At 63.9% G+C, this 57,671-nt stretch carries 47 protein-coding genes and 1 tRNA gene (2 of these 48 cut by a window edge); 30 read left to right on the forward strand and 18 right to left on the reverse strand.

The features are described from left to right. Both P9A16_RS14215 and P9A16_RS14220 read left to right on the forward strand, forming a co-directional pair. Window positions 1-381 carry the 3' portion of an ABC transporter ATP-binding protein gene (locus P9A16_RS14215; protein ID WP_023511845.1) on the forward strand. It extends 711 nt beyond the left edge of the window, so 381 of the gene's 1,092 nt are visible here — the last part of the coding sequence; the start codon falls outside the window, past its left edge; its stop codon occupies window positions 379-381. Between the two features lie 107 nt (window positions 382-488). Further along, window positions 489-902: a hypothetical protein gene (locus tag P9A16_RS14220; RefSeq protein WP_023511846.1), complete on the forward strand. Its 414-nt coding sequence runs from the start codon at window positions 489-491 to the stop codon at window positions 900-902. Window positions 903-1,097: 195 nt separating this feature from the next. On the opposite strand, the gene edd is transcribed toward P9A16_RS14220, so the two are convergent. From edd to P9A16_RS14245, 5 genes are all read right to left on the reverse strand, one after another. Next, entirely contained in the window at window positions 1,098-2,918 is a 1,821-nt protein-coding gene (gene edd / locus P9A16_RS14225; RefSeq protein WP_023511847.1) for a phosphogluconate dehydratase, read from the reverse strand. A 124-nt stretch (window positions 2,919-3,042) separates the two neighbouring features. Next, window positions 3,043-3,741 (reverse strand): 6-phosphogluconolactonase, encoded by a 699-nt coding sequence (gene pgl / locus P9A16_RS14230; protein WP_023511848.1) that lies wholly within the window; start codon window positions 3,739-3,741, stop codon window positions 3,043-3,045. A gap of 9 nt (window positions 3,742-3,750) precedes the next feature. Continuing rightward, the gene (gene zwf, locus P9A16_RS14235; RefSeq protein ID WP_023511849.1) at window positions 3,751-5,223 is read right to left on the reverse strand and encodes a glucose-6-phosphate dehydrogenase; all 1,473 of its coding nucleotides are present in this window, start codon (window positions 5,221-5,223) and stop codon (window positions 3,751-3,753) included. A gap of 96 nt (window positions 5,224-5,319) precedes the next feature. Further along, window positions 5,320-6,603, reverse strand: a complete 1,284-nt coding sequence (locus tag P9A16_RS14240) for an NAD(P)/FAD-dependent oxidoreductase (protein WP_023511850.1) — start codon at window positions 6,601-6,603, stop codon at window positions 5,320-5,322. Window positions 6,604-6,700: 97 nt separating this feature from the next. Beyond that, a complete protein-coding gene (locus P9A16_RS14245) occupies window positions 6,701-8,140 on the reverse strand; it encodes a glutamine synthetase family protein (protein ID WP_024270950.1) in 1,440 nt (479 codons plus the stop codon). 169 nt (window positions 8,141-8,309) lie between these two features. Between P9A16_RS14245 and P9A16_RS14250 the strand changes: the two genes are divergently transcribed. The 5 genes from P9A16_RS14250 to P9A16_RS14270 all read left to right on the forward strand — a co-directional run bounded on the left by P9A16_RS14250 (window position 8,310) and on the right by P9A16_RS14270 (window position 13,676). Then, on the forward strand, window positions 8,310-9,491 hold the full coding sequence (locus P9A16_RS14250; RefSeq protein ID WP_023516911.1) for an NAD(P)/FAD-dependent oxidoreductase: 1,182 nt from the start codon (window positions 8,310-8,312) through the stop codon (window positions 9,489-9,491). Between the two features lie 96 nt (window positions 9,492-9,587). Continuing rightward, a complete protein-coding gene (locus tag P9A16_RS14255) occupies window positions 9,588-9,791 on the forward strand; it encodes a hypothetical protein (RefSeq protein ID WP_156032036.1) in 204 nt (67 codons plus the stop codon). 239 nt (window positions 9,792-10,030) lie between these two features. Beyond that, window positions 10,031-12,553, forward strand: a complete 2,523-nt coding sequence (locus tag P9A16_RS14260; RefSeq protein WP_024270951.1) for a methyl-accepting chemotaxis protein — start codon at window positions 10,031-10,033, stop codon at window positions 12,551-12,553. A 97-nt stretch (window positions 12,554-12,650) separates the two neighbouring features. Then, entirely contained in the window at window positions 12,651-13,265 is a 615-nt protein-coding gene (locus P9A16_RS14265) for an RNA polymerase sigma factor (RefSeq protein ID WP_023516663.1), read from the forward strand. Between the two features lie 24 nt (window positions 13,266-13,289). Continuing rightward, entirely contained in the window at window positions 13,290-13,676 is a 387-nt protein-coding gene (locus P9A16_RS14270; RefSeq protein WP_023516664.1) for a VOC family protein, read from the forward strand. Window positions 13,677-13,748: 72 nt separating this feature from the next. Here P9A16_RS14270 and P9A16_RS14275 read toward each other — a convergent pair whose 3' ends face one another. Together P9A16_RS14275 and aceA are read right to left on the reverse strand one after the other, a co-directional pair. Further along, window positions 13,749-13,988, reverse strand: coding sequence for an SMc00767 family acetate metabolism repressor (locus P9A16_RS14275; RefSeq protein WP_023516665.1), 240 nt, complete (start codon window positions 13,986-13,988; stop codon window positions 13,749-13,751). Window positions 13,989-14,085: 97 nt separating this feature from the next. After that, a complete protein-coding gene (aceA, locus tag P9A16_RS14280; RefSeq protein ID WP_023516666.1) occupies window positions 14,086-15,375 on the reverse strand; it encodes an isocitrate lyase in 1,290 nt (429 codons plus the stop codon). A 219-nt stretch (window positions 15,376-15,594) separates the two neighbouring features. Between aceA and P9A16_RS14285 the strand changes: the two genes are divergently transcribed. The 5 genes from P9A16_RS14285 to P9A16_RS14305 all read left to right on the forward strand — a co-directional run bounded on the left by P9A16_RS14285 (window position 15,595) and on the right by P9A16_RS14305 (window position 21,252). Beyond that, complete coding sequence (locus P9A16_RS14285) at window positions 15,595-17,010, forward strand: helix-turn-helix domain-containing protein (RefSeq protein ID WP_024270953.1); 1,416 nt, start codon at window positions 15,595-15,597, stop codon at window positions 17,008-17,010. A gap of 169 nt (window positions 17,011-17,179) precedes the next feature. Further along, a complete protein-coding gene (locus tag P9A16_RS14290; RefSeq protein ID WP_197032927.1) occupies window positions 17,180-18,289 on the forward strand; it encodes a polyamine ABC transporter substrate-binding protein in 1,110 nt (369 codons plus the stop codon). Between the two features lie 81 nt (window positions 18,290-18,370). After that, window positions 18,371-19,513, forward strand: coding sequence for an ABC transporter ATP-binding protein (locus P9A16_RS14295; protein WP_024270955.1), 1,143 nt, complete (start codon window positions 18,371-18,373; stop codon window positions 19,511-19,513). 4 nt (window positions 19,514-19,517) lie between these two features. After that, window positions 19,518-20,429, forward strand: coding sequence for an ABC transporter permease subunit (locus tag P9A16_RS14300; protein WP_024270956.1), 912 nt, complete (start codon window positions 19,518-19,520; stop codon window positions 20,427-20,429). 4 nt (window positions 20,430-20,433) lie between these two features. Then, on the forward strand, window positions 20,434-21,252 hold the full coding sequence (locus P9A16_RS14305) for an ABC transporter permease subunit (protein WP_024270957.1): 819 nt from the start codon (window positions 20,434-20,436) through the stop codon (window positions 21,250-21,252). A 17-nt stretch (window positions 21,253-21,269) separates the two neighbouring features. On the opposite strand, the gene P9A16_RS14310 is transcribed toward P9A16_RS14305, so the two are convergent. Continuing rightward, window positions 21,270-23,114: an AsmA family protein gene (locus P9A16_RS14310; protein ID WP_023515845.1), complete on the reverse strand. Its 1,845-nt coding sequence runs from the start codon at window positions 23,112-23,114 to the stop codon at window positions 21,270-21,272. 182 nt (window positions 23,115-23,296) lie between these two features. Between P9A16_RS14310 and P9A16_RS14315 the strand changes: the two genes are divergently transcribed. Next, window positions 23,297-25,249 (forward strand): acetoacetate--CoA ligase, encoded by a 1,953-nt coding sequence (locus P9A16_RS14315; RefSeq protein ID WP_023515844.1) that lies wholly within the window; start codon window positions 23,297-23,299, stop codon window positions 25,247-25,249. 246 nt (window positions 25,250-25,495) lie between these two features. Here the strand turns inward: P9A16_RS14315 and P9A16_RS14320 are convergent, their stop codons facing one another. Further along, a complete protein-coding gene (locus P9A16_RS14320; RefSeq protein ID WP_088016500.1) occupies window positions 25,496-27,073 on the reverse strand; it encodes an ABC transporter permease in 1,578 nt (525 codons plus the stop codon). Between the two features lie 272 nt (window positions 27,074-27,345). Then, a complete protein-coding gene (locus P9A16_RS14325; protein WP_023516718.1) occupies window positions 27,346-31,038 on the reverse strand; it encodes an ATP-binding protein in 3,693 nt (1,230 codons plus the stop codon). A 243-nt stretch (window positions 31,039-31,281) separates the two neighbouring features. Between P9A16_RS14325 and P9A16_RS14330 the strand changes: the two genes are divergently transcribed. The 6 genes from P9A16_RS14330 (at window position 31,282) to bcsN (ending at window position 39,937) form a co-directional block, all read left to right on the forward strand. Further along, the gene (locus P9A16_RS14330; RefSeq protein ID WP_024270958.1) at window positions 31,282-31,731 is read left to right on the forward strand and encodes a phasin; all 450 of its coding nucleotides are present in this window, start codon (window positions 31,282-31,284) and stop codon (window positions 31,729-31,731) included. 150 nt (window positions 31,732-31,881) lie between these two features. After that, window positions 31,882-31,958 (forward strand) — tRNA-His (locus tag P9A16_RS14335). A 454-nt stretch (window positions 31,959-32,412) separates the two neighbouring features. Continuing rightward, complete coding sequence (gene bcsA / locus P9A16_RS14340) at window positions 32,413-34,674, forward strand: UDP-forming cellulose synthase catalytic subunit (RefSeq protein ID WP_245290405.1); 2,262 nt, start codon at window positions 32,413-32,415, stop codon at window positions 34,672-34,674. Then, complete coding sequence (locus P9A16_RS14345; protein WP_024270960.1) at window positions 34,667-37,024, forward strand: cellulose biosynthesis cyclic di-GMP-binding regulatory protein BcsB; 2,358 nt, start codon at window positions 34,667-34,669, stop codon at window positions 37,022-37,024. The genes bcsA and P9A16_RS14345 overlap by 8 nt, the downstream gene beginning before the upstream one ends. After that, window positions 37,021-38,979, forward strand: coding sequence for a hypothetical protein (locus tag P9A16_RS14350; RefSeq protein ID WP_023514576.1), 1,959 nt, complete (start codon window positions 37,021-37,023; stop codon window positions 38,977-38,979). Before P9A16_RS14345 ends, P9A16_RS14350 begins: the two co-directional genes overlap by 4 nt. A 7-nt stretch (window positions 38,980-38,986) precedes the next feature. Further along, window positions 38,987-39,937: a cellulose biosynthesis protein BcsN gene (gene bcsN, locus P9A16_RS14355; RefSeq protein ID WP_023514577.1), complete on the forward strand. Its 951-nt coding sequence runs from the start codon at window positions 38,987-38,989 to the stop codon at window positions 39,935-39,937. A gap of 3 nt (window positions 39,938-39,940) precedes the next feature. On the opposite strand, the gene P9A16_RS14360 is transcribed toward bcsN, so the two are convergent. Further along, entirely contained in the window at window positions 39,941-40,822 is an 882-nt protein-coding gene (locus tag P9A16_RS14360; protein WP_023514578.1) for a LysR family transcriptional regulator, read from the reverse strand. 105 nt (window positions 40,823-40,927) lie between these two features. On the opposite strand from P9A16_RS14360, the gene P9A16_RS14365 reads away from it, so the two are divergent. The 3 genes from P9A16_RS14365 to P9A16_RS14375 all read left to right on the forward strand — a co-directional run bounded on the left by P9A16_RS14365 (window position 40,928) and on the right by P9A16_RS14375 (window position 44,722). Then, the gene (locus tag P9A16_RS14365) at window positions 40,928-42,424 is read left to right on the forward strand and encodes a CoA-acylating methylmalonate-semialdehyde dehydrogenase (RefSeq protein WP_023515360.1); all 1,497 of its coding nucleotides are present in this window, start codon (window positions 40,928-40,930) and stop codon (window positions 42,422-42,424) included. Between the two features lie 140 nt (window positions 42,425-42,564). Beyond that, window positions 42,565-43,656, forward strand: coding sequence for a YjgN family protein (locus P9A16_RS14370; RefSeq protein ID WP_023515359.1), 1,092 nt, complete (start codon window positions 42,565-42,567; stop codon window positions 43,654-43,656). Further along, window positions 43,646-44,722, forward strand: coding sequence for a M48 family metallopeptidase (locus P9A16_RS14375; RefSeq protein WP_037408173.1), 1,077 nt, complete (start codon window positions 43,646-43,648; stop codon window positions 44,720-44,722). The genes P9A16_RS14370 and P9A16_RS14375 overlap by 11 nt, the downstream gene beginning before the upstream one ends. Before the next feature lie 58 nt (window positions 44,723-44,780). On the opposite strand, the gene P9A16_RS14380 is transcribed toward P9A16_RS14375, so the two are convergent. Further along, window positions 44,781-45,824: a Fe(3+) ABC transporter substrate-binding protein gene (locus tag P9A16_RS14380; protein ID WP_024270961.1), complete on the reverse strand. Its 1,044-nt coding sequence runs from the start codon at window positions 45,822-45,824 to the stop codon at window positions 44,781-44,783. Between the two features lie 179 nt (window positions 45,825-46,003). Between P9A16_RS14380 and rirA the strand changes: the two genes are divergently transcribed. Next, window positions 46,004-46,465, forward strand: coding sequence for an iron-responsive transcriptional regulator RirA (gene rirA / locus P9A16_RS14385; RefSeq protein ID WP_024270962.1), 462 nt, complete (start codon window positions 46,004-46,006; stop codon window positions 46,463-46,465). 125 nt (window positions 46,466-46,590) lie between these two features. On the opposite strand, the gene P9A16_RS14390 is transcribed toward rirA, so the two are convergent. Both P9A16_RS14390 and P9A16_RS14395 read right to left on the reverse strand, forming a co-directional pair. Next, entirely contained in the window at window positions 46,591-46,998 is a 408-nt protein-coding gene (locus P9A16_RS14390) for a response regulator (protein WP_024270963.1), read from the reverse strand. 125 nt (window positions 46,999-47,123) lie between these two features. Then, window positions 47,124-47,843: a helix-turn-helix transcriptional regulator gene (locus P9A16_RS14395; RefSeq protein WP_024270964.1), complete on the reverse strand. Its 720-nt coding sequence runs from the start codon at window positions 47,841-47,843 to the stop codon at window positions 47,124-47,126. A 491-nt stretch (window positions 47,844-48,334) separates the two neighbouring features. On the opposite strand from P9A16_RS14395, the gene P9A16_RS14400 reads away from it, so the two are divergent. From P9A16_RS14400 to P9A16_RS14430, 7 genes are all read left to right on the forward strand, one after another. After that, the gene (locus P9A16_RS14400; protein WP_024270965.1) at window positions 48,335-49,930 is read left to right on the forward strand and encodes an ABC transporter substrate-binding protein; all 1,596 of its coding nucleotides are present in this window, start codon (window positions 48,335-48,337) and stop codon (window positions 49,928-49,930) included. 103 nt (window positions 49,931-50,033) lie between these two features. Next, entirely contained in the window at window positions 50,034-51,038 is a 1,005-nt protein-coding gene (locus P9A16_RS14405; protein WP_024270966.1) for an ABC transporter permease subunit, read from the forward strand. A 10-nt stretch (window positions 51,039-51,048) separates the two neighbouring features. Beyond that, window positions 51,049-51,957: an ABC transporter permease subunit gene (locus P9A16_RS14410; protein WP_023516707.1), complete on the forward strand. Its 909-nt coding sequence runs from the start codon at window positions 51,049-51,051 to the stop codon at window positions 51,955-51,957. Continuing rightward, window positions 51,957-52,811, forward strand: coding sequence for an ABC transporter ATP-binding protein (locus P9A16_RS14415; RefSeq protein ID WP_023516706.1), 855 nt, complete (start codon window positions 51,957-51,959; stop codon window positions 52,809-52,811). The genes P9A16_RS14410 and P9A16_RS14415 overlap by 1 nt, the downstream gene beginning before the upstream one ends. Beyond that, window positions 52,808-53,638, forward strand: coding sequence for a dipeptide ABC transporter ATP-binding protein (locus P9A16_RS14420; RefSeq protein WP_023516705.1), 831 nt, complete (start codon window positions 52,808-52,810; stop codon window positions 53,636-53,638). The genes P9A16_RS14415 and P9A16_RS14420 overlap by 4 nt, the downstream gene beginning before the upstream one ends. Before the next feature lie 13 nt (window positions 53,639-53,651). Continuing rightward, window positions 53,652-54,167, forward strand: coding sequence for a gluconokinase (locus P9A16_RS14425; RefSeq protein ID WP_023516704.1), 516 nt, complete (start codon window positions 53,652-53,654; stop codon window positions 54,165-54,167). A gap of 131 nt (window positions 54,168-54,298) precedes the next feature. Further along, window positions 54,299-54,643 (forward strand): RidA family protein, encoded by a 345-nt coding sequence (locus tag P9A16_RS14430; RefSeq protein ID WP_023516703.1) that lies wholly within the window; start codon window positions 54,299-54,301, stop codon window positions 54,641-54,643. 66 nt (window positions 54,644-54,709) lie between these two features. On the opposite strand, the gene P9A16_RS14435 is transcribed toward P9A16_RS14430, so the two are convergent. The 4 genes from P9A16_RS14435 to P9A16_RS14450 form a co-directional block, all read right to left on the reverse strand. After that, entirely contained in the window at window positions 54,710-55,420 is a 711-nt protein-coding gene (locus P9A16_RS14435) for a ParA family protein (protein ID WP_023516702.1), read from the reverse strand. A 147-nt stretch (window positions 55,421-55,567) separates the two neighbouring features. Further along, on the reverse strand, window positions 55,568-56,656 hold the full coding sequence (locus P9A16_RS14440) for a protein-glutamate methylesterase/protein-glutamine glutaminase (protein ID WP_023516701.1): 1,089 nt from the start codon (window positions 56,654-56,656) through the stop codon (window positions 55,568-55,570). Beyond that, window positions 56,656-57,513 carry a CheR family methyltransferase gene (locus P9A16_RS14445; RefSeq protein WP_037408176.1) on the reverse strand — a complete coding sequence of 286 codons (858 nt, stop codon included), beginning with the start codon at window positions 57,511-57,513 and terminating at the stop codon, window positions 56,656-56,658. Before P9A16_RS14445 ends, P9A16_RS14440 begins: the two co-directional genes overlap by 1 nt. Before the next feature lie 10 nt (window positions 57,514-57,523). Then, window positions 57,524-57,671 carry the 3' portion of a chemotaxis protein CheW gene (locus P9A16_RS14450; protein ID WP_023516699.1) on the reverse strand. It continues 347 nt past the right edge of the window, so 148 of the gene's 495 nt are visible here — the last part of the coding sequence; its start codon lies beyond the right edge, outside the window; it ends in the stop codon at window positions 57,524-57,526.

Below are 57,671 nucleotides of genomic sequence, written 5' to 3' on the forward strand. Positions count from 1 at the left end.
CCCGCGATGAACATCATTCCCGCGAAGATCACGGCGGCCGGCGCTTCGACGGAACTCGAGTTGACGGGCGGGCGCCGCTCCAGCGTCGACATCCCGGCCGCGGCCTCCGAAGTCGGCAAGACCGCGAGCTTTGGCGTACGGCCGGAAGACCTTCAGATCACGACCGGCGAGGATTTCCTCTTCGAGGGTACGGTGTCGATCGTCGAAGCGCTCGGCGAAGTGACGCTGCTGTATATCGACGGTCTCGTGCAGGGCGAGCCGATCATCGCCAAGATCCCGGGCATCCTCGACGTCAAGCGTGGCGACCGGGTGCGGTTCACGGCGGACAAGGCGAAGCTGCATCTCTTCGATGCGGCCGGAAAGAGCTATCGCGCATCCTGAAGGCGAAAGGGAAGCGGCAGGATTTAGCCCTGCCGCTCAACCCGATGTTAAGCGTTGCTCCCCTAGGCTTTTGCCGAAAGCAGACAGTGCCGGGGGGCAGCAGGCCGATGGGTATTCAGGGATCCGTACCGCGTAACAACTACCTGAACAAGGAAGAGTCCTTCATGTACGATCGCGAGAAGAGCTTCCCGATGGAGGACACCTGCAACGAGGCGCGCATCGAGTTCACCGAGAACGGCGGTCTCGTCAACCTGGTCTCCCGCCGCTGCCTGATCACCAAATTGTCGCGCAGCGGTGCCGTCATCACGATGACGACGAAGTTCCAGCTGCCACGCAACTTCTACCTCGACATCGTCAGCGCCCGCCTGCCGATGATCGGTTGCCTGACGCAGCGCGTCTACACCAACGACATCGTCGAAGCGCGTTTCCTGCGCCTGCTCTCCGACAAGGATCTGCAACGCATCTTCGTCTATTCGACGCACCGGAACCATCACGGCCGGACGCTGGATATTTATAGCTGACGTTTTGGGGGCTGCCCCTCATCCCGCTGCCGCGACCTTTCTCCCCGCAGGCGGGGAGAAAGGGGAATGTGGCGATGCTTTCCCCAAACAATGAGCGGGGAGAGATAGTAGGGCTTGGCCTCTTGTTTCCTTCTCTCCGTTTAAGGGTAGAAGGTGGCCGGCAGGCCGGATGAGGGGCGGCAGCGCCCCGCGCCATCAGGCAAACAGCACGCTCGCCCCATGATCCGCCGGCCCCGCAATCGCGCGGAAGGGCGCAAAAAGCTCGCGCCCCATGCCGAATTCGTTGCCCGAGAGATCGGCCGTCGCCTGCGGGCGGGCGGCGAACTCGGCGGCATTCACCAGAACCTCGATCGTGCCGTGGGTCGCATCCAGCCGGATGATATCGCCGTTGCGGATGCGGCCGATCGGGCCGTTGTCGACAGCCTCCGGCGTGACGTGGATGGCTGCCGGCACCTTGCCGGATGCGCCGGACATGCGCCCGTCGGTGAGGAGGGCAACGCGCTGACCGCGGTCTTGCAGGATACCGAGCACGGTGGTCAGCTTGTGCAATTCCGGCATGCCGTTCGCCTTCGGCCCCTGGAAGCGCACGACGGCGATGAAATCGCCCGTCAGCTCACCGGCCTTGAAGGCGACATTGAGTTCCTGCTGGTCGTGGAACACCTTTGCCGGCGCCTCGATGACATGGCGCTCCGGCTTTACCGCCGAAATCTTGATGACGGCGCTGCCGATATTGCCGGTCAGCATCTTCAGGCCACCCGTGGGCTGAAAGGGTGTCTCGATATTGGCGAGCACCTTCGGATCGTGGCTGATCTTCGGCGAGCGTTCACGCACGACCGCGCCGTTTTCGCCGAGCTTCGGGTCGATCGTATAGGCCTGCAGGCCCCGACCGTAGACGGTGCGCACGTCGTCATGCAGCATGCCGGTCTTCAAAAGCTCCTGAATGAGGAAGCCCATGCCGCCGGCGGCGTGAAAATGGTTCACGTCGGCAAGGCCGTTCGGATAGACGCGGGCGAGCAGCGGCACCACGTCGGACAGCTCGGAAATGTCCTGCCAGGTGAGCACGATGCCGGCGGCGCGTGCCATGGCGAGAAGGTGCAGCGTGTGGTTGGTCGAGCCGCCCGTCGCATGCAGGCCGACGACGCCGTTGACGATGGAGCGCTCGTCGATCATTTCGCCGGCCGGGGTGAATTCATTGCCCTGTGCGGTGATGGCGAGCGCGCGCTTGGCGGCTTCCTTGGTCAGTGCGTCGCGCAGCGGCGTGCCAGGATTGATGAAGGAGGCGCCGGGCATATGGAAGCCCATGATCTCCATCAGCATCTGGTTGGAGTTGGCGGTGCCGTAGAAGGTGCAGGTGCCGGGGCCGTGGTATGACTTCGACTCGGCTTCCAGCAGTTCTTCCCGGCCGGCCTTGCCTTCGGCATAGAGCTGGCGCACGCGGGCCTTCTCGTCGTTCGGCAGGCCCGAGGTCATGGGACCTGCAGGAATGAAGATGGCGGGCAGATGCCCGAAGGTGAGGGCCGCGATCGTCAGGCCCGGCACGATCTTGTCGCAGACGCCGAGATAGACGACCGAATCGAACATGTTGTGCGACAGGCCGATGCCGGCCGCCATGGCGATGAGGTCGCGCGAGAAGAGCGACAGTTCCATGCCCGGCTGGCCCTGCGTGACGCCGTCGCACATGGCCGGCACGCCGCCGGCGACCTGCGCCACGCCGCCCGCCTCCCGCGCGGCCTCGCGGATCAGCGCCGGATAGGTCTCGAACGGCTGGTGGGCCGAGAGCATGTCGTTGTAGGAGGTGATGATGCCGAGGTTCGGAACGCGGTCGCCGGCGAGCGCATCCTTCTCGGCGGGGGAACAGACGGCAAAGCCGTGCGCGAGGTTGCCGCAGGAGAGCACCGAACGGTGCACGCCCTTGGAGATGGCGGCGCGCACACGCGCGAGATAGGGTTCGCGATGCGGCTTCGAGCGTTCGACGATGCGGGCTGTAATGGCTTCGATGCGTTTATCGGCGGACATGGGAGCTATCCTTACCTCTCTCGATGGCATTTTCGCATGCGGCAACGCGCGGGAGAGCTGCGCTGTCCGCTTCAATCATCGGCGTTACGCGCCGGGTGAAACCGGTATTACCCGGCAGGGTGCTTCAGGGCGCCCAGTAGATATCGATCGGCGTTGCTGCGCGGCGCAGCATGGCGCGGATCGGCATGTCGCTTTCCGGTCCGTCGGCTTCTGCCGCGGCAAGCACGTCCTTCTTGCCCTGGCCCTCGATATGAAGCACCAGAAGGCGGGCATCCTGGAGGCTGGCGAAGGTGAAGGTGAGGCGGGTCTCGCCTGCGCCTTCCGCTTCCATGGTGATTACGCCACGCGGGGTTTCCGGCGAGATCGCCTCGGCAAGCCGGCTGCCGCCGGGGAAGAAGGACGCGGTGTGGCCGTCCGTACCCATGCCGAGAATGGCGACGTCGAAAGGATGGCCAAGAGCCTCGGCGTCCGCCGAAACGATCGTCGCGGCTTCCTCCGCACTGCCGGCGTCACGATAGAGCGGCAGGAAGCCTGCGGCCTTCGCCTTGCCCTGGAGCAGGTTGTCGGCGACGAGCTGGTGGTTCGAGCGCGGATTGTCCGCGGGAACGAAACGCTCGTCGACAAGGGTGATCGTCACCTTGCCCCAGTCGATGTCTCGGTTCGACAGTGCCTTGAAGAAGGCTTTTGGTGTCGAGCCGCCGGAGACCGCGATGCTGGCGCGGCCCCGGCTGGCAACGGCGTCGGCCAGCACGCCGGAAACCCGGTCTGCCAGTCCCTCGGCCAAGGCTGCGCCATCCCTGAATTCATGCAGTCTCGCGCTCATCGGGCTTCCTTACGTTTCGTGCCAGGTGCGGCCGTCGCGCTCGATGAGGGCGATGGCCTGGCTCGGACCCCAGGTGCCGGCGGTGTAGCCCTGCGCCTGCTGGCCCGTCGCTTCCCAGGCCTTCAGGATCGGGTCGATCCAGCGCCATGCGGCTTCCACTTCGTCACGCCGCATGAAGAGCGTCTGGTTGTTCCTGATGACGTCGAGCAGCAGGCGCTCGTAGGCGTCGGCATTGCGGGCGTCGAAGGCTTCGGCAAAGCTCATGTCCAGCGAGACGTTGCGCAGGCGCATGCCGCCTGGGCCGGGGTCCTTGATCATCAGCGACTGCTTGACGCCTTCGTCCGGCTGAAGACGGATGATCAGCTGGTTCGCCTCGATGCGGCCGGCCGAGGGGTCGAAGATCGAATGCGGGATCGGCTTGAAGGTGATGACGATTTCCGACATGCGCGCGGCAAGCCGCTTGCCCGTGCGGATGTAGAAGGGCACGCCCGCCCAGCGCCAGTTGCCGATCTCGGCCTTGATGCCGACGAAGGTCTCCGTGTTGGAAACGCCGCCTTCCAGCTCCTCGAGGTAACCCTTGACCGGGCCGCCGGCCGAGGCGCCCGCGCGGTACTGGCCGCGTACGGTGAGGCGCTCGACATTGTATTGGTCGATCGGCTTGAGGGCGCGCAGAACTTTAAGCTTCTCGTCGCGCACGGCTTCCGCGTCCATGGAGGAGGGCACTTCCATGGCCACGAGGCAGAGAAGCTGCAGAATGTGGTTCTGCACCATGTCGCGCAGCGCACCGGCCTTGTCGTAGTAGCCGGCGCGGCTTTCAAGGCCGACGGCCTCCGCAACGGTGATCTGCACATGGTCGATATGGGCGGAGTTCCACAGCGGCTCGTAGAGCGCGTTGGCAAAGCGCAGCGCCATCAGGTTCTGCACCGTCTCCTTGCCGAGATAGTGATCGATGCGGAAGATCTGCTCTTCGCGGAACACCTTGCCGATCGTGTTGTTCAGCTCGTTGGCCGAGGCAAGGTCGCGTCCGATGGGCTTTTCGACGACGATGCGGGTCTGCTTGGTGATCAGCTTGTGGTCGCGGATCTTCTCCGAGATGTCGCCGAAGATGGCGGGGGCGACGGCGAGGTAGAAGGCCCGCACGCGTTCCTTGCCCTCATCGAGAAGCTCCTTCAGCTTGTCCCAGCCGCCGTCGGACTTGGCGTCGACGGCGACATAGAACAGCCGGTCGCAGAAGGTCTTGACTTCGGCCTCGTCGAATTCGCCGGGCTTCAGGTGCTCCTTCAGCGCATCCACGGCGAACTTGCGGTACTCCGCATCCGTATAGGCGGTGCGCGACGCGCCGATGATGCGCGTCGGGTCGGAAAGCTGGCCGGCGAGCTGCCGGTGGTAGAGGGCCGGAAGGAGCTTGCGTTCCGCAAGATCGCCGGTTCCGCCGAAGACGACATAGTCGAAAGGCTCAACGGGAATGATCTGGCTGCTCATCGGATATCTCGATCTCGTTCTGTTGCCGGGTGTTATAATCTAATCGATTTAAAAACACCAGCGTGCAACGCAACAAAATCGGTGCTTTCGACTCGATCAGAGCTTGTCGCGTAGCGCGTACCACGTCATGGCGAGGAACAGAAGCGGCGAGCGGAACCGGGCACCACCGGGGAAGGCCGGGATTTTCAGGGCCTTCAGCTGGTCGAGTTCCGCGCTGCCGCCGGTTACCCCCTCGGCGTAGAGTTTGCCACAATAGTTCGACAGCATGACGCCATGGCCGGAATAGCCACCGATCGCGGTGATGCCGGGCATGACTTCGCGCACATAGGGCTTGCGCGGCATGGTGATGCCGACGGAGCCGCCCCAGGCATGGGTGAGTTCTATACCCTTCAGTTCGGGATAGACTTCCTCGATCTGCCTGCGGATGGGCGGCGTCATGTCGTCGAGGTTTTCCGAATAGGCCTCGCGTCCGCCGAAAAGCAGGCGGCCGTCGCGGGTCTTGCGGAAATAGCGCACGACGAAGCGTGTGTCAGCGATCGCCTCGCCGCCGGGAATGACCGACGGGAACTTGTCGAGCGGCACGGTCGCACCGATGAAGGAACGGATCGGCATGACATGTGCGGCCGTCTTCGGTTCCAGATTGCCGATATAGGCATTGCAGCAAATCAGCGCCTTGTCGGCGCGGATCGTGCCCCGCGCGGTGGTGATGACAGCCTTGCCGCCCGCCCGTTCGATCTTCAGGGCGGGGGTCTTTTCATGCAGGTCTGCGCCGGCTGCCTTGGCCGCGCGGGCGACGCCGACGAGGAGTTTCATGGGGTGGATGTGGCCCGTGCCAGTGTCGCGCAGGCCGAAGAAGAAGCGCTTCGAGCCGACGCGCTCCTCGGTCTCCGCCCGGTCCATGTAGCTCAGGTGCTTGTAGCCGAAGCGGGTCGCGGCGATCTCGATATGGTCGCGGAATTCCTTCTCGTAGCTTGTCTTGTGGCTGACATTGAGCTGGCCGGGCACATAGTCGATATCGAGGGTCTGGCTTTCGGCGAAATCGTGGATGTAGCGCTTCGCGTTCTCCGCAAGGTCGAACAATGCCTTGGCGCGCTCGAAGCCGAGTTCGGCTTCCAGGCTTTCCGCCTCGGCGCGCTGGCCGGTGCCGAGCTGGCCGCCATTGCGGCCGGACGCGCCGTCGCCGAAGCGATGCGCTTCGATGAGCGTGACGCGCACGCCCTTCTTCGCGAGATTGTAGGCGGCCTGCAGGCCGGTGAAGCCGCCGCCGACAATGGCGACGTCAGTATCGACGGAGCCGTCGAGGGGGGCATATTCGGGGCGTTCGCCGACACTGGCCTCATACCAGGAGATGCCGGGAGAAATCGGGCTTTGCCAGGGCATTACACACACTCGTGTTCAAGAGGGTGCGGCGGCGCGCCGGGGCGCCGGCCGCTCTCAGGCTCAGATCTTGTCGGGCGGCCCGGACCGCCGGGGCCGCTCAGACGTTGAGCAGCAGGAACTCGCGTTCCCAGGGGCTGATCACCTGCATGAAGGTCTCGAATTCCCCACGCTTCACGCCGGCATAGAGGCCGATGAACTCCGCACTCAGCACCTCGGCCAGCGCCGGGTCGGATTCGAGCAGCGACACAGCCTCGAGCAGGCCGCGCGGCAGGTCGATCGACCCTTCGTTGGCGGTGTCTTCTGTGGGCGCCGTCGGTTCCAGCTCGTTCATGATGCCGAGCAGGCCGCAACCGAGCGAAGCTGCCAGCGCGAGATACGGATTGGCATCCGAACCCGGCAGGCGGTTTTCGACGCGGCGTGCGGCGGCATCCGACACCGGCACGCGGAACGCCGTCGTGCGGTTGTCGTAACCCCAGGCATTGTTCACGGGTGCCGACATGTCGGGCGTCAGGCGCCGGTAGGAATTCACATAGGGCGCCATCATGACGAGCGTCTTCGGCACATAGGCCTGCATGCCGCCGATGAACTGGAAGAATTCCTTCGAGGGCGAGCCGTCCGGATTGGAGAAGACGTTCTTGCCCGTCTCGATCTCCACCACAGACTGGTGGATATGCATGGCCGAACCCGCCTGTCCCTGCATGGGCTTGGCCATGAAGGTGGCATAGATGCCGTGTTTCAGCGCCGCCTCGCGGATCGTCCGCTTGAACAGGAACACCTGGTCGGCAAGCTCGACCGGATCGCCGTGGCGCAGGTTGATTTCGAGCTGCGCGGGGCCTTCCTCGTGGATCAGCGTATCGATCTCGAGGCCCTGTCGTTCGGAGAAGTGATAGATGTCGTCAATCAGTTCGTCGAACTCGTTGATCCCCGCGATGGAGTAGCCCTGGCCACCCTGGATGGCGCGGCCGGACCGGCCTTTCGGCGGATGCAGCGGATAGTCCGGGTCGTCGTTGACGGCGACGAGGTAGAACTCGATCTCCGGCGCAACGACCGGCTTCCAGCCACGGTCACGATACATCTGCACGACGTTCTTCAGGACGTTGCGCGGCGTATAGGGCACGTTCTCGCCGGTCGAGCCGACGATGTCGCAGATGACCTGGGCGGTCGGGTCGCTCTCCCACGGCACGACGGACAACGTCGATAGATCCGGCAGCAGCTTCAGGTCGCTGTCGCGCGGTTCATAGCGGAAATTGCCCGTTTCCTCCGGATAGTCGCCGGAAATCGTGTGGCGATAAAGGGCGGAAGGCAGGGCGAGCGATGTGTTCGAGGTGAACTTCGACGACGGCATCATCTTGCCGCGCGGAACCCCCGCGAGGTCGGGCGTGATGCATTCGATGTCTTCGATGCCGCGGGCGCGAAGCCAGTCTGCGGCGTCCTTCCAGGTCTTTACCCCGCGCGGCACGCTGATGGCGGGAGGGATTTTGGTAGAGCGTGCAGCTTTTTCGATTGTAGGGATAACGACTTTCTTTTTGGACGGCATGAGACACCGGGTTTGGTTGACGATGATGCCATCATAGACGGAGTTTATTGCTTGGCTAGCTCCCCCCGGGGGGTAGAAAACGCGAATTCTTCAAGAAAATCTGTTTTTCCCGTCCCGATTGACTTTCGGTCGCGATAGCGGAAAGGAGAGGCAAACAAGGATCGCACACGTGGCAGAACGGCGGGACGTCGTCATCATCGGGGCAGGCGCGGCGGGCATGATGTGCGCCATCGAGGCGGGCAGGCGCGGGCGCCGCGCGCTCGTCATCGACCACGCCCGTGCGCCGGGCGAGAAGATCCGCATCTCCGGCGGCGGACGCTGCAACTTCACCAATATCCATGCGGGACCGAAGAACTTCCTCTCGGCCAATCCGCATTTCTGCAAGTCGGCGCTTGCCCGCTATACGCCGCGTGATTTCCTCGATCTCGTCGAGCGCCACCGCATCCCCTGGCACGAAAAGACGCTGGGCCAGCTCTTCTGCGACAGTTCGGCAAAGGACATCATCGCCATGCTGCTTGCCGAGATGAAGGCGGCGGGTGCGGAGTTGAGGCTGTCGATGCCGATCAGCGCCATCGAGCACGACGGTCAATCCTTCCGCGTGGTGACAGAGCATGGAACGGTCGAAGCGTCCTCGCTGGTCATCGCCACGGGCGGCAAGTCGATCCCAAAGATGGGCGCGACCGGCTTTGCCTACCGCGTTGCCGAACAGTTCGGCATTGCGGTTACCGAAACCCGCGCCGGCCTCGTGCCCCTGACGCTCGATCCCGCGACACTTGCTGCCCATGAAGGCCTGCCGGGCGTGGCGGTCGATGTCGTCGCCCGCAACGGCAAGACGGAATTCCGCGAGGCGGCGCTCTTCACCCATCGCGGGCTCAGTGGCCCGGCGATCCTGCAGATCTCGTCCTATTGGCGGGAGGGGGAGGAGATTGCGCTCACCCTCTGCCCCGACGTGGATTTTGCGACGGTGATCGCCGCAGCGCGACGGGAAAACGGCCGGCAGGCGGTGCAGACCGTTCTTGCCGAGCACATGCCGAAGAAGCTTGCCCAGCTTCTCGTCACCGAGCTTGGCATCGATGGGCCGCTCGCCGAACAGCCGGGGCGCCGCATCGATGCGCTTCTCCAGCGTCTGAGGGACTGGCGCCTGCGCCCGCCCGGTTCGGAAGGCTACCGGACCGCGGAGGTCACACTCGGTGGTGTCGATACGGCTTTTCTTGATTCCCGCAGCATGGTCGCGAAGGCGGTGCCGGGGCTCTATTTCGTCGGCGAGGCGGTGGATGTGACGGGCTGGCTTGGCGGCTACAATTTTCAGTGGGCCTGGGCATCGGGCCATGCCGCGGGCGGGCACGCCTGACCTCGCGATACGGTCTTTACCGTCTTTTAAGACCTCGGGGCGGATGCTCTCGCTATGTCGGCGTTTCCGACCTTCCCTCGTGAAGGCGGAGGCAACATGATGTGGGCCGGCTGGCCGGATCATCCGGGTGTCTGTATCCGCGTAACGGAGTATCGCCGCATGCCTGCAAGACGCTGCCCCGCCCGTGCCATCGCGATTGCCGCTACCGCCGAGGAAAGCCGCCGGCGCCTCGTTGCGATTGGCATCCATTGCTCGCTTGCCGCGAGCCTTGTCATCGCCCTCGCTATTGCCGCGTTCTGACAGGCACCTGTCATAAATCGGTTTAAATGGTGATGGAATTTTAAAGATTGCCGCCGATCATCCGCCGCATAGGGTTCCGGATGCCGCGTCCCCATGACGGATGTCGACACGGCTGGCAATGACTGCTCCCCCGGATACGCGGCATTGCGGCCGCATGAAGTCGGTAATCCGGCGTCCGAATCCTGGGGAGGCCTCAAAAAGAGGCAGGGGTGGAGCACGCCGACAACGGATGTTCCGCCATGTTCATTGATAAGATTCTCGCCCGCTTCAAGATCCAGACCAAGGTCCTGGTCTTCATCCTGCCTTTCGTGCTCAGCATCTGCGCCGTGGGCTTCACCGGGCTCTATGCCTCCGGCCTGCTGCAGGGCCGCATGGAGATTTCCAACAGCGTCCTCCAGTCGCTGAGCGGCTTCAAGGATGTCTATGCCGGCATGAACCGGTTCCTGCAGAACACCAGCGAAGAAAACCGCGACGCCGTGCACCAGCGCCTGACCGCGCAGGACGCGGTTCTCCAGGCGACGATGGATGGCCTCGCGCCCGATGCCGACAAGTCCAAGCTGGTGGATGCGCAGGCCCAGACGAAGGATATCGAGGCCCGCATGGACGGGCTGTGGTCGCTCTATGTCAACGAGAACGGCCTGCACGAGACCATGGCCAAGAACCTCAACTATCTCTCCAGCGAGCAGGTGAAGATCCTCGACGAGGCGACGAAGCTGCAGCGCACCGTGCGCCAGAACGAAAACTCCGCAAAGAGCATGCTGCGCGAGGCCGAGCGCCTGACCAATGCCAGCAAGTTTTTCGGTGATCTTCTGTCGGAGTTCAGCCGCGGCGCAACGCCGGAGGACCAGCTGAAGGTCATCAAGGAGCGCTATCCCTTCATTTCGAAGACCGAACGTTCGATCGCGATGATCCTGCCGAAGAACCAGAAGGTCGTCTCCATCACCATCCGCAACACGATCGACGAACTCGGCGGTTTCCTGTCCTCGTCGGATCCGGCGAGCGTCACCGTGCCGGAAATCGCACGCCGGGTGAACCGCTTCCGTCAGGTCACCATCCAGCTCCAGGGCGCCGCATCGGAAAAGATGCGTGAAGCAACCCGCATCTTCAGCGAACTCGACGCGCCGATCATCAAGTCCGAGGCGGTGCTGTCGGCCACGCGCAAAGTGGTGTCTTCGATCGACGACATCGAGGTCGCCGCCGCGCGCTTCCTCGGCCAGACGTCGGAGCAGAACCGCATCAAGCTGCTCGGCAACCTGTCTATCCTGCGCATCGACATAAAGGCACTCAGCGGCAGCGCGAGTGATCTTCCCTTCTTCGACGCCGTTGACGACGCGCTGCGTCCGGTGCTCGACCGCATCGATGCGGACAGCGCCGCACTGGTGAAGATCAGCACCGAGCGCGCCGCCGATTTCGAGGCCGCAGGCCAGTCCATCGATACGATCTGGAATCTCCTCAGCCAGTTTGCCGAGGAACAGAAGACCAGCGCCGGCACCGAGCGTGAAAAGGCCAACCAGGTTTCGATCCTCGCGACCGTCGCGGGTGCTGCGATCGCCGTTCTTGCCGGCATCGCCCTCGTGCTGACGCTGAAGGGCCCGATCAGCCAGATCACCGGCGCCATGCGCCGCCTGGCGGACGGTTTCCTCGACACGGGTATTTCCGGCGAAGGCCGCGCCGACGAGATCGGCGACATGGCCCGTGCTCTCGGTGTCTTCAAGGAGAACGCCCTCTCGAAGATCCGGGTGGAGGCCGAAAGCGAAGAGCAGCGCAAGGCCGCGGAGGCCGAACGCACCCGCAACGATGTCGAAAAGCAGGCCTTCGACCGCGAGATCGACTTTGCCGTCAGCGCGCTGGCCGCCGGTCTCGAGCGCCTCGCGCAGGGCGATCTGTCGCGCCAGATCGACACGCCGTTCTCTGGCCGTCTGGAGCAGTTGCGCCAGGACTTCAACGTCTCGCTGACGCGCCTTCAGGATACGCTCGGCCAGATCCGCAACAATGCGCTGTCCATCCAGCGCAGCGGCGCGGAGATGCTGCAGTCGGGCGATGCGTTGGCCAAGCGCACCGAATCCCAGGCCTCCTCGCTGGAGGAAACCGCCGCCGCCGTCGAGCAGATCACGGCGACCGTACGCTCCTCCGCCGAGCGGGCGCATGAGGCGAACATCGTCGTCGGCACGACCAAGCGCAGCGCCGACAGCTCTGCCGCCGTCGTCAGCAATGCGATTGCCGCCATGGGCCGTATCGAGGGGGCGTCGCGCCAGATCGAGCAGATCATCGAGGTGATCGACGACATCGCCTTCCAGACCAACCTACTTGCCCTCAATGCCGGCATCGAGGCCGCCCGTGCGGGCGAAGCCGGCAAGGGTTTTGCCGTCGTCGCGCAGGAGGTGCGCGAGCTCGCCCAGCGTTCGGCCAGTGCTGCGCGCGAGATCAAGGGTCTCATCGAGAAATCGACGAGCGAGGTCAGCGCCGGCTCCCATCTCGTGCAGGAAACGGGCGCAGTGCTCGCCGCGATCAGCCAGCAGATCGTCACGGTCAGCCAGCATGTGGACATGATGGCGACGGCAAGCCGCGACCAGGCGGCCGCGCTGCAGGAGGTCAACGGCTCCGTCAACCAGATGGACCAGATGACCCAGCAGAACGCCTCGATGGTCGATATCACCACCGCGGCGAGCCGCAAGCTGGCAAACGAGGCCGATACGCTGATGATGCTGGTCGAGCAGTTCCGCCTGGAGGCGGACGAACAGACGATGTACCGCGCCGCCTGATGGTGTGCATCCCGCGGGCGTGGCGTGCAGCCGCGCCCGCCGGAAGCCTTGCTGCTTCCGTCCGGCAAGGTTGCCCAACCCTGCGCCCTGTGATCCCATGGCCGGCATGACCCACCGCATGATCCTGGCTGCATTGCGGCAATGCGCCCGACGCCACAGCCGTGTCGCGCACGAGGCGGACGACCTGATGCAGGACGTCCTGCTGTCGGCGCTCGCTGCCGGCCGGCGCATCACGGATCCGGGATTCGTGGCCTGGGCAAAGGGTGCGATCCGCAACCACGCCCGCTTCACCGCAAGGACGGCCGTGCGGCGACGGGTCCGTGAAGCCGCTTTCGAAGCGCCGCAGGACATGCCCGATCCTGCGCCCCTGTTCGCGGCGGTCTTCATGGCGTCTTTGCCGCCCGCCCAGCGCGTTCTGGCGCTTCTCGTCAATCTCGGCCTCGGCCGTGCCGAGATCACACACCTGCTTGGAGTAAGCGACATGGCCTTCCGCCAGCGCCTCAGCGGGCTGCGCAGCGCGTTCGACGCTTTCGGTGGCGAGGCGGCTTCACTGGACGGGTTTGCACTGCTTTCGGCCGGCGGCCCTGCGCGGCGATCGTTGAAGCAGGCCCTCAAGCCGCATGCCCCGCGCGCTTTCGCCATCCGCGATCCTGATGGCATTCCCATTTTCTTTTCGAGGCGCGATCACGTTTCGCACGGTGACGGCAACTAGCCGGCGCAACAATAGGAGGCTTGCATGACGATAAACTTCAACGGCGTCACCATCATCTTCAACGTCGCCGATATCGAGCGCACGCGAAGGTTCTACAGGGAGTATCTCGGCATCGAATTCGAGCGCCACGAGGACGAGGATGCCGGCGCCTTCCTGATGACGAAGATCGGCACGGAGGTGGATCTCATGGTCTTCAAGGGCGATCCGCAACCCGGCAACACGCCCAATGTGGTCTTCGGTCTTGCCGATGGCGGCATCGATACGGTGATCGAGCGGCTGGCCGCGGCCGGCGTCGAGATCGTCACGCCGGTCTCGCACGCGCCGGGCGGCTGGTTCGCCGACTTTCGCGACCCGGATGGCCAGATCGTGTCGTTCTATCAGTCGGCTGAGGTGCCGAGAGCTCTGACCTAAGGGCCGGCCTCAAACGAAGATCCCCGGCGCGCAGGGAGCGCCGGGGATCTTGCTTCGACTGGATGGTGCCTGTCAGCCGCGACCCTGCGTGACGATCACGGGGATCAGGAGGTCGCCCCAGTTGCCCTCGCCGCCATGATGGCGGGCGGAGCGGACCAGCTCCACCGAAACGCCGGCCTCGACCGCCTTCATGACGGACTGGTTGAGGCGGTGCAGGTCGTTGGCGACCATGCGGATCATGGCCTGCTGGTCGGGGGTCATGGCGGAGGCCTGTTCTTCCGCGCGTTCCTTGACTCGGGTCTGGACTGTCATGGCATTTCTCCTCTTTTGAGCATTTGCAGGCAGGCGGTAAGCCTGCCGTCGCAGGAATGCGGCTCTGTTGGGGTTCTTGAAAGGTTGACGGGTCGGGTTACTCGGCGGCCGGGCGGAATTGCTCGTGCTCGGTCGATTCATGCATGGCGGTCGTCGAGGACTGGCCGCCGGTAATGGCCATCGAGACGGCGTCGAAGTAGCCGGTGCCGACTTCGCGCTGGTGCTTGGTGGCGGTGTAGCCGTTGATCTCGGCGGCGAATTCCGCTTCCTGCAGCTCGGAATAGGCTGCCATCTGGCGGTCCTTGTAGCCGCGGGCGAGCTCGAACATGCCGTAGTTCAGCTGGTGGAAGCCGGCGAGCGTGATGAACTGGAACTTGTAGCCCATCGCGCCCAGCTCGCGCTGGAACTTGGCGATCGTCGCGTCGTCCAGGTTCTTCTTCCAGTTGAACGAGGGCGAGCAATTGTAGGCGAGCAGCTTGCCCGGATGCGCCTTGTGCACGGCTTCCGCGAACTTGCGGGCCTGTTCTAGGTCCGGCTTGCCGGTCTCCATCCAGATCAGGTCGCAGTGCGGCGCATAGGCGATGGCGCGGGCGATGCACGGCTCGATGCCGTTCTTGACCTGGTAGAAGCCTTCGACCGTGCGACCCTTGTCCCTGTCGACGAAGGGCTGGTCACGCTCATCGATATCGGAGGTGAGAAGCTTGGCGGCCTCCGCATCGGTGCGGGCGACGACCAGCGTCGAGGTGCCCATAACGTCGGCGGCAAGGCGCGCGGCGTCGAGGTTGCGGATATGGGCTGCCGTCGGGATCAGGACCTTGCCACCGAGATGGCCGCACTTCTTTTCAGAGGCGAGCTGGTCTTCGAAGTGGACGCCGGCAACGCCGGCCTCGATGAAGGCCTTCATGATCTCGAAGGCATTGAGCGGGCCGCCGAAGCCGGCTTCCGCATCAGCGACGATCGGGGCGAACCAGGTGTCGACCGAAAGGCCGTTGCCTTCTGCCGTCTCGATCTGATCGGCCCGCTGCAGCGTGCGGTTGATGCGCTTGGCGAGCTCCGGTGCGGCATTGGCCGGGTAGAGCGACTGGTCGGGGTACATGGCGGAGGCCGTATTGGCATCGGCGGCGACCTGCCAGCCGGAGAGGTAGATCGCCTTCAGGCCGGCGCGGACCATCTGCATGGCCTGGTTGCCCGAGAGCGCACCGAGCGCATTGACGAAATCTTCCTCGTGGATGAGCTTCCACAGGCGGTTCGCACCGTTCTCAGCCAGCGTGTGGCGGATCTGGACGGAGCCGCGCAGCTTCTCGACCGTCTCGGCCGTATAGGGGCGCTCGATGCCGTCGAACCGGCCCTTCGGTGCGCTCGGGACGAGATTGTAAAAATCGGTCATAATATCCTCCGGTACGATGTCTCGGGATCGGGCTTGGCTTTCTTCGTTGCCCGATTTCATGTGACAGTATTTACATCGCAGTGCACAATAGGGCGAGAGAAAACCGGAAAATCAGCGACGCAATCGGGTAATGATGTCTTGTCTTTGACAGAAGTGCTCTGTAAAAAAGTAAAAATTGTAAATCTTCCGGTGGCGGCATCGGTGTAAAGGATTTGACACATGGCGGAGAACAAGATCTTTGCCGGCCCGAAAGTCCGGCGCATCCGCAACACGCTCGGCCTTACCCAGACGGCAATGGCCGAGGGGTTGTCGATCTCGCCGTCCTATCTCAATCTCATCGAGCGCAACCAGCGGCCGCTGACGGTCCAGCTGCTTTTGCGCCTCGCTTCCGTCTACAAGGTGGATCTCGATGAGCTGCAGGGCGAAAGCGCCGGCAATGCGCGCCAGCTGCGCGAGGTCTTCGCCGATCCGCTGCTTTCGGGAGAGCTGCCCGGCGATCAAGAGCTGGTGGAAATCGCCGAAGCGGCGCCGAACGTGGCAAGTGGCATCCTAAAGCTTTACCGCGCCTATCGCGAACAGGCTGCGCGTCTCACCGACCTTGCCGATCTTCTGGCCCGCGAGGGCCATGCGACGACGCTGTCGGGTGCGCTGCTGCCGATGGACGAGGTGCGCGACAAGCTGGAGGGGCGCCCTAACTATTTCGGCGCCATCGACGAGGCGGCGGAGCGGTTTCATGCGGCGCTGGCGCCCGGCGACGACCTGGCCGCCGCCCTGAAAGGCTGGCTGCGCAAGGAGCACGGCGTCGTCGTGCGGCTTCTGCCCGTCCACACCATGCCGAACCTGCGCCGTCGCTTCGACCGTCATTCCATGCGGCTTTTCCTGTCGGAGCGCCTGTCGCCCTTCGACCAGCTGCGCGAGATCGCCATGGAAACGGTGCAGCTCGCCCTTCAGGACGAGATCTTCGCCGAACTCGACCAGCTCGCTTTCTCGACGGCGGAGGCGAAGCGCATCGCCCGTTTCGAGCTGGCGCGCTACGCTGCCCACGCGCTGATGATGCCCTACGAGACCTTCCATTCGACGGCCCAGCGCGTGCGCTACGACATCGACGTGCTGCGCTCGCGCTTCGGGGTTTCCTACGAGCAGGCGGCAAACCGGCTGACCATGCTGCAAAGGCCCGGCAGGGCGGGTGTGCCCTTCTTCATGCTGGAGATCGACAATGCCGGCAACCGCTTTCGTCGGGCGGGCGCGCAGGGCTTTCCGCAGGCGCGCTTCGGCGGTAGCTGTCCCAAGCTCGGCGTTCACTCCGCTTTCTCGCAGCCCGGGCAGATCCTCGTCGACCGGGTGGAAATGCCTGACGGTGCCGCCTTCCTCGCCATCTCGCGCACGCTGGAAGGGCCGCAGGGCGTTTTTGCCGAGCGGGTGCGCCGGACCGCGCTGTTGATCGGCTGCGATGCCGCCCATGCGGAGGATACCGTCTACGGCGAAGCGGTGCGGCGGGAGGGTGCGGTGGCGGTCGGAACGGCCTGCCGGCTCTGCGAGCGGCAGGGCTGTCTTGCCCGCGCCGAACCGCCCGTCACGCGGCCTCTCGGCCTTGACGAAATGGTCGCCGGCCTCAGCCTTTTCGACTTCCAGTGACTTTTTGCTTGATTTCCGCCGCCGTTAGGGCTTCAAATCTGATAGGAATGGGAACAATGTGATATCAAAATTCGCCCTGTGTTTGAGTAGAATGCCGCTTGTCGCCTCTTGAAAAACATCCATAATCGGTGACTGTTCTTCATACGAACTCATAGGTCCGAGAGAAAAACTGGGAGAAAAATCAATGATAAAACGTACTCTTTTGGCGACTGCCGCCACGCTTGCGCTGTTTGGCGCGGGCGGTGCGCTCGCGCAGGAAAAAGTCGTTAACGTCTACAACTGGTCGGACTATATCGATTCCTCGATCATCGACGATTTCACTAAGGAAACCGGCATCAAGGTCGTCTACGACGTCTATGACTCGAACGAGATCCTTGAGACGAAGCTGCTTGCCGGCGGCACGGGCTACGACGTGGTGGTGCCGACCAACACCTTCCTGCAACGCCAGATTTCGGCCGGCGTCTACCAGAAGCTCGACAAGTCCAAGCTGCCGAACCTCAAGAACATGTGGGATATGGTCGCCACCCGCATGCAGCCGTTCGACCCGGGCAACGAATATTCGATCAACTACATGTGGGGCACGATCGGCATCGGCTATAACAAGGCCAAGATCAAGGAAGCCCTCGGCACGGACACGATCGACAGCTGGAGCGCGATCTTCGACCCGGCCAACGCCGAGAAGCTGAAGGATTGCGGTATCAATCTCCTGGATTCGCCGACCGACATCATTCCCGTCACGCTTGCCTATCTCGGCCTCAATCCCGATAGCCATGACCCGGCCGACATTGCCAAGGCCGAAGAAGCGCTGATGAAGATCCGCCCCTTCGTGCGCAAGTTCCATTCGTCCGAATTCATCAACGGTCTTGCGAATGGCGACATCTGCATCGCCGTCGGCTGGTCGGGTGATATCTTCCAGGGCCGCGACCGTGCGGAGGAAGCCGGCAACGGCGTCGAGGTCGGTTACACGATCCCGAAGGAAGGCACGCAGATGTGGTTCGACCAGATGGCGATCCCCAACGATGCACCGCATGTCGACGAGGCGCATGCCTTCCTCGACTACATCATGCGCCCGGACGTGATCGCGAAGGCCTCGACCTACATCCACTATGCCAACGGCAACAAAGCGGCACAGGCCGTCATGCCGAAGGAGATCCTGGAAGACGCGACGATCTATCCTGACGATGCGACGCTGGCCAAGCTCTTCACCAACACGACGCTGGACGCAAAGACGCAGCGCCTGTTCACACGGACCTGGACCAAGATCGTGACCGGTCAATAACCGGTCCGGAACGAATTGCCCGGAAGCCTCTTCCGGGCAATTTCATTTATGCCGCCAGAAAATAAGAGATGGGGACAGGCAATGAAATCTCTCGGCAATATCCGTCGTTCCTTCGCACCTTGGACGGATCCGGACGCAAAACCATTCATCACGTTCCGCAATGTCACGAAGAGGTTCGGCGATTTCACTGCCGTCGATGATCTCACCCTCAACATCTATCACCGCGAATTCTTCGCCCTTCTCGGGGCGTCCGGCTGCGGCAAGTCCACGCTTTTGCGCATGCTCGCCGGCTTCGAGCGGCCGACCTCGGGTGAAATCATCCTTGATGGCCAGGACATTGCCAGCATCCCGCCGTACAAGCGGCCGGTCAACATGATGTTCCAGTCCTATGCGCTCTTCCCGCACATGACGGTCGAGAGCAATATCGGCTTCGGCCTTCGCCAGGACGGCATGCCGAAGAACGAGATCGCCGAGCGCGTCGCCCAGATGCTGAAGCTGGTGAAGCTCGAGAAATTTGCCAAGCGCAAGCCGCACCAGCTTTCCGGCGGCCAGCGCCAGCGCGTGGCGCTCGCCCGCTCGCTCGCCAAGCGCCCCAAGGTGCTGCTGCTCGACGAGCCGCTTGGCGCGCTCGACAAGAAGCTGCGCGAGGAAACGCAGTTCGAACTGATGGACCTGCAGCAGGAGCTCGGTCTCACCTTCGTGGTCGTTACGCACGACCAGGAGGAGGCGATGACCATGGCCGACCGCATCGCCGTCATGAGCCACGGCAAGGTCATCCAGGTGGCGACGCCGGCGGAAATCTACGAAGCCCCGAACTCCCGCTTCGTCGCCGACTTCATCGGTGACGTGAACATCCTGGATGGCAAGGTTTCGGCCAATGGCAACGGCAAGATCGAGCTTGCCGTCAACGAGGGTTTCACCATCCGCACGGTGACGGGAAACGGCCCTGCGCCGGGCGCTGCCGCGGGCTTTGCCATCCGGCCGGAAAAGATGAAGGTGACGCGGGCCGCCCCTGCCGACGCTTCCGTCAATGCGGCCCCGGGCGAGATCTGGGATATCGGCTATCTCGGCGACATGACCGTCTTCTACGTCAAGCTCGACAGCGGCAAGGTCGTGAAGGCCTCCATGCTGAATGCCCAGCGCGAAGTTGAGGATCCGATCGCCTATGACGAGAAGGTCTGGGTCTCCTTCGGCGAAACGGCCGGCGTCGTGCTGAAGGATTGACCTGATGACCAAGCTCGGCTCCGCCATCTTCAGCCGCCTTGTCATCCTCATTCCCTATGCCTGGCTGCTGTTCTTCTTCCTCATTCCCTTCTTCATCGTCTTCCGCATCTCGCTGTCGACCACCGCGATCGCGCAGCCGCCCTATGAGCCGGCTTTTGCGCTGGCGGACGGGCTTTCCGGCATCCTTGCGAAGATCGGACAGTTCAGCTTCGACAACTACGTCTGGCTGACGGAGGATGCGCTCTATCTGAACGCCTATCTGTCGAGCCTCTGGATCGCCGGCGTTTCCACTTTCATCACGCTTCTGATCGGCTATCCGATCGCCTATGGCATGGCGCAGGCGCCGCGCACGCTCAGGCCCACGCTGCTGATGCTCGTCATCCTGCCGTTCTGGACGAGCTTCCTGATCCGCGTCTATGCCTGGATCGCCATCCTGAAGCCGGAAGGCCTGCTCAACCAGTTTCTGATGGGCACCGGTATCATCGACGAGCCGCTGATCATCATCGGCACCAACTGGGCGATCTATATCGGCATCGTCTATTCCTACCTGCCGTTCATGGTGCTGCCGCTCTATTCGGCGCTGGAGAAGATGGACAACACGTTGATCGAGGCGGCGCAGGATCTTGGCTGCCCGCAGATGTCGGCCTTCTGGAAGATAACCTTCCCGCTCTCCATTCCGGGTGTCGTGGCGGGCTGCATGCTCGTCTTCATTCCGGCCGTCGGCGAATTCGTCATTCCGGATCTGCTCGGCGGATCGCAGACGCTGATGATCGGCAAGACGCTGTGGAACGAGTTCAACGCGAACCGCGACTGGCCGGTCTCGGCCGCCGTCGCCACCATCCTGTTGCTGATCCTGGTCGTGCCGATCGTGTTCTTCCAGAATGCGCAGGCGAAAGCCGAAGAGCAGGGGAGGTAAGCCCATGAACACCTGGTCCCGTTTCAACATCGCCTCGGTCGTTCTCGGCTTTTCCTTCCTCTATCTGCCGATCGTGCTTCTGGTCGTCTTCTCGTTCAACGAATCGAAGCTGGTCACCGTCTGGGCCGGTTTTTCGACGAAGTGGTACGTCTCGCTCTTCAACAACCAGGGCCTGATGGATGCCGCCTGGGTGACGATCCGCGTGGCGTTGCTCTCGGCGACCGTCGCGACCGCTCTCGGCACCATGGCAGCGCTGGCGCTGACGCGCTATACGCGCTTCCGCGGCCGGCTGCTGTTCTCCGGCATGGTCTACGCACCGCTCGTCATGCCCGAGGTCATCACCGGCCTCTCGCTGCTCCTGCTTTTCGTTGCCATCGGCTTCGATCGCGGCTTCGTCACGGTGACGCTGGCGCACATCACCTTCTCGATGTGCTTCGTCACCGTCGTGGTCCAGTCGCGCCTGCTCTCCTTCGATCGTTCGGTCGAGGAGGCGGCGATGGATCTTGGCGCGACTCCTGTGAAAACCTTCCTCGAGGTGACGTTGCCGATCATTGCGCCTGCCGTGTTGTCCGGCTGGATGCTGGCCCTCACGTTGTCGCTCGACGACCTCGTCATTTCCAGCTTCACCTCCGGTCCGGGGGCGACGACCTTGCCGATGAAGATCTACAGCCAGGTACGCCTCGGCGTGACGCCGGAAATCAACGCGGCGTGTACGCTGCTCATCGGCCTTGTCGCCATAGGTGTCGTCATCGCGTCGATCATGACGAAGCGGCGCGAGGTGCAGCGCCTGCGCGACGAACAGGCGGCCTTCGCCGGCCGCTGAGGCTTGCCTCAGGAAGCCTACTGGCGGGGTTGCTGCCCCGTCAGGATGGAGATCGGCGAGATCACCGGCTCCGGCCAGGAACCGCCGACGAAGAAGCTGATTGCCGGCGTGACGACGGCGGCGGCGGCGTCCGCCTGGGGCCGGTCGGCGAGCGTGCCGGCGAGTGCCACGCTGCCGCTGCGATAGGGGATCATGCCGGACAGCGTCAGCAGCTTCTCGTTGCCTTCGATCTGTGCCTTGGTCAGTTCGGCAAGGCCCCGGTCCAGCTTGGCCTCCACATCGGCCCTTACAAAGTCAAACGATCCCTCCGAAGCTTCCGAGAAATTGAAGAACGCGTTTTTCGCCGCCCGTTCCTCGAAGGCCTGACGGTTGAAATGGGTGAGCGTGCCCGGTCCCATGGCCAGCCGGAACTGGCCGGACATGTCCGAAGCCGTCGTCGCCCAGAGCGGCCGATCCGTCGACAGTTCGAAATCCGCAGATCCTCGTCCGGAAGGCAGCGGCCCGGGCAGGGCGAGCGTGTTGACGATCGCACCGATATCGACGTTGCTTAGCGACATCTGCAGGCGCCCGCCGCCGCGAAAGCCCTGTTCGGTGAGCGCGATGCGCCCGGTCATGCGCCCGTCCATGAACTGGCTGTCGCCGACATCGAAGGAGGCACGGCCATTTTCGATGCGCATGCCGGCAGCAAGGTCCTGCAGGGAGAAGGGTGCGAAGTCCGCGCTTTTGGCGGAAAGCCGCAGGTCCATGCCGAATTGATGGATGAAGGCGGTGTCGATACCGGTCGTGGTCTGGTCGGCGCCGGGAAGCGGCGAGAGGGCAGTCAGGAAGGCGCGCAGGTCGATCCGGTCGAAGGCCAGCGTGCCGCCCACCTGCGGCAGGCCGTCCGGCGGCATGTTGACGTCCAGCACGCCGGTCGCCTGCGCATTGTCGAGGGTGAGCTTCAGATTTTCCAGCTTGGCCGTGTAGCCTGCCGTCGTCACCTTCGCCTCGGCATTGATATGGCCGAGATTGCCGACGGAGGGGATTTCCTTGCCCTGCCAGGCAAGCAGATGCCCGAGCGACGGCGTCGACAGCGTCATGTTGCCGGCGATGAAGGCGTTGGTCGAAAGATTGGCGATGCCCTCGAAGGTCATCGCCGTCGGATCGGCGGAAAGGTTGGTGCGCACATTGGCATTGTGGCCTGCGAGCAGGGCGAGCGGCTGGTCACAGCCGAAGGTCCAGCGGCTCATCTCACCGTTGACGATGCCGGAGAGCGTGAGGTCGAGCGGCCGCCTGAGGGCTGGCCAGTCGATGTTGCCGTTGATATCCGACATGCGGAAAGGCGCTGCTCCGTCGTCCTGCGCGACCTCGATGACGCCGTCGACCACGTTGATCGTGCCGATACGCTCCTCCGGCAGCTCCGGTATCGCTTGCCCCTCCGGCGCTGATTTGGTCGCGTCGATCGCTTGCATCAGCCAGCCGCTGTGGCGCCAGTTGAAGACCCCCTCGGCATCCCAGCCGACATGGATCGTCGGCCGGATCAGATCGAAATCGCTGAAGACCGGTTTGCCGCGCACCGCGCCGAAGAGGTCGAAGCTCGCCGAGATGGCGTCGACATGCGCAAGCTCGCTCCCGTCGGCCGCGGCGGTGATCCGCACATTGCCGAGCGTCACACGCGGATAGGGCCAGAACGCGAACTCCGCTTCGTTTCCGATATCCACATCGGCGCCCGTCCAGGCTTCGAGCGTCCGTTCGATCTCCCTGCCGACCGTGTCGGTCTGGATGAGGAAGGGAAAGCCGATGCGCACCGCGGCAAACAGCACCAGAACGACAAGAATTCCCCGCACGAAATGCCGCGACTGGATGAAACGGGAAAGGGTCATTCGGATGCAGGTCCTTTGCCGGCAGCGTTCACATCATTTCAAGCGAACGGGGATAGGCGCTTGGGGCGAAGAAATCAAATGGCGCCATGGCGGAATTGCGTCCGGCAACGGCGTGAACCGGCGTTCGCCACTTTATACTGCGGCGCAACATGCTATACGAAAGCCATGGAGTGGAGGAAAGCATGACGTCAGAAATGCCCTTGTGGAAACCTTCGGCGGACATCCTGGCAAAGAGCCCGATGGCCCTGTTCATGAAGGCCGGCAGCCATATCGCCGGGCGCGACCTGAAATCCTACGACGATCTGCACGCCTGGTCGGTGGAGGACCGTGCGGCGTTCTGGACCGCGGTCTGGGATGACGGCGCCGTCCTTGGCGAAAAGGGCGGTGTCGCGCTGGAAAACGGCGAGCGCATGCTGGAGGCCCGGTTCTTCCCCGAGGGCCGGCTGAACTTTGCGGAAAATCTCCTGAAGGCGAGTGGTCCGGACGACGCCATCGTCTTCCGCGGCGAGGACAAGGTGTCCTATCGCTGGTCGTGGGATGCGCTTCGCGCCCGGGTGTCGAAGCTCCAGCAGGCTTTTGCTGCAATGGGTGTCGGTGAAGGCGACCGCGTTGCCGCCATGATGCCGAACATGCCGGAGACCATCGCCTGCATGCTGGCCGCCGCTTCGCTCGGCGCCATCTGGTCCTCCTGTTCTCCTGATTTCGGCGAGCAGGGTGTGCTCGACCGTTTCGGCCAGATCGAGCCGAAACTGTTTATTGCCTGCGATGCCTACTGGTATGCCGGCAAGCTGCAGGACGTCTCCGCCAAGGTGAAGGCCGTGGCCGGGAAACTTGGCGCCCCCGTCGTGGTGGTGCACTATGCCGGCGACGCCGAGGCGCTTGCAGGCACCCTGTCGGACGGCCGCACGCTCGATGCGTTGATGGCACCCTATGAGGCAAAACCGCTCGTCTTCGCGCAGCTGCCGTTCCGCCACCCGCTTTATATTCTGTTCTCGTCGGGCACCACAGGCGTGCCGAAATGCATCGTGCATTCGGCCGGGGGCACGCTGCTGCAGCATCTCAAGGAGCACCACCTGCATTGCGGCCTCGTCGCCGGCGAGCGGCTGTTCTATTTCACCACCTGCGGCTGGATGATGTGGAACTGGCTGGTCTCCGGCCTTGCGGTCGGCGCCACGCTCTGCCTGTTCGACGGCTCGCCCTTCCATCCGGACGGCAATGTGCTGTTCGACTATGCCCGGGACGAAAAATTCGCCGTCTTCGGCACCTCTGCCAAATACATCGACGCGGTGCGCAAGGGCGGTTTCACGCCGCGCACGACGCATGACCTTTCGAGCCTGCGCCTGCTGACCTCCACCGGTTCGCCGCTCTCGCCCGAAGGTTTCTCCTTCGTCTACGAGGGCATCAAGCCCGACGTGCAGCTCGCCTCCATTTCCGGCGGGACGGATATCGTTTCCTGCTTCGTGCTCGGCGTTCCGCTGCGGCCCGTCTGGCGCGGCGAGATCCAGGGGCCGGGCCTCGGCCTTGCCATGGATGTCTGGGACGAGGACGGCCATCCGGTGCGCGGCGAAAAGGGCGAGCTGGTCTGCACCAAGGCCTTCCCCTCCATGCCCGTCATGTTCTGGAACGATCCGGACGGCGCAAAATATCGTGCCGCCTATTTCGAGCGCTTCGACAATATCTGGTGCCATGGCGACTTTGCCGAATGGACCAGCCATGATGGCATCGTCATTCACGGGCGCTCGGATGCGACGCTGAACCCCGGCGGCGTGCGCATCGGCACGGCGGAGATCTACAATCAGGTCGAACAGCTGGAAGACGTCGTCGAAGCCCTCTGCATCGGCCAGGACTGGGACGATGACGTGCGCGTCGTGCTTTTCGTACGCCTCGCCCCGGGCAAGGTGCTGGACGAGGCATTGGAAAAGACGATCCGCACGAAGATACGCACCGGTGCCTCGCCGCGCCACGTGCCGGCGAAGATCATCGAGGTCGCGGACATTCCGCGCACCAAGTCGGGCAAGATCGTCGAGCTTGCTGTGCGCGAGGTGGTGCACGGCCGGCCGGTCAAGAACAAGGAAGCTCTTGCCAATCCGGAGGCGCTGGAGCTCTTCGCCAATCTGGAGGCACTGAAATCGTAAGCGTCTTGCGCGTTAACGATTTCGGCCTTCGGCATTAACCAAGTTTTCGAAGTTGTGAACGAAAGGTTTGTGCCGGAACTGGTCAGGTAAGGATTTGTTAAGCCGGAATGGCGCAAGGTCGTGCCAACTTGAGCGCGCCCGATGACGGGCGTTCCGGTCGCACCCGACCCCGATGGCATGAAGCCGTTCACCACGCTTTTGTTGGACAGCATTCAACTATCGGGGCGGCTTATGCCGCCCTATTTTTTATCCACCCTTCCGGTCGAGCGATCGCGAGACGAGGAAGACGGGAATGAGCCCGACCGCGACGATGATGATGGCGGGCACGCCGGCATCCTCCACCTTCGCCCGCGAGGCGTCCTCGTAGACCAGCGTCGCCAGCGTGTTGAAGTTGAACGGGCGCAGCATGATCGTCGCCGACAGTTCCTTCATGGTCTCGATGAAGACGAGCAGCGCTGCGGTCAGCGTTGCCGGGCGCATCATGGGCAGGAGCACGCTCCAGAGGGTCTGGCTGCTGGTGCGCCCCAGCGTGCGCGCCGCCATGTCGAGATGCGGGGAGAGCTTGTGGAAGCCCGCGTCGATCGTGCCTTCCGCCATGGTGAGAAAGCGCACCGTGCAGGCATAGATGATGGCAAAGCCGGTGCCGGAGAGCAAAAGGCCGGTCGATATGCCGAACTGTGCGCGCAGGAACGCGTCGACGGCATTGTCGAAATTGGCAAGCGGGATCAGCACGCCCATGGCCAGCACCGTGCCCGGCACGCCATAGCCGAAGGAGGCGAAGCGTCCGGCGGCGGCATTCAGGCGCGAGCGGGTGGTGCGCGCGGCATAGGCGAGCAGAAAGGCGAGCAGAACCGCGACAAGGGCCGTCGAGCCCGAAACAAGGACGCTGTGCCAGAGCGCGGAAAGAAGGCGTGTGGAGGCGAACTGCTCCAGCCGGCGCGCCGCATATCCGCCGAGCACGAAGACGGGAATGGCAAAGCCGATGAGTGGCGGTAGAAGGCATGCGAGGCTGGCCGCCCATTTCGTCCAGCCGGCAAGCTTCAGGCGCACGGAATCGTGTACGGCCGCCGTCGTCTTCTGGCTGGAAAAGCGCTGCCGGCGGCGCGCGGCGCGCTCCACCATCATCAGGCAGATGACGAAGACCAGCATGATGCAGGCGATCTGCGCCGCCCCGGCAAGGCTGCCACGGTTGAGCCAGGTGTCGAAGATCGAGAAGGTGAGCGTCTGCACGCCGAGATATTCCACTGCGCCGATATCGTTCAGCGTCTCCATGGCAACCAGCGTCAACCCGACCATGATCGCCGGCCGCGCCATGGGAATCTGGATCTTCGCAAACACCTTGAGTGGCCCCGCGCCGAGCGTGCGCGCCACGTCGGCCGCCGCCCGGCCCTGCATCAGGAACATCGAGCGGGCGGAAAGGTAGATATAGGGATAGAGCACGCTGGACAGCACCAGCATCGCCCCGCCCGTGGTGCGCACCTCCGGAAACCAGTAGTCGCGGCTCGTCTGAAAGCCGAACAGTGCGCGATAGGCCGTCTGTACCGGACCGGTGAAGGAGAAGAATTCGGCAAAGGCATAGGCGCCGAGATAGGCGGGAATGGCGAGCGGCAGCACGAGCAGGCCGGAGAGCAGGCGCCGCCCGGGAAACTCGCAGCTCGCCACCAGCCAGGCCGTGACGACACCAACGATCGCCGTGATCGTGCCGACGCCGGCAAGAAGGATCAGCGTGCGCAACGTCGCGCGCGGGATCACATTGCTGAGAAGATGGGGCCAGTTGTCGGTGCCGCCGGTCGCGGCGATGACGACGATGGCGATCGCCGGCATCAGCACGATGGCGGCTGCCAGTATGGCGGAGGCCGACAAGAACGGATGGCGCCGCGCACCGGTCCTGCGGCCGAGCACCGGCCTGGGTACGCTTTCGGAAGATACCTGCAAGGCGTTCACCTCGGGAAAAGGGGTCCTTCGGCAGGCAGGCGCCACGAACGGTTTCCCATCACCCCGCGTCACGCGGAAACCTCGCGGACGAGGCGGCGGGAGCCGGGCGAGGGGGTCGTCATTGCGCCTTGCCCTCGTTCCCCCGCTCTAATCCAATCGGTTCAATCTGCCAACACGCGCGGCGAAGGAAAGATCACTTCGACCAGCGTGCCTTCGTTCGGCGTGGAGCTGATCGCGAAGTTCGCCCGGTTGGCATCGACCATCGCCTTGGTCAGCGGCAGGCCGAGGCCGGTGCCGTCGCCCCGCTTGCGCGCGCCGGTCGTCACCTGACGGAAGGGCTTCATCGCCTGCTCCAGTTCGCTGCGCGTCATTCCGACGCCGGTGTCGCGAATGCGCAGAACGACGCTGCCGTTCGCCTCATAGGCGGTCGATACGACGATCTGCCCGCCCGGCAGGGTGAAGCGGATGGCGTTCGACAGGATGTTCAGCGCGATCTGCTTGATCGAGCGCAGGTCGGCAACGATCTGCGGCACGGTGGCCGAAAGCGAGGTGCGGATAATGACGCGCTGCGCATTCGCTTGGGGTTGCACCAGCGAGACCGCCTCGGCGATCGTCTCGTTGAGACCGACGGCGGTGAATTCCAGCTCCATCTCGCCCGCCTCGATCTTCGAAATATCGAGCAGGTCGTTGACGATATCGAGCACATGGCGGCCGGAGCGGCCGATATCATTGGCATATTCGATATAGCGCGGATGGCCGATCGGCCCGAAGCGTTCCGTCGCCATCATGTCGGAAAAGCCAATGATGGCATTGAGCGGCGTGCGGATCTCGTGGCTGACGCGGGCGAGGAAATCGCTCTTGTGGGCATTCGCCGTCTCGGCGGCCCGCTTGGCGTTGCGCAGCTCCTCTTCCGTGCGCTTCCACTGGGTGATGTCGCGGATGACGGCGCAATAACCGGCGGAGGAAGAGAGGCGACCCATGGTCATGAAGAGCGGGATGAAACCACCGCTCGCCTCGCGGCCGATGACCTCGCGCCCGTCATTGAGCACGCTTGCGACGCCGTGGCCGGAAAGCCCGGCGAGATAGTCGAGCACCGCCTTCTGGCTTTCATGGGCAAACAGCATGGCGAAGGGCCGGCCGCGGGTCTCGTCCTCGTCATAGTTGAAGAGGGCGCTGGCCGAACGGTTCATCGAGCGGATGTCGCCGTCCTGTCCGACCACGACGACGCCGTCGGTTGCCGTTTCGAGGATCGAGCGCAGCTCGCTGACCTCGACGCGCAGCGCGGCGGCGCTCGTCTGGTCGGCATTGCGCTCCTCGGTTTCGACCGCCGGCGCCGGTACGGTCTCGACCAGCGAAAGGGCCGGTCTCGCGTGCAGCGGCGTCAGCGCCAGCATCAGCGCCGTGCCATCCTCCCAGCGGATCGACTGGAGCCGGGCGTGCACGGCGCTCGTGTTTTCACCGTCGGCATGGCGCAGGGCCATCGTGCCGTCGCTATCCTCTGTATCCTCGTCGGGGCCGGCCAGAAGGATGTCGAGCCCACCGGATGCCTCAAGATCCTCAAGGCTCGTATACCCCGTCAGGCGGTAGAATTCCGGATTGGCATGGATGAGCCGGTCGCCGACATGCACCAGCAGGGCAACGGGCAGAACATCGACGACGGGGGCAGTGAGGCCATACTCCATCTGCCGGCGCGGTGGGGCGATGGCCGTGCGCGTCTCGGCCTGGGGCTCGCTCAGGAGATCGTCGGCATGCGGGCCGATTTCGAGGCCGGGCACTTCCGTATCGTTTTCGCCGGCTGCCAGCGCAACGGCGGTATCCTCGTTCTCAACCGTTTCCGGCTGGTTGTCGCGGGTGGTTTCGTCCAGCTGTTCACCACCGTTTGCGGTTTCCACGGGCGTGGCCGGCGGCTGGTCTTCCGGCTTTCGCTTGCCGAAGGTTTCACCGAGCTGGCGGGCGATCTCGCGGAAGGCGGCCTGTTCGCCAGTCGAAAGGCCGTCGAAAAGACCACCGCGATTGCGCCGGGTCTCGAGCTGCACGATCTTGTCGGATTGCCGGCGTGCCGGTGTCTCGACAAGGCGCAGCGCCGGGCGCTCGCCGCGGAAGGCGTCCTGTTCGTCCTCAAGAGGGGCTGCCGGCGTGCCCTCGTCTTCGGTAGCAGGGGCAGCCGCTGTCGCGGCCGTTTCGTCGGCGTCCTGCGCTGTCGGAGCCGGCTCGTCCGCTTGGACGATCTCCTCGGGCACGGTGGAGACCGCGGCAGGCGTGTCTGCAGCGTCCGCAACAAGGTCTTCCGCCGGCTCGACCGTGTCGTCCAGCTCCTCGGCCGCGCTCTCCAGGAGGGTGCCGGCTTCTTCGGCGAAGACCTCCTCCATTTCGGCAGCCTGCTCATCCTCGGTAACACCGAGCGTCAGGCCGCGCGCATGCGAGTCCGGAGCCGCATCGGCGATGCGCACGATGCCGAAGCCGCGGAAGCCGTCGAATTCCCGGTTGCGCGAATAGGTCGGCAGGGCGGCGAGATCGACGGGCACGACGAGGTTGGTGCCCTCGGCCGGCCAGAGGATCGTCTTGCCGGACCAGGTGTCGCGGCGGCGCAGGAGGTCGCCGATCTTGCCGTCGGGGTCGAGGTCGAAGCGCGCGGCGACGTCGGAGAAGCGCTCGCCGGAGATGGCGGCGGCATGCGGGCCGACGGCGGCGGCAAACTCGTCCGATATCTCGCTGAACCGGCCCTCGGCGTCGATCTTCCAGACGAAACGGATCGGCCGGCCCTGCGGATTGAAGGTGAAGCCGGCTGTCTTCCCGTCTACCGCGCCGTCGCTTGCCGCAACCGCCTCGGGTTCGGCGGCGATCTCATCCGCATGCGCCACGGCTTCTTGCCCGGCGATTGCGTCCGGCATGTTTTCCACGGCTTCCTCAGCCTGCGGCAGAGCGTCGGCAACCGGGGCTTCAATGGCGCCCTCGTCGGAGGTGGCCATGATCTCAGCCGGGCTTCCCGTCGCCGCGGCGTCCTCGATTGCCGGCATGTCCTCGGCGAGGATCGTTTCCATTTCAAAAATCGGTTCTGCCGTCTCGACGATCTGCTCGGGCTCTGCCGGAGCCTCCAAGGCGGGCGTCGGAATATCGGTGTCCGCAGCGGCTGCTGCCGGCGTTGCGGCGGCGGGTTCTGCCGCGTCGTCTGCCGGGTCGAGATGGCCGAGAATCGTTTCGACGGCAAAGAGCAGGTGGAGTGGCGGATCGGTGGCGATGCGGCCGATGGCGGCGGGAAGATGGCCGCGGCCGGTGGCGATCGGGCGTTTGACGAGGCGCTCGATGCTGCGTCCGGTGGCCTCGACGAGGGCACGGCGCGTTTCCGGGCTGATGGAGAGGCTACCGAAGCCCTCCGATGCGGCAACGATCGCACCGGCGCTGTCGAGTACGGCCATGTGCGTGTCCGGGTCGTCGAACCCGGTAAGCATGGCGGCGGCGGTCTCGTGCAGGTCCTGCCGTCCGGTGCCGATGGGCGCGCTGAACAGGATCGCGTCGTCGCCGGCGCGGATGGTGACGGTCTCGACGGCGGCCGTTACCGGCACGCTGCGAAAGCCGCTGCCGATGCGCATCAGAAAGGTACGGCGATCGCCCGGCGCCTGCACCTGCTGGGCGGTCGCGGCCAGCTGGCGGAAGGTCACATCGGCGCGATCCGGTCCGGCATCGAGGAAGTCGTAGATATTGTCGTGGCCGAAGAGGGCGGCGCCCCGGCCGTTTGCCCAGAGCACGCGTGCCATGTTCCTGGAAAACAGCACGACCGCCTCGCCCCGGGCGAAGGGCAGGCGCACCCGTTCATGGACGGCGACGTCGATAAAGGGATACTGTTTTGCGGACATGTTCAGGCCTGTTCTGGCTTCCGGCGTCCCGGCTTTCGATTAACGCTTTATTAATAGCGACGCACAGGCGGAGGGTCCAGCGCCTGGCCCGCAAAGCCCCGAGCTTTCAGGCAGAAGGGTTAACGGCCATGTGGGTTTTTGTGCGTTGCACAATTTTGTTGCAATGCAAAAGAGGATCGACTATATAGAAGCCATCCAAGAACACGGCGCCTCTAGAGAGGGCCAAACCAAGGAGCGCAGACAATGGCTACCAAGAAGACCGACGACGTATTCTCCATCGCGTCCATCGACCCGAGCAAGTTCTCCGAGAGCTTCCGCGAGTTCGCCGAAAAGGGCGCCGCGCAGACCAAGGAAGCCTATGCCAAGATGAAGGAAGCTGCCGAAGACGCCACCAAGACCGTCGAAGCGACGCTCGAAAGCGCCCAGGCCGGCTCCGTCGAACTCGGTCTCAAGGCCATCGAAGCGCTGCGCACCAATGCCGAAAATTCGCTTTCGCACATGGAAGCCCTGCTCGGCGTGAAGTCCGTTTCCGAACTCTTCGAACTGCAGACCGCCTTCCTGCGCAAGCAGGCTGAGGTCGCCGTCGAGCAGGCCAAGACCCTGCAGGAAACCTCCAAGAAGGTTGCCGAGAAGGTCACTGCTCCCGGCAAGTCTGCCGCCGAGAAGGCCATGAAGTCCTTCAAGACCGTCTGATACGGACGATAGCGCGGTTTTCCACGTCGTGATAAAATGGCCAGACGATCGTCTGGCCATTTTCGTTTGTGCAAGCCTTTAAAAAAAAGGCTTGAAAAATGGTGCGACTGCCCGTATGTGACGCACCAAGCGCGGTTGACGCGCCCTTGTGCGGTTGTAGCTCAGTTGGTTAGAGCGCAGGTTTGTGGCACCTGAGGTCGGTGGTTCGACCCCACTCAACCGTACCATTCCTCTCTCCTGATAAGTTGTTTTCGATAGGACTTATCGGGAGAGAGGAATATCCCCCTCCCTTCATTCGCAGCAGTCGGCTTCGGCACCATGGCGCCGTCGTTCCTCCCCTTTCTCCCAACGCCGCGGGAGCGGCTGCCGGTGGTTTTCGATTTCTGGGTCGATCACGCCGAACGCGCCCATGGTTGGGACTGCCTGCTCGAAGCTGTTGCCGGGCTTCCCGTCGGCACTGCTCTTCGTCCGCCAAATCCTGGCCTGCCCGGACGACCGCAATCTCCTGTTTCCGCCCACCCCTGACGCTGCGTAAACCCTTCCTTTACCACGCTTTTGGCGCCATTCCCGTTTTGGCACTCCATTAGGAATCCATTGACCAATAGATCCCTAATGTCCTCCCGTTCCTGTTCGGAACCGGTCCGCATGACGCGCTGCCGCGATGCAAATGGGGTTCTTCAAATGCACATGACGTGCGTCAAATGGCTGGCGATTCCCGCCGGCATGTTCGGGCTGTTCCTTCTCTGGCTGCCGATCAGCCTTCAGGCACAGCTTATCTTGAGTTTTGCCGTGCTCGGCGTGATGTTTCTGGCGATGACCCGCCCGAAGAGCGCGACCTTCCGGCTCGTCACCTTCATCTTTGCCGGCATCCTCGCCATGCGCTACGCGTTCTGGCGCACCACCGAGACGCTGCCGAGCATCTACGAGCCGCTGAATTTCATTCCCGGCCTGGTCCTCTATCTGGCGGAAATGTACTGCCTCGCCATGCTGGCGATCAGCTTCTTCATGCTGGCCGATCCGGTGAAGCGCGAAAGCCCGGAGGAGGGCGATGCGGCGAGCCTGCCGACTGTCGACGTCTTCATCCCATCCTACAACGAGGAGCCGGAACTGCTCGCCGGCACGCTCGCGGCAGCAAAGTCGCTGCGCTATCCGAAGGACAAGCTGAACGTCTATCTGCTCGATGACGGCGGCACGGAGGCCAAGCGCAACCACAAGGATCCGCGCATCTCGATTGCGGCGATCCGCCGGCACGAGCAGCTGAAGGCGCTCTGCGCCTCGCTCGGCGTGCACTATCATGCCCGCAAGCAGAACGACCATGCCAAGGCCGGCAATCTCAACGAGGGCCTGAAGGTGTCGAACGGCGAACTGGTCGTCGTCTTCGACGCCGACCATGCCCCGGTGCGCGAGTTCCTGCGCGAGACGGTCGGCTATTTCCGCAAGGACAAGAAGCTCTTCCTCGTCCAGACGCCGCACTATTTCCTCAATCCCGATCCGCTGGAAAAGAACCTCCAGACCTTCGCGCGCATGCCCTCGGAAAACGAGATGTTCTATTCGATCCTGCAGCGCGGGCTCGACAAGTGGAACGCCTCGTTCTTCTGCGGCTCGGCGGCGGTGCTGCGCCGCGCGGCGCTCGTCGCGGCGAACGGCTTTTCCGGGCAGTCGATCACCGAGGATTGCGAAACGGCGCTGGCGCTGCATTCCAAGGGCTGGCACAGCCTCTATGTCGACAAGCCGCTGATCGCCGGGCTTCAGCCGGAAACCTTCGTGTCCTTCATCGGCCAGCGCGCCCGCTGGTGCCAGGGCATGCTGCAGATCCTGATCCTCAACCGGCCGTTCCTCGCCAAGGGGCTGACGCTCGCCCAGCGCATCTGCTATGCCGGCATCAATCTCTTCTGGCTGTTCCCGCTGTCGCGACTTGCCTTCGTCTTCTCGCCGCTGCTCTACATCTTCTTCTCGCTGGAGATCTACCAGGCCAATATCCTGGAATTCGCCTCCTATGCGGTGACCTATCTCATCGGCTCCTTTGCCATGCAGAGCTACCTCTACGGCCGCGTGCGCTGGCCCTGGGTCTCCGAGCTCTACGAATACGTCCAGTCGGTGCTGCTCTTCGGCTCGATCGTCAGCGTGATCCGCAACCCGCGCAAGCCCACCTTCAATGTGACGGCGAAGGGCCAGACGCTCGACCGCAGCATGCTCTCGCCGCTGGCACGACCCTATTTCATCATCTTCTTCCTGCTTCTCGCGGCCGCGCTCTATTCCGGCTACCGCTTCCTGACGGAACCGGTCGCGACCGAACTGCTGATGATCGTGGCGGGCTGGAACCTCATCAATCTCGGCCTTGCCGGCGCTGCCCTCGGTGCCGTCGCCGAACGCCGCGAACTGCGCCGCAACCAGCGCCTGCCGGTCAAGCGCCACGCCTTGATGAAGGCCGGTGGCAAGCTCTCCAACGTCATCATCCAGGATGCTTCCTTTGGCGGCGTCTCGGTGGAATTCGTCGAGAAGGCGCCGGAGATCGATCTCGAGAACCCGCTTGAGGCGACGATCGAGCTTCGCCGCGCCGGCCAGGTCATCACCTTCGACGTCGTCTGCCGTTCCAGCCGCGAAGCCGGCGAGGGCGCGGTGCATGGCTTCGCCTACAAGGAGCGCACGCCGGAAACCTTCCTGGCGATCGCCGAGCTGATGTATTCCGACCAGGCGGTACTGCAGGAGCGTATCGCCCGTCGCCAGGTGCGCCGCAGCTTCTTCTGGGGCACCTCGCGTTTCGCTCTCTGGAGCATCCGCGAGACGCTGCGTGCCTTGCGATACTCCGCCGGCCTCATCCGTGAAAGCGCCGTCCAGTCCTTCGCCGATGCTCCCATCGTCGTGAAGGAAAACAATGCCAAGATCCCCGGCCGTGCAGCCGATCTGCCGCCGGTCCTCACAGGAACCCAGGCCTATGGCTAAGACATCTCTCCTTGCTACACTCGGCCTTGCTTTTCTCGTCGCTTCGGCCGCCTCCGGCCGGGCAGAGGGCCTGGTCGCCGATGTGGTCAAGCCGCTCCTCGAGGGAACGGCGCTTGCCGGTGGTCTGCTGCCCGGGCCGGTCAATGTCGAGAAGGCCAAAACGGCGGAGAACGCCGCGGCCATCACGCTCGTGCCCTTCGAGCAATCGGCCGGCGCCTTCACGCTCGCCGGCGAGGACGATGTCGCGACCTTTACCTTCCAGCTGGATGGCCCGCAGGTTTCCGCCGGCGGTGCTTTGAACCTTGCCTATATCAACGCCGTCTCGGTGCTTCCCGACACGGCGAAGGTGGATGTCGAGGTGAACGGCCGGGATGTCGGCAATTTTGCCATCGCCGCGCCGAACGGCACCCTGACGCAAAGGATCGCCGTCGCTCCGGAATACCTCCGGGCCGGCCGTAATGTCGTGCAGGTCCGCGCGCGCCAGCATCACCGCGTGGATTGCTCGCTCGATGCGACCTACGAGCTCTGGACGAAGCTCGATCCGGCGCTGAGCGGCTTTGCCACCGGCGTTGCCGCACCCTTCACCGATTTCGACAACCTGCTCGCCGTTCGCCGCAATTCGGCGCAGCGCACGGAAATCCGCGTCGTCCTTCCCGGCGCGTCCGGTGCCGAGGCGCTGAACGAGGTTGCGCCGGTGCTGCAGGCCCTCGTGCTTTTCCTGAATCGCGACGACATCACCGTAGCGATCGCGGACAAGCCGGGCACGGGTCCCGGCATCGACCTCGTCATGGCGATGGACCGCAGCGGTGGTGCCGCGCTTGCCGGGCTCGGCCTTTCTGCTGCCCCGCGCGGGCTGTCCGTACAGGCCGGCGCCACGTCCGGGCGTGCGGCGGTCGTATTGCGTGCGGCCAATCTCGGCGATGTCAATGCAGCGGTGCTTGCCGCCGTGAAGGGACCGATGGCAGACGGGCTCAAATCCGGCATCTTCGAGAAGGGCCGGGGCCTGCTTTCGGTCGATGCCGGCGAGCGCCGCACGCTCCGGGAGGCGGGCTACGAGACCCGCGTCTTCTCCGGCCGCCTCTCGCGCACCGATTTCGCCGTGGAGATGCCGGCAGACTTCTATCCGGCGGAATATGCGACGCTCGATCTGCGCCTTTCCGCCGCCACCTCGCCTGGCCTCGAACAGACCGCCCAGCTCCTTGTGCGCGTCAACGACAAGGTCGTGAAGAGCTATCCCTTCCGCAACCGCGAAGGCGAGCAGTTCGACGGCAAGCGCATCGAACTGCCGCTGCGTGCCTTCCGCCCGGGCGTCAACCGCGTAGAGCTGCTGGCCGAATTGCCGACCGCGGCGGATACTGCCTGCCGACCGGAAGAGCGTGACGACGGCAAGCCGCGCTTCATCCTGCTCGATACGACGGCCATCGAGGTCCCCGCGCTTGCCCGGGTCGGCCGGCTTCCCGATCTCGCGGCGCTTGCCGGCAAGGCCTATCCCTATGGCGGCGGCAAGCCCTTCGATCTCGTCGTCGACCGGGCGGATCACCAGTCGGTCGGCGCCGGGTTGACCATGCTCGCGCGGCTTGCTCTTTCCGCCCGCGCGCCGCTCAACGCGCGGATCGCTATCGGTACGCCCGCCGAGGGTTCCGGACGGGATGCGCTGGTCGTCTCCTCGCAGAACGATTTCGCCGAACTCGGGCCGGCGGACAAAGCGGCCTTCCCGACTGCGGACGATATCAGCGCGTCGGTCGCCGATCTCCTGAAACCCGACGCGGTCGTCACCGCCTCGGTATCCGGCGGCGCTGCGACGGGTAGCGAGACCGCCGATCTCCTGCAGGCCTTCCACGATTCCACGGCGGCGGGGGAGGATGAGCTTTCCTTCGGCGCCCGGGCGCAGCTCTGGCTTGCCGCCGCGACGAACAGTTTCGGCCGCTGGCTGAACTACGAAGGCGAGGACGAGGCGCGGCTTGCACCCCACGGCGAGGGCTCTCTGGTAACGCTTTCCCAGATGCGCTCGCCCGATGGGCTGGCCACCTGGACCGTCATCAAGGCCGATGCGCCACGGGATGTGGAGGCGGGCGTCAACCGGCTCGTCGAGCCCGCCGTCTGGCGCGATCTTCAGGGTGGTACCGCGGCGATCGAGACGGCGAGCCTTTCGCTCGTCAGCCTGCCGGCCGCGGATCGTTACATCGCCGACCTTTCGGACCGCAGCCCCGGCAACCTGCGCCGGGTCGCGGCGGCGTGGTTCTCCGACAATTTCCAGATCTATGTGCTGCTCGTGCTTGCCTGCCTCGGTGCCTTCGCCGCCTGGCTCGGCCTGACGGTGCCGAAAAAGGGCGTGAGGTCCGACCGATGAGAACGCTTTTCCTTGCGACCCTGCTGCTTGGCACCCCGGCCCTGTCATCGATGGCGCTGGCGGCCGATGCAAAGGCCGGCCCCGGCGAGGTCGAGCTGGCCGCGCTCTATTATTATGCCGAGCAGAAGCAGCAGGACCGGCTGGAGGCCGAGACGAACCGGTTGCGGCTGAAATATCCGGATTTCGTCGTGCCTGCCGACGTCTATTCGCCCGCCGCCCGGCAGGTCGATGAAAGCGCTCTCTGGACGCTCTACGACAAGAACGATTTTAACGGCATCGAGGCCGAAATCGGCCGCCGCCGTTCGGAAAACCCGCAATGGGTGCCGAGTGCGGATTTTTCCGGAAAGCTTGCCCGCCGCAAGCAGCGCGTCGAGATGATGGCTGCGACCGCCCGCAAGGACTGGATGGGCGTCATCGAGGCTGGCAAGGCCATCGACCCCGCAGGCGAGACGGAAGTCGATCTCGTCTGGATGCTGCTCGACGCCTATGCGCAGACCGGCGCCAAGGATGCGCTGGCGGGTGCCTATCGTGGCCTGCTCTTCCGGGAGGGCGACAGGCGCCTGCCGGATCAGCAGATCCTCACCACCCTCCAGAAATCGACGCGGGATTTCCCGGCTGAGGACGTGCGTAAGGCGATGAACGTGCTGGCGACCTCGCCGCTGCTGCAGGCCGGCTTGCAGCCGGTGGAACTCGACCTCACCCGCAAGGACGTCGCGGACTTCAACGCGGATGAAAAGCGCCAGGCGCCGATTGCCGAAGGCGAGGTCGGCCGGCTGCGTGCGGTGGCGGAAAAGGGCAAGCGTCTCGAAGACCTGTCGTTGCTCGGCTGGTACGACCTGAAACTCAAGTCGGCTGAAAATGCCGAACGCTGGTTCAAGGCGGCGCTCGCCAAGCGTCGCGATGTGGAGAACGCCAAGGGCCTCTACCTCTCGCTTGCCGCGCAGAACAAGCAGGACGCGGCCTATGCCGTCGCGGAAGACTATGTCGACGACCTCTCCGCCGATCCCGAATTCCTGATGAATGCGCTGTCTCTGCGCTTTTCCAAGCCCGACCAGCCGGACGCGGACGTGAAGACGGTCACCGCCTACAGCAACGCCATCCTCGCGACGTCGAATGCCGACCATGCGGAAATCCTCGCCTGGTATGCCTACAACTCCCGGCAGTACGAGGCATCGAAGGCCTGGTTTGAAAAGTCACTCGACTGGGAAAGCGCGCCGGTGCGCGTCAAGGGCCTTGCCCTCAGCCTGCTGCGTCTGGCTGCAAAGAAGGACTATGCGGCGCTGGAGGCGGAATACCGCGAAGTCTACCCGGAAATCTGGGCCGAGATAAAGGTCGCGACACCGCCGAAGGGCCGGCGCAGCGTCGCCGTCGAGATGCCTGTCGCGACGGCGACTGGCGGCGGCACCGGCTATCTCGCGCAATTCAAGGCGAAGCGCTTCAGCGCCTGCATCAAGGAGATTTCCGCGCTGGAGGCGCGCGGCACAATCTCTGCCGATGCCATGCTGATCAAGGGCTGGTGCCATCTCGAGCTGAACCGGCTCGCGGAGGCCCGCAACGCCTTTGAGGCGGCGCTCGGCAACAGCCGCACCCAGGCGGACGCCGCCTATGGCGCGGCGCTGACCCTGTTGCGCGGCCGGCTGACCGACGATGCCGAGGCGATGGTCGGCCTCTATCCGCTGGCGGAAAAGCGGGACCGTGAGGTCCGGGCGGAAATCTACTGGCAGCGCGCCCGCTCGGCCTTCGACCACAAGCAGTATCAGCGTGTGCTCGATGCGTTGAACGCTCGGGCCAGCCTCGTCGCCGAACCGGCGGATCTCAGCCAGCTGCGTGGCTGGGCCTACTACCATCTCGGCAATCGTGGCCAGGCGCAGGCGGTCTTCGCGCGGCTCAACATGCATCTTTATGATCCGGCGGCCGCTCGCGGCCTCGCCGTCTCCACGGCTCCCATCCGATAGGTTCTTCATGCGCTGGCTGTTTCTCGCTGCACTTCCGCTCCTCGCCACGGGCTGCACCGCCGTGCACGACCCCTTCCTCGAAACCGGATCCATCCGTCCGGACGCGCCGCCGATCTCGACGGAGGTCTCGCCGGAATTCGCCGCTGCCTACCTGCCGTCGATCTCCGGACGTATCGAAAGCGTGCGCCAGACGGTACGCGGCGATTTCTTCGAGCAGGCGATCGTCTATTCCAACGCGACGGCTTCTGCCGGCGAGAACGTGCTGACGGTGCGGGTCGGCACGCCCTCCGAGGGTGTCTCCTTCCTGCGCGCGCCGACGCGACGGGCGATCCTCGCCGAGATGCGGCAGGCCCTGCCTGATGTCGCGATGAGGATCAACGCCGCCGCCGGCCAGAACACGCACGGCATCTATGGTTATGCGACGGGTCCGCTGGGCGCCTCCGGCAGCTGCCTCTATGCTTGGCAGTTCGCCAAACGGACGGCGCCGCTCAGCGAAACGGCGATGGGCCGTCTCGGAGACGGCAATTATTCCGCGCAGGTACGCCTGCGCTTCTGCCATCCCTCCATGCCGGAAGAGCGCATCGCCGCGTTGATGGCGGGAATGCGGCTGAAGCCCGTGACGGACCAGACCTTCGACATGCTGCGCTATGCCGGCGGCAGCGGCGTCCTGCGCAGCCAGCCCGTCGCGGTGCGCGCCGAGCCTGTGGCGGTTGTCGACGACGGCGTGGTGCCGCGCCGCACGCCGAAACGCCGGCTCGTGGAGGAGAAGCGGGCCGAAGAGCCGGCCGTCATCCGCAATGCCGTGCGTGTGCCGCTCCCGGGCGAGGCCGGCCAGGAGAAGGTGAAGGTTGCCGTCTCTGAAAAGCCGGTGGAAACGCTGGAAGGCGCGCAGACGGCCCGGGCGAAAAGCGCACTGGTGCCGATGCCCGAGACCGCCGCACTGACCGCGGGCGACTGACGCCTACAAGAAGATGTGGTGCTCCTGCTGTACGAGTTCCTGCACGAATTCGGCGACGGTGCGCACGCGTGTGAGATCCCGCGCGCTTTCGTGCCAGGTCGTCCAGTAGGCGCGGCGGATGGCGGTGCCGGGCAGGAGGCGGACGAGCTCGTCATACTGCCGGGCGATGTAGTCGTGCAGGATGCCAATGCCGGCGCCGGAACGCACCGCCTCCGTCTGGCCGGTCGCGCTGGAAATCTCGAAGCCGGCATCCCAGCTGCGCATGATCTCGCCGGTGAAATTGAGCGAGGCGGTGAAGATCAGGTCCTCCACATAACCGACACGCCGGTGGGCTTTGAGGTCCTCGACGCCCTGCGGCGTGCCGTTCTCCGCGAGATAGGCGCGCGAGGCATAGAGGCCGAGCGTATAGTCCGTCAGCTTGGAGGAGACGAGGCGTCCCTGTTCCGGCCGTTCCAGCGTGATGGCGATGTCGGCCTCGCGCTGGGAGAGCGAGAAGGAGCGCGGCACCGGCACGAGCTGGATCTTCAGTTCCGGATGCCGCGCCGTCAGCCGCCCGAGCCGAGGTGCCAGAAACGACACGCCAAAACCATCCGGCGCCCCGACGCGCACCGTGCCGGCGACGGCCGTATCGATACGGCCGATGCTCGCCTGCACCGCGAGCATCTCCGTCTCCATCCGCTCGGCCGCGCGAAAGAAGGCGTCGCCTTCGGCGGTGAGATCGCAGCCATTGGTGCGGCGGATGAGGAGCCGCGTCTTCAGCGCTTCCTCCAGCGCGCTGACGCGGCGGCTGAGCGTGGCGTGGTTGACGCCGAGGCGGCGGGAAGCGGCAAGCAGCTGCCCGGTACGGGCCACCGCCAGGAACATGCGGGCGTCATCCCAGTTCATTTCTGCCTCCGACTTTAATTTCTGCACAACGGTTCCTTATCCAAGGTGATTGAGTTGTGCAAATTGAAGTGCGATGATCTCTTCATACCAACGGAGGAGCTCCCCATGTACGAGATCGGCCATTTCATCCACGGCAAGAAGGTCGCCGGCACCAGCGGCCGCACCGCGAACGTCTTTAATCCGGCGACGGGCGAAGTCCAGGCGACGGTGGCACTTGCCAACGACGCCGACCTGCAGGCCGCGATCGACAGCGCGCTTTCCGCGCAGCCGAAGTGGGCCGCCACCAACCCGCAGCGCCGCGCCCGCGTCTTCATGAAGTTCGTCGAGCTTCTGAACCAGAACATGGACGAGCTTGCCGTTCTGATCTCCCGCGAGCACGGCAAGACCGTTGAGGATTCGAAGGGCGACGTCATCCGCGGCCTGGAAGTCTGCGAATTCGTCATCGGCATTCCGCACCTCTCCAAGAGCGAATTCACCGAAGGCGCCGGCCCGAACATCGACATGTATTCGATCCGCCAGCCGGTCGGCATCGGCGCCGGCATCACGCCGTTCAACTTCCCGGGCATGATCCCGATGTGGATGTTCGCCCCCGCTATCGCCTGCGGCAACGCCTTCATCCTGAAGCCCTCCGAGCGCGATCCGTCGCTGCCGATCCGTCTTGCCGAACTGATGATCGAGGCGGGCCTTCCGGCCGGCATCCTCAACGTCGTCAACGGCGACAAGGGTGCGGTCGACGGCATCCTGGCGCATCCGGATATCGCCGCCGTCTCCTTCGTCGGCTCCACGCCGATCGCCCGTTACGTCTATGGCACGGCTGCCGCCAACGGCAAGCGCGCCCAGTGCTTCGGCGGCGCTAAGAACCACATGATCATCATGCCCGATGCCGACCTTGACCAGGCCGCAAACGCGCTGATGGGCGCCGGCTACGGTTCGGCCGGCGAGCGCTGCATGGCGATCTCGGTTGCCGTCCCCGTCGGCGAGGAAACCGCCAACCGGCTGATCGAGAAGCTGACGCCGATGATCGAGAGCCTGCGCATCGGCCCCTACACCGATGACAAGGCCGACATGGGCCCGGTCGTCACCAAGGAAGCCCAGGCCCGTATCCTCGGCCTCATCGACAAGGGCGTGGAAGAAGGCGCCAACCTCGTCGTCGACGGCCGCGGCTTCAAGCTCCAGGGTTATGAAGACGGCTATTTCGTCGGCGGCTGCCTGTTCGACAACGTCACGCCGGACATGGAAATCTACAAGACCGAAATCTTCGGCCCGGTCCTGTCCGTCGTTCGCGCCAAGAACTACGAGGAAGCCCTCGACCTTCCGATGAAGCACGAATATGGCAACGGCGTCGCGATCTACACCCGTGACGGCGACGCGGCCCGCGACTTCGCCAGCCGCATCAACATCGGCATGGTCGGCGTCAACGTTCCGATCCCGGTTCCGCTTGCCTACCACTCCTTCGGCGGCTGGAAGTCCTCGTCCTTCGGCGATCTCAACCAGCACGGCACGGACTCGATCAAGTTCTGGACCCGCACCAAGACGGTCACCAGCCGCTGGCCGTCGGGCATCAAGGACGGCGCCGAATTCGTCATGCCGACGATGAAGTGATCCGTCCCGCCGGAAGGATTGAAAGGGCTCCCGCAAGGGGGCCCTTTTTGCATTGCGAGTTTTTTGTGCCCTGCGAAGAATAGCCATCGATCCCGGCCCGTTAAGCCCTCGTGTCTATGCATTCGGAAGGGGCAAACGATATGTCATTCGCAGCATCTGCTGCGCCCGCGGGACAGGCGGGCGGTTTTCACCGCATCACGTTTACCGGCAAGGCGTCGGAATATTTTGGCATCTGGATCGTCAATGTGCTGCTGACGATCATCACGCTTGGCATCTATTCTGCCTGGGCCAAGGTCCGGCGCAATCGTTATTTCTACGGCAATACCGTGCTGCTTGGCCGGTCCTTTGAATACCATGCGAAGGGTCTGCAGATCCTCATCGGCCGCCTCATCGTTCTCGGTGCCTTTATCGCGCTCAACGTGATTGCGACGCTGGTGCCGATTCTCGTCCTGCTGCCGACGCTCGTCGTTCTGATCGCGTTGCCCTGGCTTGTCGCCAAGGGCCTGCGCTTCAGCGCACGTGTCACGAGCTACCGCAATGTTCGCTTCGATTTCGTCGGCGGTGCGGGCGGCGCGTTCAAGGCCTTCATTCTCGGCAGCCTGCTCGCCGTCATCACCATCGGTATCCTCACGCCGCTCGCCAGCCGCTGGGTCTCGCGCTATGTCGGCACGAACCTGCGCTACGGCGGCAAGGCCTTCGATACCGACCCGCAGCTCGGCCCGCTCTACAAGTCCTGGCTCCTGTCGTTCCTCATCGCGCTGGTCGGCCTCGGCATCATCGCGCTCATCGTCTTCATGAATCTCTCGCTGATCCTGCCGATGATCGAGACGCCCGGCGCTCTGACGCCGGAACAGCAGATCCCGCTCGTCATCAGCGCGGTCATCGGCTACATCGTGCTCTTCGCGACCTTCGGCATTGCAGGCCTCTTCTATCGCGCGGGCGTGCGCAACATCGCCTGGTCGGCGACCACCTTCGACGGCCAGCACCGCATGCTGAGCGACATCTCGCGCACCCGCTACACCTGGATCGCCATTTCCAACGTTATCGTCACGCTGCTAACCCTCGGCCTGATGCGGCCCTGGGCGGCGGTGCGCATGGCGCGTTATACCTGGGAGCACACCGGCATCCATTTCACGGGGGATGTCGGCGAGCTGTTCAGCCGCATCGAGGCGCAGGGCTCGGCCGTCGGCTCGGAGTTCATGGACTTTGAAGGTTTCGACTTTGGCTTCTGACAATGCCACCATCGCCGGCGGGGATTGGCATCCCGCCGGCTCCAGCCGCTCGGTCGAGGCCCGCCTCGTCGAGCGGGCCGGGGAGATCACGGCGGTGCCGGTCGGCGGCGAGAAGCCGCTTGCCGGCGCGGGCCTCTCCTGGGTCGAGATTTCCGGCCGCGTCGGGGCCATCCCGCGCCGGGTGACCTTTCCGGACGGCTCGGTCTTCGAGACCTGGGACAATGACGGCATCGACCGCTATCTTGCCGCGCGCGGCAAGGGGGGCGCCGGCCTCGTGCACTGGCTGGAGCAGTTCCGGCTCCGCCTGATCGTCATCGTGCTCGCCGCCTTCGTGCTGGGTGGCGTGGTCTATCGCTGGGGCGTGCCGGCGCTCGTCGAGGTCGCCATCCTCACCACGCCGCCGATCGTGCCGCAGTTGATGGCGCAGGGCACGCTCGAAGCGCTCGACCAGACGACCTTCTCGCCGACGAAGCTGCCGGACGGCCGCCGCAAGGAGATCGCCGACGGCTTTGCCCGCATCGCTGCCCAGTCGCCGCGCGGGGCAGGGGCCTATACCCTCAATTTCCGTGATGGCGGCCTGATCGGACCGAATGCCTTCGCGCTGCCGGACGGCACGCTCGTCCTCACCGACCAGCTCGTCGAACTGGCAGGTGGCGATACGGAGATGATCGTCGGTGTGCTCGCGCACGAGATCGGCCATGTCGAGCTGGAGCACAGCCTGCGCCAGTTCTATCGCGCCGCCGGCATGACCGGCCTCATCATGCTGATTGCCGGCGACGTCGGCTCGGCGGTCGAGGACGTGCTGGTGCAAGGTGGTGGCCTCCTCGCGCTCTCCTATTCGCGCGGTGCGGAGGCCGAAGCCGACCGGCGCTCGGTCGAGCTGATGGCAAAGGCCGGCTATGACCCCACCGCGATCGCCCGCTTCTTCGGTCTCCTGGAGGAAAAACTCGGCGACAAGGGGGATACCACCATCCTCTCCACCCATCCGGGCACGCCGCAGCGCAAGAAGGATATCATCGACTACAGCCGGATCATCTCCGGCCAGTCGGATCCGGACCTGCAATGAACGAAAACGGCGGCCCGAGAGCCGCCGTTTCCTGGTTTGGCCTTGGGAGGCATTCCTGTTACTGCGACGGGCCGTCGTTGTAGCCGACCTTGTCCACCAGCTCGGATGCCTTCTTGCGGTTCGCCGCGATGTCGACGAGCGGCAGGGCATCCGGCTTCAGCGTGCCGAAGGACTTGACGACCTCGGACGGCTCGGCGCCCGGCAGGACCGGGTATTCGTAGACCTGCTCGGCATAGATCTTCTGCGCGGTGCCGGCCGACAGAAATTCCATCAGCTTCAGCGCATTGTCCTTGTTCGGAGCGTTCTTGGCGAGCGCCATGCCGGAGACGTTGACGTGGCTGCCGCGGTCGGCGGTGTTCGGGAACAACACCTTGATGGCTGCCGCCCAATCCTTCTGCTCCGGCTCCTTCTCGTTGGTCATCATCAGGCCGACATAGTAGGAGTTGCCGAGTGCGAGGTCGCATTCGCCGGCGAGGATCGCCTTGGCCTGGTCGCGGTCGCCGCCGTCGGGCTTGCGGGCGAGGTTGTTCTTCAGGCCGGTCAGCCACTTCTCGGCTTCGGCTTCGCCGTGATGGGCGATCATCGAGGCGATCAGGCCGATATTGTAGGAGTGCTGGCCGTCACGGGTGCAGATCTTGCCCTTCCACTTCGGGTCGGCAAGCTCCTCGTAGGTGATCTCGTTCTGCGCGACGCGATCCTTGGACGCGTAGACGACGCGCGAACGCGTGGTCAGGCCGAACCAGTCGCCATCCGGATCGCGGTACTGCGCCGGGATGTCCTTGTTGATAATGTCGTTCTGGACCGGCTGCGTGACGCCGCCTTCCTTGGCTTCCGTCAGGCGCGCGATGTCGACCGTCAGGATGACGTCGGCCGGCGAGTTCGCGCCTTCCGCCTGGATGCGCTCCACCAGACCCTTGTCGAGGAAGAGCACGTTGGTGGTGATACCGGTTTCCTTGGTGAATTCGTCGAGCAGCGGCTTGATCAGATCCGGCTGACGGTAGGAGTAGATGTTGACTTCACCATCTGCAAAGGCGGGTGCGGCAAGGGCCAGACCGGCGGTCGAGAGGGCAAGGGCGGCAAGAGACGTCTTAAGCAGTTGCATCGGGTCCTCCTGGTGCATTTATTCTTAACTGCTAAAGTCGTGTTTAACGGCTTGCCCCTCGCAGTCAACCGTGCGATCCCCGCCATAACATGAATGTGATTTTCCGCTTTTTGGAATTGTTCTAAATAGCGAAGTGTCCTATATGTGTGCGGACTAGAAAACCGGATTCGGAGTTCCCGATGCGTCTGACGAAACAAACCAACTATGCGGTGCGCATGTTGATGTACTGCGCGGCGAATGGTGACAAACTCAGCCGCGTTCCGGAAATCGCCAGGGCCTATGGCGTATCCGAGCTGTTCCTGTTCAAGATCCTCCAGCCGCTGACGCGGGCCGGCATCATCGAGACCGTGCGCGGCCGCAACGGCGGTGTGCGTCTGCCGAAGCCGGCGGCGGAGATCACGCTGTTCGACGTCGTGCGTGTGACGGAGGACTCTTTCGCCATGGCCGAATGTTTCGAGGCGGGGGAGATCGAATGCCCGCTGGTCGATAGCTGTGGCCTCAATTCGGCGCTGCGCAAGGCGCTCAACGCCTTCTTCGAAGTGCTGCAGCAATATACGATCGACGATCTGGTCAAGGCCCGCCCGCAGATCGGCATGCTGCTTGGCCTGGAAAATGCGGCCGTGCGGCAGCCCGCCGCCTGAGTGAGGCCCAAGACAGGGCCTTTCCGTTTTTTTCGCCGGGTGCAACGCCCGGCGCCTCCAGCTTGGTATCGCGCTGGCGGCATATCCATTTCACAAATTTCTGAAAGTGCACCAGACGCCGGAGGTTACTCTCCGGCGCTTGTGTCCTGCCTGACATATTCCCTGAGGATGAACTCGACGGCTGTCGGGTCGAGCTCGGCCTTGTCGATGCGGAAGTCGACGCCGTAATCGTCGATCTTCTGAAAATAGGCATCGCTTATCGAGGAGGAAATGACGCCGACCGGGCCGATGTAGCCGTTGCGCCGGAGTTCCGGCACGGTCTCGCGAAAATCCGCCTGCGGCTGGAGCCGGTTGTCCATCAGGATCATGTCGAGCCGCACCCCGTCAGCACGGATGAAATCCAGCGCCGCTTCCACCGTCTCTACATAATGAAGGGTGATCGCATAGCTTGTCACCTTGCGCATCAGCGCGCTGAGGATGACGTTTTCCGCAGGGTCGTCATCGACAAGCAGGATATGCACGGTTGCGGTCATAGTGGTGGGTGAACCTGATTGCATCGAATGGTTGGCCGGAAGCCGCGGCTACTCTCATCCACGCGGCACGCATTAACAAGTCCCTAACTCTGCTATCGGTAACGCCGCGGACCTGATTTGCGGCATTATTGGATAATTTGCTCGCGGATTGCCTTTGCCACCATCTGCGTACGGTTCACCACGTCGAGTTTCTTCAGGATCGTAGCCGTGTGCGAGTTCACCGTGTGCTCGGAAACCGAGACGATGAGGGCGATCTCGCTTGCCGTCTTGCCGTAGGAGATCCAGCGCAGGATTTCCGTCTCGCGCGGCGTCAGACCCATGCCTGCCTTGTTGGCGAGGACCTTGCGGTAGAAGTAGTCGAAGGCGCAGTTCGCCTCGTAGCAGATCTCGTAGTGGGCGCTGCGGCCGATATCCTCGCCGTCGCCCAGGAAGAGCACCACATACCGTATGCCCCCGATGGAGTGGACCGGAATGGCAAGCGCCATGTCGAAGCCGATCTGCTCGAGGAAGTCGCCGCTGCCGACCGCGCCGTTCTCCACCGGGTCATCGCTCAGCCACACGGTCGGGATGGTCGATTTGTAGAAGCTTTTGAAGATGGCGGAATCGTTCAGGCGATGACGCTTGTCATAGGCCTCGGCAAGGCCGGCTGGCAGGTCGTGCAGCACGAGGCGGCCCGCAAGGTGGCTCGTCTCGTGTTCGTTGGCCAGCTGCAGGATTCCGAAATGCTCGAAACCGTAGCGCAGCGCCAAGGTATGGAAAATGCGAAAGAAATCGACGCGATTGAGAGCCTTCTCAAGATCGCTTTCGAAATCATAGCGCCGGTAGTGTTTGTTCAAGACGGGCACGTGGTCTCTATCCCCAGGGATTCCACGCGTCAAATCTAGCGCCACAATCTTTGGCGGCAAAGGGTTTTGCCGGACAATTTCGTGATGGCGGTCCACTTTTTTGTGGCCGTTCGAACAAGGTGCTGAAAACAAAGGAAGAAACGAAAGAAGGACTGCCCTTCGCTCTTGTCGTCTCGCCCCGCCGCCACAGGGTGAAACAGCGAAGGACAGTCCCTCTTGCCTCGATGTCCCGTTATGGCACGACGCCGGCGTCGCCGCTATCCATTCAGGTCGGGATTGACAAGGCAGGGGGTGGGTGATTCGCGTTGCTTTTGAAGCCGTTTCTAATGCTGTGGAGAATAATCTTCCGCGGTTTTTTCCGGTTGGACAAATTTGTTCGCGGACTTATTGCAATCCTGCGGCAAATGTCGTTCCATCCCCGGCAAGGTCGGGGCCGGAAGTGTACCCGAGCCTGCACAAGAGAACAAAAAAGCAAACCTGGGAAGCTCACTATGAAAAAGCTGACTACTCTCCTCGCAGCGACGGCGCTTGCCTCGTTGATGGGTACGGCCGCTTGGTCGAAGACCTTCGTCTACTGCTCGGAAGCGTCGCCGGAAGGCTTCGATCCCGGCCTCTATACCGGCGGTCAGACCTTCGACGCAGCAGCGCACACGGTCTACAACCGGCTGGTGGAATTCAAGCGCGGCACGACGGAACTGGAGCCTGCGCTGGCCGAGAGCTGGGAAATTTCCGCCGATGGCAAGGAATATACCTTCAAGCTCCGCAAGGGCGTGAAGTTCCAGACGACTGAGTATTTCACCCCGTCGCGTGAGCTGAACGCAGACGACGTGATCTTTTCCTTCGAGCGTCAGTACAAGGAAGACAATGCCTGGAACAAGTACGTGCCGGGCGCGTCCTGGGAATACTTCTCCGGCATGGGTCTGCCCGATGTGCTCGACAAGATCGAGAAGGTCGACGACCTGACGGTCAAGATCACGCTGAAGCGCCCGGAAGCACCGCTGCTCGCCAACCTCGGCATGCCCTTCATCTCGATCGTCTCCAAGGAATATGCCGACAAGCTGCAGGCTGACGGCAAGATGGAGCTGATGAACCAGCAGCCGCTCGGCACCGGCCCGTTCACCTTCGTTGCCTACCAGCCGGATGCCGCGATCCGCTACAAGGCCAACCCGGACTACTGGGGCGGCAAGCAGAAGATCGACGATCTCGTCTTCGCAATCACCACGGATGCTGCCGTTCGCGCGCAGAAGCTGAAGGCCGGCGAATGCCACCTGATGTCCTATCCGAACGCCGCTGATGTCGCCGAGCTGAAGGCCGACCCGAACCTGCACATTTCCGAGCAGGCTGGCCTCAACGTCGCATACCTCGCCTACAACACGCTGGTTCCGCCCTTCGACAAGGTCGAGGTCCGCAAGGCCCTCAACATGGCGATCAACCGCCAGGCCATCGTCGACGCGGTCTTCCAGGGCGCGGCAACGGTTGCAAAGAACCCGATCCCGCCGACCATGTGGTCGTACAACGACGCCGTCGTCGACGACAAGTTCGATCCGGAAGCGGCCAAGAAGATGCTTGAAGACGCTGGCGCTGCTGGCCTCAAGATGAAGATCTGGGCGATGCCCGTCGCGCGTCCGTACATGCTGAATGCCCGCCGCGCAGCAGAACTGATGCAGGCTGACCTTGCCAAGATCGGCGTCGAAGTCGAGATCGTCTCCTACGAATGGGCCGAGTATCTGAAGCTCTCGTCTGCCAAGGACCGCGACGGCGCGGCCATCCTCGGCTGGACGGGCGACAACGGCGACCCGGACAACTTCCTTGACACCCTGCTCGGTTGCGACGCCGTCGGCGGCAACAACCGTGCGCAGTGGTGCAACAAGGAGTTCGACGACCTGATGACGAAGGCGAAGGAAACCGCCGACGTTGCAGAGCGCACCAAGCTCTATGAAGAGGCCCAGGTCATCTTCAAGCGCGAAGCGCCCTGGAACACGCTCGACCACTCGCTCGCCGTCGTTCCGATGAGCAAGAAGGTCTCGGGCTTCGTCCAGTCCCCGCTTGGCGACTTCGTCTTCGAAGGCGTGGACATCGCCGAGTAATATCGGCTACGAGAAAGCGCACGCCGCAAAGAGCGTGCATTGGCCGGCGGCTCGAAGACATTCGGGCCGCCGGTTTTTCACAAAAATGAAGGGATTGGCTCCCATGTTTCGTTTTATCTTCGGACGGCTCGCCGTCCTGATACCCACGTTCCTCGGGGTATCGCTCATCGCGTTCTCCTTCATTCGACTTCTTCCGGGCGATCCGGTCATGCTGATGTCGGGTGAGCGCGTCATGTCTCCGGAACGACACGCCGAGCTCATGCACCAGCTTGGCCTCGACCGACCGATGTACATCCAGTATTTCGACTATCTCGCCGGCCTGCTCACGGGCGACTTCGGCTCGTCCATCGTGACCAAGCGGCCGGTGCTCGATGACTTCATGCTGCTCTTCCCGGCAACGCTGGAGCTTTCGCTCTGCGCCATCATCGTCGCCGTCGTGCTCGGCATTCCCGCCGGCGTGTTCGCCGCGGTGAAACGCGGGACCTGGCTCGACCAGTCGATCATGGGCGTCGCCCTTGTCGGCTATTCGATGCCGATCTTCTGGTGGGGCCTGCTGCTCATCATCTTCTTCTCCGGTTATCTCGGCTGGACACCGGTCTCGGGGCGCATCTCGCTGATGTACTTCTTCCCGCAGGTCACCGGTTTCATGCTGATCGACAGCCTGATCTCCGGGCAGGCGGGGGCGTTCAAATCGGCGCTGACCTACCTGATCCTGCCGACGGTCGTCCTTGCGACGATCCCGCTCGCCGTCATCGCGCGCCAGACCCGTTCGGCCATGCTCGAAGTGCTCGGCGAGGACTATGTCCGCACCGCCCGCGCCAAGGGCCTGCCGCCGTTCCGGGTCATCGGCGTGCATGCGCTGCGCAACGCGATGATCCCCGTCATCACCACGATCGGCCTTCAGGTCGGCGTGCTGCTCGCGGGCGCCATCCTTACCGAGACGATCTTCTCCTGGCCGGGCATCGGCAAGTGGATGGTCGACAGTGTCTTCAAGCGCGACTATGCCGTGGTGCAGGGTGGCTTGATGCTGATCGCTGCCGTCATCATGATCGTCAACCTCGTGGTCGACCTGCTTTACGGCTGGGTCAACCCGCGTATCCGGCACTAGGAGGCGATCCATGAGCACGGTTCAAAACACGGCCGACACCAAGACGGGTGGCACGCCGCCCTCGGGTCTTTCCGAATTCTGGTTCTATTTCTCGCGCAACAAGGGCGCCGTCATCGGCCTCGCGTTCTTCCTGGTCATCCTGTTCGTCGCTGTCTTCGCACCCTTCGTCGCACCGCACAGCCCGAGCAGCCAGAACCGCGAACTTCTCCTGCTGCCGCCGGTCTTCCAGGACGGCGGCATGTGGGGGCATATTCTCGGCACCGACGCCGTCGGCCGCGACATTCTCTCGCGCCTCATCTACGGCGCACGCTTCTCGCTCTTCATCGGTCTCGTCGTCGTGACGCTTTCGGTGGTCTCGGGCGTGCTGATCGGTCTTATCGCCGGCTATTTCCGCGGCAAGGTCGATACGTTCATCATGCGCATCATGGACATCATCCTGGCGTTCCCCTCGCTGCTGCTTGCCCTCGTGCTGGTGGCGGTTCTGGGGCCGGGCCTCTTGAACGCCATGATCGCCATCTCGCTCGTCAACCAGCCGCACTTCGTGCGCCTGACGCGCGCGGCCGTGATGACCGAGAAGTCGAAGGACTATGTCGTCGGCTCGAAGGTCGCGGGCGCCGGCACGCTGCGCCTGATGTTCCTCACGATCCTGCCGAATTGCCTCGCTCCGCTCATTGTCCAGGCGACGCTCGCCTTCTCGGCGGCGATCCTCGACGCGGCGGCGCTCGGCTTCCTCGGCATGGGCGCGCAGCCGCCGACGCCGGAATGGGGCACGATGCTCGCCGAAGCGCGCGAATTCATCCAGCGCGCCTGGTGGGTCGTCACCTTCCCCGGCCTTGCCATCCTCATCACCGTGCTGGCCATCAACCTCATGGGTGACGGCCTGCGCGACGCCCTCGATCCCAAGCTGAAGAGGTCGTGATGTCGCTTCTCGAAGTCAAAAACCTCACCGTCGAATTCCAGACGGCTTCCGGTCCCTTCCGCGCCGTGGACGGCGTTTCGCTCAAGGTCGACGAGGGCGAAGTGCTCGCCATCGTTGGCGAATCCGGCTCGGGCAAGTCGGTCTCCATGCTCGCCGCCATGGGGCTTCTCCCGTGGACGGCGAAGGTGACCGCCGACGTACTCACCTTCAACGGCCGCGACATGCAGGCCATGTCCGACAGCGACCGGCGCAAGATCATCGGCAAGGATATCGCCATGATCTTCCAGGAGCCGATCGCCAGCCTCAATCCGTGCTTCACGGTCGGCTATCAGATCGAGGAAGTGCTGCGCATCCACACGGATCTCTCCCGCAAGGCGCGCCGCGACCGGGCGATCGAACTCTTCCAGTCCGTCGGTATTCCGAACCCGGAAGAACGCCTTGGCCACTATCCGCACCAGATGTCGGGCGGCCAGTGCCAGCGTGTGATGATCGCGACCGCGCTCGCCTGCAATCCGAAGCTGCTGATCGCCGACGAGCCGACCACTGCGCTCGACGTGACGATCCAGAAGCAGATCCTCGACCTCCTGATGAAGCTGCAGGCCGAACACGGCATGGGCCTCATCATCATCACCCATGACATGGGCGTCGTCGCCGAAACCGCCGACCGCGTCATCGTGCAGTACAAGGGCCGCCAGATCGAGGAGGCCGACGTGCTGTCGCTCTTCTCGGCCCCGAAGAGCGTCTACACCAAGGCGCTGCTTTCGGCCCTGCCGGAAAATGCCACCGGCGAGCGCCTGCCGACGATCACGGAAAAGCTGACCGACGCCGAGATTTTTGCAGGAGCAGTCCGATGACCCCTGTTCTTGAAGCAAAGAACCTGAAACGCGACTACCATATCCCGGGAAGCCTGTTCAAACCCGCCAAGACCGTCCATGCCGTCAAGGGCGTGAGCTTCAAGGTCGAGCAGGGCAAGACGCTTGCCATCGTTGGCGAAAGCGGTTGCGGCAAGTCCACCCTTGCCCGCATGGTCACGATGATCGATCCGATCACCGAGGGCGATATGCTGATCGATGGCCGCAAGGTCGACATCGCGCATGAGCCGCTGACCGCGGAAATGCGCAGCAAGGTGCAGATCGTCTTCCAGAACCCCTATGGCTCGCTCAACCCGCGCAAGAAGATCGGCGACATCCTCACGGAGCCGCTGGTCATCAACACCAAGGTGCCTGCGGGCGAGCGGCGTGACCGCGCCATGGCCATGCTGAAGAAGGTCGGCCTTGAGGAGAAGCATTACGGGCGCTACCCGCACATGTTCTCCGGCGGCCAGCGCCAGCGCGTGGCGATCGCCCGCGCGCTGATGCTCAATCCGCGCCTGCTCGTGCTCGACGAGCCGGTCTCGGCGCTCGATCTTTCGGTTCAGGCCCAGGTGCTCAACCTGCTCGCCGACCTGCAGGACGAGTTCAAGCTCACCTATGTCTTCATCAGCCATGACCTTTCGGTGGTGCGCCACATCGCCGACGACGTGATGGTGATGTACTTCGGTGAAGCCGTGGAATACGGCAGCCGTGATCAGGTGTTCGAAAACCCGCAGCACAACTACACAAAGACCCTTTTCGCCGCGACGCCCCGCGTCGACGTGGACGCCATCCGCGCCCGCGTCGAACGCCGCAAGCGCGTGGCGTGAGGACGAACAGCCCATGACGGCGACCCGCGCGATCGTCGTCATGGGCGTTTCCGGTTCCGGCAAGACCTCGGTCGCCGAGGGCCTGGCCGCCGCCCTCGGCACCGCTTTCATCGAAGGCGACAGCCTGCACCCCGCCGGCAATGTCGAGAAGATGTCCCGCGGCGTTCCGCTGACGGACGAGGACCGCTGGCCCTGGCTCGATACGATCGGCCAGGCGCTCGCCGGCAGCCTCGACGCGGGAAAGAGCGTTGTCGTTTCCTGCTCGGCCCTGAAAAAGATCTATCGCGACCGTCTGCGTCAATCGGCCCGTGGATCGCTGACTTTCGTCTTCCTCAAGGGCAGCCGCGATCTGCTTACGGCCCGCATGGCTGCGCGGCATGGCCATTTCATGCCTGCAAGCCTGCTCGACAGCCAGCTTGCCACGCTGGAGGATCCGTCCGGTGAGGCTGGCGTCGTGACTGTCGGCATCGACGCCGCCGTCGAGACGATCGTTGCCAGGGCGCTCGACGGATTGAAAGCTGTCGGCTGAAACGCGGCGCGCGCGAATTTCCCGCCTGGCCACTGGCGTCCGTGCGCCGGGCCTCGTATAGACGGCCCACCGTCGGCCGTTGCGTGCCCGCGGCCTCCCGCGAAGATTTTCAAGCCTGACAGGAACGAGACATGGACATCAAACGCTTTGAAACCGGCCCGCGCATGAGCCAGGCCGTCGTGCACAACGGGACCGTCTATCTGGCCGGCCAGGTCGGTGAGGCGGGCTCGGACGTCACCGAGCAGACGAAGCAGGCGCTGGCCGAAGTCGACCGCCTGCTGGCGCTTGCCGGCACCGACAAGACCCGCATCCTTTCCGCCCAGATCTGGCTCGCCGACATGGCCGATTTCTCCAAGATGAACGCCGTCTGGGATGTCTGGGCACCGCAGGGCCACACCCCGGCCCGCGCCACCGGCGAATCCAAGCTGGCAACGCCGGACTACCTCGTCGAAGTCATCGTCGTCGCCGCGCTCTGAGCCAGGCCTCGGCTGAAACGAAAAGAGGCCGCGGTTTCCGCGGCCTCTGCAATGAAAGCGGGCGCCTCAGGCGACGCTTCGCAGCCTCTCCGCCGCGGTCGGCCGCAGCGCGGCGGGGATCTGCTGCAGCACTTCCAGCGCCAGCGCCCTTGCATTCTCCTGCGCCTTGTCGAGATTGCTGACGCGCCGGGCGTCCATCGTATAGAGCGTGCCGCCGCAACCGAAGATGTCGCGGAAGGCCGAACGTTCGATGATCGGTGTCTGCAGAAGGTGAACCCGGCGGGCCGCGAGCAGGTCCTTGACCGCATGCATCGCGCGCGTCGTCACCATGGAGTTGACACGGGTGAGCACGACGGAATGGCGGATATGGATATCGGCCTTGTCTTCCAGATATTGCAGGAGCTCGATGACATTGGCGCCGCCCTGCGCGTCCATGGCGGAGCCCTGCACGGGGATCAGCACGTAATCGGAATAGCCCACCGCCTTGGCGAGGAGAGAACTGCGCGATCCCGGCAGGTCGATCAAGACGAAATCGGCGCGCGCCTTCTCTTCGGCCAGCTGCCGGTCGATCGTGCCCATCGTCACATAGGGCACCACCGCGAGACGATTGCCGAGCAGACCTTGGGAGTTTTCGTGCCAGCGGGTGATCCAGTGCTGCGGATCGGCGTCGAGTACCGAGACGCGAAAGCCGAGGCGGGCAAGCTCGGTCGCTAGCAGCAGCACGGCGGTGGTCTTGCCGGCGCCGCCTTTGGTGTTGGCGAAGGTGATGACGGGCATGGGGCTCCCCGGAACGGTTGTCGAGCCGGTCATCGCTCTCAAAGCACCTCGCATGGTGCTTCGCCATCCTCGGTGATTGTGGTTAATGCCCGATGAAAGCGCCTGCTTTGCCGGGCGCAAAACCATCGTGCAAGCCGCTGAAACAGGCTATCTCCGCCGGTCGGCGGCGAGGATTTCGCGGGCGATCTGATCCAGCGGCAGGATCCTGTCGACGCCGCCATGGGCGATCGCCTCCTTTGGCATGCCGAAGACGATAGAGCTCGCTTCGTCCTGCGCGACCGTATAGGCGCCGGCCTGGTGCATCTCGTTCATGCCGCGTGCGCCGTCGTCGCCCATGCCCGTCAGGATGACGCCCATGGCATTCGCTCCGGCCGAACGGGCGGCGGAGCGGAACAGCACGTCGACGGACGGCCGGTGGCGCGAGACGAGGGGGCCTTCGCGCACGGCGACATGGTAGCGCGCACCCTGCCGCTCCAGCATCATATGGCGATCACCGGGGGCGATCAGCACATGGCCGCGCAGCACGGGGTCGCCATGGACCGCTTCCTTGACCTCCACTTCGCACAGGCTGTTGAGGCGCTTGGCGAAGGCGGCGGTGAACTTTTCCGGCATGTGCTGCACGATGACGATGCCGGGGGAGTTGGCCGGCAACTGTTCCAGCAGAACCCGCAGCGCCTCCGTGCCGCCGGTCGAGGCGCCGACGCAGGCGACCATTTCGGTCGTCTTGGCCATGGCGCGGCCGGAGGGCGGGGGCAGCACGGCATCGGCCGTGAGCTTTGCGGTCGGCCCGCTGGCGGCGGCCGAACGCCGGCTCTGGCCAAGGCGGGCGACGGCCGCGCCCTTGACGGCCTCGCGGATGCGCGTGCCGGACTCGGCGAGATGGTCGGCCGCACCGATCTTCGGCTTCAGGATGATGTCGACAGCGCCGGCTTCCAGCGCCTGCATCAGCGTCTCCGAGCCCTCCTCGGTGAGCGAGGAGCACATGACGACGGGGATCGGCCGCTGCGACATCAGTTTGCGCAGGAAGGTGATACCGTCCATGCGCGGCATTTCCACGTCGAGCGTGATGACGTCGGGCACCTCTTCCTGGATCTTCTTGGCCGCCATGAAGGGATCGGAGGCCGCGCCCATCACCTCGATCTCCGGATCCTGCTCCAGCACGTGGGTCAGCGCCTGGCGCACGCTCGCCGAGTCGTCGATGATGAGAACGCGGATCTTTTTGCCGGGAAGGACCATCAGATCTTCTTGAAAACCGTGTTGGCGACCTGGCGCACCGGCAGGGAGATGCCGGTGACCGTTTCGGAATGGCCCACATAGAGGAAACCGCCGGGCACCAGGCAGTCGCAGAGCCGCGACAGCACCTTGGCCTGTGTCGGCTTGTCGAAATAGATCAATACGTTGCGGCAGAAGATCATGTGCATGGGGTCGCCCACCTTGTAGACGCTGTCCATGAGGTTCATGCGGGCAAAGCCGATCGTCGAGCGCAGGCGCGGATGGATTCGCACCTCGCCGCGCCCGGCATGGCGCGAGACCATGACGTAGCGGCGCTGCATCTCGGCCGGCACGGGCTGGATCATGTCGCGCGGATAGACGCCGCGCCGGGCTGCGGCAAGCACTTCGGTCGAGAGGTCGGTGGCAAGAATGCGATAATCGAGGCCGGACGACGCATCGACGAAATCCTGCATCACCATCGCCATCGTATAGGGCTCGGCACCGATGGAGCAGGCGGCGCTCCACAGCCGCAGCCGCTTGTGGCCGGCCGCCACCATTTCCGGCAGGCCGGTCGCGGCCATGTACTCGAAATGCTTCGGCTCGCGGAAGAAGTCGGTCTTGTTGGTGGTCACGGCGTCGATGAGGAAGATCGCTTCCTTCTCGATGCCGCCGTGCTTGAAGAGATAGTCGCAATAGTCGTTGAAGCTGGCAATGCCGGTTGCCCGAAGGCGCCGGCGCAGCCGGCCCTCCAGCATCGTCAGCTTCGTGATCGGCATCTTGATGCCGCTGTAGTCGTAGATATAGCGCGACAGGGCTTCGAAGTTCCGGTTGCTTAGCCCGTCCTCCGCTCCTTGCGCCCGCAATGCTGCTCCCACACCCATGCTCCCGAAACTATGCCGTTGCGGCGAGGCGACCCGCCGAACCCATCATCGCCATCTCGGCGCCGGAGAACAGGCGCGCGAGATCGACGATGACGACGAAACCGCCGTTGCGGCGCACGACGCCGGCAATGTAGTCGGACGGCCAGCGCACGCCGATG

This window comes from Shinella sp. 838 (assembly GCF_029623935.1).
GTDB lineage: Bacteria > Pseudomonadota > Alphaproteobacteria > Rhizobiales > Rhizobiaceae > Shinella.

What these genes read in the sequence shown, in the direction of transcription:
- P9A16_RS14220 (WP_023511846.1), top strand. Translation starts at nt 489, where the DNA reads ATGGGTATTCAGGGATCCGTACCGCGTAACAACTACCTGAACAAGGAA.
- edd (WP_023511847.1), bottom strand. Translation starts at nt 2,918, where the DNA reads ATGTCCGCCGATAAACGCATCGAAGCCATTACAGCCCGCATCGTCGAA.
- pgl (WP_023511848.1), bottom strand. Translation starts at nt 3,741, where the DNA reads ATGAGCGCGAGACTGCATGAATTCAGGGATGGCGCAGCCTTGGCCGAG.
- zwf (WP_023511849.1), bottom strand. Translation starts at nt 5,223, where the DNA reads ATGAGCAGCCAGATCATTCCCGTTGAGCCTTTCGACTATGTCGTCTTC.
- P9A16_RS14240 (WP_023511850.1), bottom strand. Translation starts at nt 6,603, where the DNA reads ATGCCCTGGCAAAGCCCGATTTCTCCCGGCATCTCCTGGTATGAGGCC.
- P9A16_RS14245 (WP_024270950.1), bottom strand. Translation starts at nt 8,140, where the DNA reads ATGCCGTCCAAAAAGAAAGTCGTTATCCCTACAATCGAAAAAGCTGCA.
- P9A16_RS14255 (WP_156032036.1), top strand. Translation starts at nt 9,588, where the DNA reads ATGATGTGGGCCGGCTGGCCGGATCATCCGGGTGTCTGTATCCGCGTA.
- P9A16_RS14260 (WP_024270951.1), top strand. Translation starts at nt 10,031, where the DNA reads ATGTTCATTGATAAGATTCTCGCCCGCTTCAAGATCCAGACCAAGGTC.
- P9A16_RS14265 (WP_023516663.1), top strand. Translation starts at nt 12,651, where the DNA reads ATGGCCGGCATGACCCACCGCATGATCCTGGCTGCATTGCGGCAATGC.
- P9A16_RS14270 (WP_023516664.1), top strand. Translation starts at nt 13,290, where the DNA reads ATGACGATAAACTTCAACGGCGTCACCATCATCTTCAACGTCGCCGAT.
- P9A16_RS14275 (WP_023516665.1), bottom strand. Translation starts at nt 13,988, where the DNA reads ATGACAGTCCAGACCCGAGTCAAGGAACGCGCGGAAGAACAGGCCTCC.
- aceA (WP_023516666.1), bottom strand. Translation starts at nt 15,375, where the DNA reads ATGACCGATTTTTACAATCTCGTCCCGAGCGCACCGAAGGGCCGGTTC.
- P9A16_RS14285 (WP_024270953.1), top strand. Translation starts at nt 15,595, where the DNA reads ATGGCGGAGAACAAGATCTTTGCCGGCCCGAAAGTCCGGCGCATCCGC.
- P9A16_RS14295 (WP_024270955.1), top strand. Translation starts at nt 18,371, where the DNA reads ATGAAATCTCTCGGCAATATCCGTCGTTCCTTCGCACCTTGGACGGAT.
- P9A16_RS14300 (WP_024270956.1), top strand. Translation starts at nt 19,518, where the DNA reads ATGACCAAGCTCGGCTCCGCCATCTTCAGCCGCCTTGTCATCCTCATT.
- P9A16_RS14305 (WP_024270957.1), top strand. Translation starts at nt 20,434, where the DNA reads ATGAACACCTGGTCCCGTTTCAACATCGCCTCGGTCGTTCTCGGCTTT.
- P9A16_RS14310 (WP_023515845.1), bottom strand. Translation starts at nt 23,114, where the DNA reads ATGACCCTTTCCCGTTTCATCCAGTCGCGGCATTTCGTGCGGGGAATT.
- P9A16_RS14315 (WP_023515844.1), top strand. Translation starts at nt 23,297, where the DNA reads ATGACGTCAGAAATGCCCTTGTGGAAACCTTCGGCGGACATCCTGGCA.
- P9A16_RS14320 (WP_088016500.1), bottom strand. Translation starts at nt 27,073, where the DNA reads ATGCCGGCGATCGCCATCGTCGTCATCGCCGCGACCGGCGGCACCGAC.
- P9A16_RS14325 (WP_023516718.1), bottom strand. Translation starts at nt 31,038, where the DNA reads ATGTCCGCAAAACAGTATCCCTTTATCGACGTCGCCGTCCATGAACGG.
- P9A16_RS14330 (WP_024270958.1), top strand. Translation starts at nt 31,282, where the DNA reads ATGGCTACCAAGAAGACCGACGACGTATTCTCCATCGCGTCCATCGAC.
- bcsA (WP_245290405.1), top strand. Translation starts at nt 32,413, where the DNA reads ATGCACATGACGTGCGTCAAATGGCTGGCGATTCCCGCCGGCATGTTC.
- P9A16_RS14345 (WP_024270960.1), top strand. Translation starts at nt 34,667, where the DNA reads ATGGCTAAGACATCTCTCCTTGCTACACTCGGCCTTGCTTTTCTCGTC.
- P9A16_RS14350 (WP_023514576.1), top strand. Translation starts at nt 37,021, where the DNA reads ATGAGAACGCTTTTCCTTGCGACCCTGCTGCTTGGCACCCCGGCCCTG.
- bcsN (WP_023514577.1), top strand. Translation starts at nt 38,987, where the DNA reads ATGCGCTGGCTGTTTCTCGCTGCACTTCCGCTCCTCGCCACGGGCTGC.
- P9A16_RS14360 (WP_023514578.1), bottom strand. Translation starts at nt 40,822, where the DNA reads ATGAACTGGGATGACGCCCGCATGTTCCTGGCGGTGGCCCGTACCGGG.
- P9A16_RS14365 (WP_023515360.1), top strand. Translation starts at nt 40,928, where the DNA reads ATGTACGAGATCGGCCATTTCATCCACGGCAAGAAGGTCGCCGGCACC.
- P9A16_RS14370 (WP_023515359.1), top strand. Translation starts at nt 42,565, where the DNA reads ATGTCATTCGCAGCATCTGCTGCGCCCGCGGGACAGGCGGGCGGTTTT.
- P9A16_RS14380 (WP_024270961.1), bottom strand. Translation starts at nt 45,824, where the DNA reads ATGCAACTGCTTAAGACGTCTCTTGCCGCCCTTGCCCTCTCGACCGCC.
- rirA (WP_024270962.1), top strand. Translation starts at nt 46,004, where the DNA reads ATGCGTCTGACGAAACAAACCAACTATGCGGTGCGCATGTTGATGTAC.
- P9A16_RS14390 (WP_024270963.1), bottom strand. Translation starts at nt 46,998, where the DNA reads ATGACCGCAACCGTGCATATCCTGCTTGTCGATGACGACCCTGCGGAA.
- P9A16_RS14400 (WP_024270965.1), top strand. Translation starts at nt 48,335, where the DNA reads ATGAAAAAGCTGACTACTCTCCTCGCAGCGACGGCGCTTGCCTCGTTG.
- P9A16_RS14405 (WP_024270966.1), top strand. Translation starts at nt 50,034, where the DNA reads ATGTTTCGTTTTATCTTCGGACGGCTCGCCGTCCTGATACCCACGTTC.
- P9A16_RS14410 (WP_023516707.1), top strand. Translation starts at nt 51,049, where the DNA reads ATGAGCACGGTTCAAAACACGGCCGACACCAAGACGGGTGGCACGCCG.
- P9A16_RS14415 (WP_023516706.1), top strand. Translation starts at nt 51,957, where the DNA reads ATGTCGCTTCTCGAAGTCAAAAACCTCACCGTCGAATTCCAGACGGCT.
- P9A16_RS14420 (WP_023516705.1), top strand. Translation starts at nt 52,808, where the DNA reads ATGACCCCTGTTCTTGAAGCAAAGAACCTGAAACGCGACTACCATATC.
- P9A16_RS14425 (WP_023516704.1), top strand. Translation starts at nt 53,652, where the DNA reads ATGACGGCGACCCGCGCGATCGTCGTCATGGGCGTTTCCGGTTCCGGC.
- P9A16_RS14430 (WP_023516703.1), top strand. Translation starts at nt 54,299, where the DNA reads ATGGACATCAAACGCTTTGAAACCGGCCCGCGCATGAGCCAGGCCGTC.
- P9A16_RS14435 (WP_023516702.1), bottom strand. Translation starts at nt 55,420, where the DNA reads ATGCCCGTCATCACCTTCGCCAACACCAAAGGCGGCGCCGGCAAGACC.
- P9A16_RS14440 (WP_023516701.1), bottom strand. Translation starts at nt 56,656, where the DNA reads ATGGTCCTTCCCGGCAAAAAGATCCGCGTTCTCATCATCGACGACTCG.
- P9A16_RS14445 (WP_037408176.1), bottom strand. Translation starts at nt 57,513, where the DNA reads ATGGGTGTGGGAGCAGCATTGCGGGCGCAAGGAGCGGAGGACGGGCTA.